This is a genomic window from Sphingomonas rhamnosi, from assembly GCF_036663615.1.
Classification (GTDB): domain Bacteria; phylum Pseudomonadota; class Alphaproteobacteria; order Sphingomonadales; family Sphingomonadaceae; genus Sphingomonas.
Window position 1 is genome coordinate 112,282 of the sequence record NZ_JAXOJJ010000007.1, and the last position, 55,404, is coordinate 167,685.

Genomic DNA, 55,404 nt, shown 5'->3' on the forward strand with positions numbered 1-55,404 from the left:
TCGAGGATCGTACCGACCGGCAACGCACGCGTCGCCACCAGCACCTCGGGCCCGTCGACGACGGGGGCCATGGCGACGGCGCCGGCCTGCGGTGCCGAACTGCCTGCGATCAGCGTTCGGGCAAAGAATGCCGTGATGGCGGCGACGAACAACGCGCCCACCAGCAAAACGATCTTGCGACTATCCATGACTCATCGTGCCTTTCGGGCGCCGGTTGATTGTGCCGACATCAAGTATCTAGGTAAACTGGTTAAGGAGTGGTTCGCGGATCGCCAGTATTCCGGCGATAGCAATTGCGACACCATAAGGTATTTCGATTTCGTTACTGTTCCGGGATATCCGGCGTTCTATCATCATCACGATCGTGACTATGCCGCCGGCGATCGACATCACCATCAACATCATGACGAATGCAGAAAATGGCAGCCACAACGATAGCGCGACGATCAGCTTTACGTCGCCGCCGCCCATCAGCCCGAAATGGAATATCGCTAGGAACACCGCAAACACCGCCAACGCGACCGCGATCTGCGCCGCCATGTCGGGCCATGGCTGCAGCCCGCTGGCGAACCACCAGGCGGGGGCGAGCAGCGCGATCGCCGCGCTCTTCCAGTTGGCGATCTCGCGCGTCCGTGCGTCCTCGATGCCCGCAGACACGAGCACCCCGCCAAGCGCGAAAATCAAAATTGGAAGAGCAATGTTCGATCCCATCGGCTAGTCCCTAACGGGCATGGCTTTCGAAAAAGTAACCGTCCCGCGCGTGAGCGCCGCGGACCGCGTCCGTCGGGCGATTCCGGACGATGCGCGCATCACGACCTGGACCACACCCGACGGCTGGCCGCTGCGGCGGTTCGACTGGCCCGCCCCGCATCCGCGCGGGCGGTTGCTGTTCCAGACCGGACGCGGCGACATCTTCGAGAAGTACCTGGAATCCCTGACGCACCTACACGCGCAGGGGTGGTCGGTGACCGCGTTCGACTGGCGCGGGCAGGGCGGATCAGGTCGGTTGTCGGAGGATGCGAACGTCGGACATGCCAGCGATTTCGGCGTGTTCGATGCCGATCTGGCCGCGTTCTGGGCGGCGTGGGTGGCGGAAGCGCCGGGCCCTACCGCGATACTCGGCCATTCGATGGGCGGGATGATGGTGATGCGCGCGCTCGCGAATCGTACGATCGCGCCTGATGCAGCGGTGCTGGTCGCGCCGATGATCGGGCTGCGCGCACCGCTGGGCGCACGCTTCGGCGGCACGGTGGCGCGGTTCATGGCGCGGCGGGGCAATCCCGCGCGTGCGGCGTGGCGCAGCAACGAACGCCCCGGCACCGTGGCCTCGCGCGAATCGCTGCTGACGCATGACGCCGCGCGCTATGCGGACGAACTCTGGTGGCATGCGCGCCATCCCGAACTGAAGCTCGGCCCGCCGAGCTGGGCGTGGCTGGCCGAAGCGTTCACCGCCGCGCGCGCGCTGGCCCGCGATCCGCGCGTCGAGACGATCGCGACGCCGGTGCTGTTGATCGTCGCCGAGGCGGACAAGCTGGTCGATCCGCATGCCACGCTGCGGCTCGCGGCACGCTTGCCCAACGCACAGGTGGTTCGATTCGGACGCGATTCGGCGCACGAGGTGCTGCGTGAGGCCGACCGCGTGCGAAAGCGCGCGTTCGCGGCGATCGACGCGTTCCTCGACGCCCATAGCACGCGATGATCCATGACATCGCGATCGTCGGCGCGGGCATGGCCGGCGCGAGCCTTGCGGCAGCGATCGGGACCCGCGCCAGCGTCGTTCTGCTCGAGAGCGAAACGGTGCCGGGCTATCATTCGACCGGCCGGTCGGCGGCGTTCTGGTCGGAGACCTATGGCGGTCCCGGGATCCAGCCGCTGACGAGCGCATCCGGCCCGTTGCTGCGCCAGTATCTGTCGCCGCTGGGGTCGCTGCATATCGGGCGCGCGGACGACGCCGCCAAGGCCGACGCCTTCCTGCGCGAATTCGCGGGGACCGGCGTGGCGTTGGCGCGCGTCGATCCCGCCGACCACGTGCCCGGCCTGCGCGATGCATGGACGATCGGCGTGATGGAGCCCAGTTGCGCGTATATCGACGTCGCCGAATTGCACGCGGCCGAGATCGCGCGCGCCCGGCATGCGGGCGCCCGGATCGTCACCGATGCCGCGCTGCGCGTCGCGTCGCGATCGGGCGACGTCTGGACGATCGAGACGAGCGCGGGGACGGTCCATACGCGCATCCTCGTCGATGCCGCGGGCGCCTGGGCGGACGTCGTCGCGGCGCGTGCCGGCGTCCGGCCGCTCGGCTTCACCGCCTATCGCCGGACGATGGCGCAGCTGCGCACCGACCCCGGCTCGCCGCCGACGATGCCGCATGTCGCCGATCTTTCCGGCAATTTCTATTTCAAGCCCGAGGCCGGCGGGCGGGTCTGGCTTAGCCCGCACGACGAAACCGCGACCGATCCGTGCGATGCGGCACCAGAGGAGCTCGACGTCGCGATCGCGATCGACCGGTTCGAAGGCGTCGTCGACTGGCGCGTGGCGGCGGTCGAGCGCCGTTGGGCGGGCCTGCGCACCTTCGCGCTCGACCGGCTGCCGGTGTACGGCTTCGACCCGGTCGTGCCCGGGTTCTTCTGGTGCGCGGGGCAGGGCGGTTTCGGTATCCAGACCGCGCCCGCAGGCGCCATGATCGCGGCTGCCCTGCTGCTCGGCGTGGCACCCGATCCGGCGATCGGGGGGGTCGACCTGGACCGCTATTCAGCGGCGCGCTTCTAGGTTAGCCTCCGCATCTCTCACCGGGGGATGCGACATGGCACACAAGTTCGTGATCGAGCAGAACAAGAGCGGCGAATATGTCGCCAAGTTCAAATACAACAACGAGTTGATGTTCTGGACCGAAGGCTATTCGAGCAAGGCGGGCGCCCGCAACGCAATCGAATCGCTTCTCAAGAACGGGCCGGGCGCGCCGATCGAGGACGCGTAACCTCTTCTTGCCTCACCCTTGGCGGGCGGCTATTTTCGCCCCGCCATCACCGCGGCATCGCTCGCCAGCCGGTCTGCCCGTTCGTTCTCCGGGTGGCCGGCATGGCCCTTGACCCATTGCCACTCGATCCGGTGCCGCGCGACCGCCGCCAGCAGCGCGTGCCAGAGTTCGGCGTTCTTCACCGGCTTCTTGTCCGCGGTCTTCCAGCCGTTGCGCTGCCAGCCCTTCACCCACTTGGTCAGGCCATCCATCACGTACTTGCTGTCGGTGAACAGCGTGACGATGCATGGCCGCGTCAGCGCGTTCAGTGCCTCGATCGCCGCAGTCATCTCCATGCGGTTGTTGGTCGTCTGCGCCTCGCCGCCCGACAATTCCTTCTCGTGCGCGCCCATCCGGATCACCGCGCCCCAGCCGCCGGGTCCCGGATTGCCCTTGCAGGCGCCGTCGGTATAGATTTCCACCTTGGTGGCGGGTTCATCGGTCACGCGAACAATCCTTGTCGATACGCTTCGAACCGCCGCCAATAGGCCAGCGGATCCTTCCGCGTCACCAGCGCATCCGCCGGGGTGTTGAGCCAGTCCCACGCCCGCGTCGCCAGGAAGCGCAGGCACGCCCCCTGCGCCAGGATCGGCAACGCCGCGCGCTCCGCGTCGGACAGCGGGAAGCGGTCGGCATAGCCGGCGATCAGCGCGCCGCCGACATCGGCGTCATAGCCTTCGCCACGCGAACCGAACGCCCACGCGCTGTGCATGATCGCGAGGTCGTAGGCGCGGATGTCGGTGCAGGCGAAGTAGAAGTCGATCAGCCCGGACACCCGGTCGCCAAGCATCAGCACATTGTCGGGAAACAGGTCGGCATGGATTATCGCGCGGGGCAGGGCGTTCGGCCAGCGCGCGACGACCGCGTCGGCCGCGTGCGTAACCTTCTCGAACAACCCCGGTTCGATCGCGTCGAGATCGCGCCCGCACCGCGTCAGCAGCGCACGCCAACCCTCCGGTCCCAACGCATTCGGCCGCTCCAGCGCCACCCCCGCCAAGCTCTCATGCATCGCGCCCATCGCCTGACCTGCCGCGCGGGCCTGTGCCGGCGTCGGATGCGACACCGACACGCCGGGCAGGAACTCGATCAGGCACGCCGGGCGTCCGCACAGCTCGTGGATCAGCACGCCGTCACGATCGGGCAGCGCACGCGGCACCGGGTTACCGTCGGCCGCCAGATGGTCGAGCACGCCCATGAAGAAGGGCAGGTCATCCGCCGACACGCGCTTTTCGTACAAGGTCAGGATGAACCGCCCCGTCGTGGTGTCGACCAGATAATTGCTGTTCTCGACCCCCTCGGCGATTCCCTTCAGCGATACCAGTTCGCCGTGATCGAACCCACGCAGGAACGCGCCCAGCGCCTCCGCCGATACCGTCGTATAGACCGCCACTCAGGCGGCCGCGTCGAGGCCGCGCGGCAGCTTGAAGGTGATCGTCTCGCGCGTCGTCTCGATCTCGCGTTCGGTGACCGTGAACCGCTCCGACAGGCGCGCGACCAGTTCGCGGACCAGCAATTCGGGGGCCGACGCCCCTGCGGTGATCCCCAGCGTCGCGACGCCGTCGAGAAAACCCCAGTCGAGCACGTCGGCGCGCTGGATCAGCATCGCGCGCACGCCCTCGCGCTCGGCGACCTCGACCAGCCGCACCGAGTTGGACGAATTCGGCGCGCCGATCACCAGCATCGCATCGCATTCCTGCGCGATCGCCTTGACCGCGGCCTGCCGGTTCGACGTCGCGTAGCAGATGTCCTCGCCGCGCGGCGGCTGCATCATCGGGAAGCGGCGCTGCAGCACCGCGACGACCGCGGCGGTGTCGTCCACCGACAGCGTGGTCTGCGTCAGGAATGCCATGTTGGTCGGGTCGGGCGGGGTAAAGGCCTCCGCGTCCGCGACCGTCTCGACCAGCGACATCGTGCCCGCCGGCACCTGCCCGAACGTGCCGATCACCTCGGGATGCCCGGCATGGCCGATGAACACGATATGCCGCCCCGCCGATACCAGCCGCTCGGCCTGACGGTGGACCTTCGACACCAGCGGGCAGGTCGCGTCGAGATAGTCGAGCCCGCGGCCTTCCGCCTCCGCCGGTACCGACTTGGGCACGCCGTGCGCCGAGAACACCACCGGCGCGCCGTCGGGCACGTCGCTCAGATCCTCGACGAACACCGCGCCCTGCGCCTTCAGCGTATCGACGACGAACTTGTTGTGGACGATCTCGTGGCGGACATAGACCGGCGCGCCGTGTTTCTCGATCGCCAGTTCGACGATGCGGATCGCGCGGTCGACCCCGGCGCAGAAGCCGCGCGGGGCGGCGATCAGCAGGTCGAGCGGCGGCTTGGGCGATGCGATCATGATGTCGCGTGCTCTACGCGATTGCTTGGTCCTACGAAAGCCGGTTATGGTGTCGCCCGATCGAGGGACGCGGCGTTGCGGCGGTCCTTCACGCTCGTTCGAGAAGGTACGCGTTCCCGTGAAAGCCCCCATCCTAGCCGCCTCCGCCTGTCTGCTCGTGCTCGGCGGATGCGCCGGCAAGGGCGAGATCGACGCCACCGGCGGGATCACCGCGATCCGCTCGGCCTGCCCGTCGGTCGCGGTCCCCGCCGCCACCGGCGACGTGACCCTGTTCGAAGGCACCGGCCGCACGCAGGGGGCGATCGATCTCGCCGCGCTGATGACCAATGTCCGCTCGACCTGCGCCGACGCGACCGACCAGATCGTCACCACCATCACCTTCGACGTCCGCGCCCGCCGCACGCGCACCGATGGCCCGCGCGACGTGCAACTGCCCTATTTCATCACCGTCGTCCGCGGCGGCAGCGCGGTCGTCGCCAAGCGGATCGGCCGCGTCGCGCTGCACTTCGACGCGGGCCAGGCGGTCGCCGAGGCGCACGGCCAGGCCTCTTCGACGGTCGCACGCTCGGCCGCCACGCTGTCGGACGAAGTCCGCGCCAAGCTGACCCGCAAGCGCAAGGCCGGCGACCAGGACGCCGCGGTCGACCCGCTCAGCCAGCCCGACGTCCGCCAGGCGGTGCTGCGCGCGAGCTTCGAGGCGCTGGTCGGGTTCCAGCTGACCGACGACCAGCTGAAGTACAACGCCACGCGGTAACCGTCCCTCCGCTGCAACCATCTACGTCATGCCGGGCTCGTCCTGGCATCCGGGGCCTCACGCGCGGCGCTCCGTAACCCCGGATCCCGGGACAAGCCCGGGATGACGACAGGTATTTCGGGTACGGACCAAAGGTCACGTTGACTTGATCACGGCGTGACGCCAGAGATTGGCGGTCGATGCCGGGCAACCGGCATGGCGCCGCGCGGGAGAGCGTGACCCGGTCCTTTCAGGGCCGGCGAGCCGCCGAAGGAGCAACCACCCCGGAATCTCTCAGGCACCGAGGACCGCGCGGGGCTCATCGATACTCTGGAAAGCGCCGCTCCCTCGGGGGCTGCCACCGAAGGTGTAAGCCGGACGCATCCGTAAAGGGGCCCGGTCAAAGCTCTCAGGTTCCGTGACAGAGGGGGTATGCATCGGTCGCCAAGGGTGGCCCGTGTCCCTTTTCGACGGAAGCCCCGAGCATGACCGATTTCGCCACCATCATCGATCACGCCGACGACTATGTCGCGCCCGAGCCGCAGGCGCTGCCGCTCGACGCCTGGCACCGCGCCCGCGGCGCTCGCATGGTCGAGTTCGCCGGCTATCTGATGCCGATCCAGTATGACGGCATCATGGCCGAGCACGCCTGGACGCGCGACAGCGCCGGCCTGTTCGACGTCAGCCATATGGGCCAGCTCGTCTTCACCGGCGGCGACGTCGCCGCCGCGCTCGAAACCGTGCTGCCGGGCGACATCGCCGGGCTTGCCGAGGGCAAGATGCGCTACTCGCTGCTGCTCGCCGAAGACGGCGGCATCCTCGACGATCTGATGGCGACGCGCCTGCCCGACGCCAATCCGTTCGCGGCCGAAGACGCCGAGCCCGCCGGCTACGATCCGCTGCGCGCGAGCGGAGAGGCCGCGACCGGCAGCTTCTACGTCGTCGTCAACGGCGCCACCAAGTACGACGACATCGCCTATCTGCTCGACCAGGTCTCGGACCACGTCACGATCAACCTGCTCGAAGACCAGGCGCTGATCGCACTTCAGGGCCCCAAGGCGGTCGACGCGCTCACCCGACTCGTTCCCGGCGTCGAGGCGCTGATCTTCATGACCGCCGGCGCGTTCGCCTGGGGCTCGGTGCCCCTGTGGATCAGCCGCTCGGGCTACACCGGCGAGGACGGCTTCGAAATCTCGGTCCCCGCGGATCAGGTCGCAGCCTTCGCCGACGCGCTCGCCGCCGAGCCCGAGGTCAAGCCGATCGGCCTCGGCGCGCGCGACTCGCTCCGCCTCGAGGCCGGCCTGCCGCTCTATGGCCACGATCTCGACCCCGAGATCACGCCGGTGATGGCCGATCTCGGCTTCGCGCTGTCCAAGCGCCGCCGCGAGGCCGCCGACTTCGCCGGGGCCGAGCGTATCCTCACCGAACGCGAGCACGGCCCCGCCACCAAGCGCGTCGGCCTGATCGTCGAGGGCCGCCAGCCCGCCCGCGAAGGCGCCGATGTGATCGATCATAGCGGCGCGGTGATCGGCCGCCTGACCAGCGGCGGCTTCGCGCCGACGCTCGGCAAGCCGATCGCGATGGCCTACGTCCCGCTGGCGCTGTCCGCGCCCGGCACCCGCATCGAGATCGCGCAGCGCGGCAAGGTCCACACCGCCACCGTTGCCGCGATGCCTTTCGTTCCTCACCGTTACGTCCGGAGCAAATGATATGAGCCGTTTCTTCACCAAAGATCACGAATGGGTCGATGTCACCGGTGACGTCGGCACGGTCGGCATCTCCGACTATGCGCAGGGCCAGCTCGGCGACGTCGTGTTCGTCGACGTGCCCGAGGCCGGCAAGCAGCTGACCAAGGGCGCCGACGCCGCGGTCGTCGAGTCGGTCAAGGCCGCCTCCGACGTCTATGCGCCGGTGTCGGGCACCGTCACCGAAGGCAACGCCGCGCTCGCCGACGATTCGAGCCTGGTCAACTCCGCGCCCGAGACCGAAGGCTGGTTCTTCAAGCTGACGCTCAGCGACCCCAGCGAGCTCGACAGCCTGATGGACGAAGCCGCCTACGCGACGTTCGTCGAAGGCCTCTGACCTGACTGCTCCCCTCCCTTTTAGGGAGGGGCTGGGGGTGGGTAGAGTGATCGCGAAACGACATCCGTCTCGCGCATGCTTTCCGTACCACCAGGACGCTACCCACCCCCGACCCCTCCCTGAAAGGGAGGGGAGAAGGATATCGAATGCGCTACCTGCCCCTGACCCAATCCGACCGCACTGCGATGCTCGCCGTCATCGGCGCCCCCTCGGTCGACGACCTGTTCGTCGACGTGCCCGAGGCCGCGCGTCTCGACGGCCCGATCCGTGACCTCCCGATGCACGCGTCGGAAATGGCGGTCGAGCGCCACATGACCGCGCTGTCCCGGAAGAACATCGCGGCCAGCGACGGCCCGTTCTTCCTCGGCTGCGGTGCGTACAAGCATCACGTCCCGGCTTCGGTCGACCATCTGATCCAGCGCGGCGAGTTCCTCACCGCCTACACGCCCTATCAGCCGGAAATCGCGCAGGGCACGCTGCAGATGCTGTTCGAGTTCCAGACGCAGGTCGCACGGCTGCTCGGCACCGACGTCGCCAACGCCTCGATGTACGACGGCTCGACCGCCTGCTGGGAAGCGATCGGCATGGCGCGCCGCGTCACCAAGCGGGGCAGGGCAATCCTGTCCGGCGGGCTCCACCCGCATTACGTCTCGGTCGCGAAGACGATGGCGAAGTTCACCGGCGACCTGCTGGAAACCTCCGAGCCCACGCTGACCGCGGAGACCGACATCGACGCGCTGATCGCGGCGATCGACGACACCACCTCGTGCGTCGTCGTCCAATATCCCGACATCCTCGGCCGTATCGCCGACCTCCGCCCGCTCGCCGATGCCTGCCACGCCAAGAAGGCGCTGCTGATCGCGGTCGTCACCGAGCCCGTCGCCTTGGGCGCGATCATGTCGCCCGGCGAGATGGACGCCGACATCGTCGTCGGCGAAGGCCAGTCGCTCGGCGTCGGCCTCCAGTTCGGCGGACCCTATGTCGGCCTGTTCGGCTGCAAGGAAAAATACGTCCGCCAGATGCCCGGCCGGCTTTGCGGCGAGACCGTCGATGCAGACGGCCGCCGCGGCTTCGTGCTGACGCTGTCGACGCGTGAGCAGCATATCCGCCGCGAAAAGGCGACGAGCAACATCTGCACCAACTCCGGGCTCTGCGCGCTCGCCTTCTCGATCCACATGACGCTGCTCGGCGAAGCGGGTCTTCGCCAGCTGGCTGAGATCAACCACAGCGGCGCCGTTGCCGCTGCGGAACGGCTCAGCCGCATCCCCGGCGTCGAGCTCGTCAACGACGGCTTCTTCAACGAATTCACGCTGAAGCTGCCGACCGAGGCACGTCCTGTCGTCCGCACGCTTGCCGATCGCGGCATCCTCGCCGGCGTCTCGCTCGGCCGGCTGTACCCGCAGATCGATGCGCTCGCGAACGGCCTCGTCGTCGCGGTGACCGAAACCACCAGCGCGGAGGACGTCGAGACACTTGCCGCCGCACTCGAGGAGATCCTGGCATGAGCATCAACCAGAGCGGCTGGCGCCCGACCACGCCCGAGGCGAACACCGGCGGCGTCCCCGCCAGCGTCACCGGCAACAAGGCCCTGATGCTGGAGGAAGCGCTGATCTTCGAGATCGGCGACACGCACACGACGGGCGTCGACTTCGACACCTTCGGTTCCCCGGCGAAGGCCGGGGCCCAGTTGGGAGACGCCGGTAACGAAGCGCACTCCTCTGTTACGACCACCTCTCCAACTGGACCCCGGCCTTCGCCGGGGAACAAGCTGGGGTCGCTGACCCGCAACGCCCCCATCGGCCTCCCCGGCCTGTCGGAGCCCGAAACCGTCCGCCACTACACTCGCCTGTCGCGCCAGAATTACGGCATCGACCTCGGCTTCTTCCCGCTCGGCTCGTGCACGATGAAGCACAATCCGCGCCTCAACGAGAAGATGGCGCGGCTCCCCGGCTTCTCCGACGTCCACCCGCTCCAGCCGGTCGACACCGTGCAGGGCGCGCTCGAGGTGATCCACCAGCTCGCCCACTGGCTGGTCACGCTCACCGGCATGACCAGCGTCGCGATGAGCCCCAAGGCCGGCGCGCACGGCGAACTCTGCGGCATCCTCGCGATCCGTGCCGCACTCGAAGCCAAGGGCGAGGGCGCGCGGAAAGTCATCCTCGTCCCCGAATCGGCGCACGGCACCAACCCCGCCACCGCGGCGTTCGCCGGCTACAGCGTCGAGGACATCCCCGCGACCGCCGAGGGCCGCGTCGACACCGCCGCGCTCAAGGCGCGCCTCGGCCCCGACGTCGCCGGGGTGATGATCACCAACCCCAACACCTGCGGGCTCTTCGAGCGCGACATGCGCGAGATTTCGGACGCGGTGCATGCGGCGGGCGGGTTCGTCTATTGCGACGGCGCCAACTTCAACGCGATCGTCGGACGCGTCCGCCCCGGCGATCTCGGCATCGACGCGATGCACATCAACCTGCACAAGACCTTCTCGACCCCGCATGGCGGCGGCGGTCCCGGCTCGGGCCCGGTGGTGTTCTCCGCCGCGCTCACGCCCTTCGCGCCGCTCCCCTTCGTCGAGAAGCAGGGCGACCATTTCGCGCTGATCGAGGAAGAAACCGCGGGCGAACACCATGCCGGCAGTTTCGGCCGCATGGTCGCGTTCCACGGCCAGATGGGCATGTTTACGCGAGCCTTGACCTACATCCTCAGCCACGGCGCCGACGGTCTGCGCCAGGTCGCCGAGGATGCGGTGCTCAACGCCAACTACATCCTGCGCTCGCTCGACTCGACGCTCGACGCCCCGTTCGGCCCGTCGGGTCCGTGCATGCACGAAGCGTTGTTTTCGGACGCGGGGCTGGCGGACGGTTTCTCGACGATCGACATCGCCAAGGGGCTGATCGACGAGGGCTATCACCCGATGACGATGTACTTCCCGCTCGTCGTCCAAGGCGCGATGCTGGTCGAACCGACGGAAACCGAATCGAAGGCGGCGCTCGATCAGTTCATCGCTGCCCTCCGCTCGGTCGCAGACCGCGCCAAGGCCGGCGACCCGGCCCTCAAGACCGCCCCCCACTTCGCGCCAAGGTCGCGCCTCGACGAGACGCTCGCGGCCCGGAAACCGGTACTGGTGTGGAAGGATCCCGCCCCGCTGGCGCAGGCGGCGGAGTAACCAACGCCGTCACCCGGGCTCGACCCGGGGTCCCGCTTCTTATGCGACGACCGAGAAGCGGGACCCCGGCTCAAGGCCGGGGTGACGAAAGGGTTACGGACGGATACAGGCCACCCATGATCAAGCGCGCACTCACCGTCACCCGCGAGGCGGATTTCTCCGCCTGGTACCAGGCCGTCATTTCGGAAGCCGACCTCGCCGAGGAATCCGGCGTCCGCGGCTGCATGGTCATCCGCCCCTGGGGCTATGGCATCTGGGAGCGCATCCAGCGGCTGCTCGACGACCGGATCAAGGCGACCGGCCACGAAAACTGCTATTTCCCGCTCTTCATCCCGCTCTCCTATTTCGAGAAAGAGGCGGAGCATGTCGACGGCTTCGCCAAGGAAATGGCGGTGGTCACCCACCACCGGCTGAAGGCCGACGGCTATGGCCGCCTCGTCCCCGACCCCGAGGCCAAGCTCGAAGAACCGCTCGTCGTGCGGCCCACCTCGGAAATGGTCATCGGCGCCGCCTTCGCCCGCTGGGTCCAGTCGTGGCGCGACCTTCCCGTGCTCATCAACCAATGGGCCAACGTCGTCCGCTGGGAGATGCGCACCCGCATGTTCCTGCGCACCAGCGAGTTCCTCTGGCAGGAAGGCCATACCGCGCACGCCACCGCCGACGAGGCGCGCGACGAGACAATCAAGATGCTCGAAGTCTACCGGGACTTCGCCGAAACCTGCCTTGGCCTGCACGTCGTCGCTGGCGAGAAGCCGGAGAACGAGCGTTTCCCCGGTGCCGTTTCGACCTATTCGATCGAGGCGATGATGCAGGACGGCAAGGCGCTCCAGGCCGGCACCTCGCACTTCCTCGGCACCAATTTCGCCTCGGCGCAGAACATCCGCTTCCAGAACGCGGCCGGCGAGTTCGAGCTCGCCAACACCACAAGCTGGGGCGTGTCGACGCGGATGATCGGCGGCGTCATCATGGTCCACGGCGACGATGACGGCCTTCGCGTGCCGCCGATGATCGCGCCGTGGCAGGTCGTCATCGTGCCGATGCTGCGCGACAATCCCGACGACGCCGCGATCATCGACTATTGCAAGGCGCTTCAGGCCGATCTCGCCAAGCAGGTCGCACTCGGCGAGCCCGTCCGCGCGCTGCTCGACCTTAAGCCCGCCAAGGCCGCGACCAAGCGCTGGGGTTGGGTCAAAAAGGGCGCACCGATCGTCATTGAGGTCGGCGGGCGCGATGTCGCCGGCGGCAACGTCTCGGTCATTCGCCGCGACCGCCTCTACCGCGAGGACGGCAAGCTCGACAGCGCGGTGATGCCGCGCGACGCGCTCGTCGACGCGGTGTCGGGCATGCTCGCCGAGATCCAGACCGGGCTGCACGTCGAGTCGATGGACCGGCTGAAGGCGAACATCGTGCCGGTCAGCGATTTTGCCGAGCTGGAGACGCATTTCGCCGACAGCGTGAAGAATCCCGGCTGGGTCGACGTCCGCTGGTCGAAGCCGACCGGCGCCGCGCTCGACAAGGTTGTCGAGCGGCTCAAGGCGCTGAAGCTGACGATCCGCAACGCGCCGCTGGGGCAGACCGGCGCCGATCACGGTCCGTGCATCTTCACCGGCGAACCGGCGGTGGAACGGGTACTGATCGGGCGGTCCTACTGAGCTCCTGTTCCCCGGCGCAGGCCGGGGCCCAGTTGGGAAGGCCGATGTAACAGGGCGCGTCTTCTCGTTACTGCCGTCCCCCAACTGGGCCCCGGCCTGCGCCGGGGAAGGATCAGTGACGCCCGCTCAATTCGCCCGGCGGTGCTTTCCGCCATATTTGTGCCCGACATAGTCGCCGATCTGCGCGATTTCGTTCGCTGCCGCCTTGGCGCTGCTGGCCGCGCAGGGCAGCTTGTCATGTGCATGATCGGCGGCGCGGGCCTGAACGGTCGCGCACAGGTCCTCGATGTCGGCGCGCGACAGGATGTTCTTTTCGCGCAGCAGGCAGATCAGGCTCTGCAGGATCACGAGGTTCTTGTCTTCGGGATCGGCTTCGAGCGTCGGGTACGGAGTCATGGCTCTCTCCTGGGGTCTCGTGCCGTCAGACTATGCCGAATCGCGGCGCATGCAAGCGCGCAGATCGAGCTCCGGGTCCGTCGCGCACATCGCTGCCGCCTGTACCGACAGCGATATTGCCCTGCGGCGATTTGGCGAAGCGCGCGCGACCCCCTATCTGCAAGCGATGCACAAACCCAAAGCCGGGCTTCCGACCCGCGAACAGATCCTCGACTTCATCGCCACCTCCGACGTTCCCGCGGGCAAGCGCGAGATCGCCAAGAGCTTCGGGCTCAGCGCGCAGGAGAAGATCGGCCTGAAGGCGCTGCTCAAGGACATGGCGGACGAGGGGCTGATCGATTCGGCACCGGGTCGCGCGTTCCACAAGATGGGCGGTGTGCCCAAGGTCACCGTGCTGCGGATCGTTGACGTCGACGACGGCGGCAATGTCTGGGCGGTACCCGAGCGCTGGGAAGCCGAAGGCGTGCCGCCGCCGCGGCTGCGGGTCCGCGAACGCAAGCGTGGCGCATTGGGCGTCGGCGAACGCATCCTCGCGCGCACCGAAGAGGCGGGGAACGGGTGGATCGCGCAGCCGATGAAGGTGCTGGCGCCAGCCTCCGAACAGGTGCTCGGCGTGCTCCGCGAAGAGGCCGGGCGTATGTGGCTGACCGGCGTCGACAAGCGCGAACGCCGCGAGTTCGCGGTCGCGGATGCAGGGCAGGCGGCGCCGGGTGACTTGGTGCTCGCCGAACTCGCTGGCAAACCGCCGCGGATATCCGCGCGCGTCGTCTCGCGGCTCGGCGACCCGTTCGCCGCGCGCAGCTTCTCGCTGATCGCGATTCACAAGCTCGGCATCCCCGACGTCTTTTCGCAAGAGGCGCTCGACGAGGCGACCCGAGTGGCCGAACAGCCGCTTGGCGATGGTCGCGAGGACCTGCGCCACTTGTCGATTGTCGCGATCGACCCCGAGGACGCGCGCGACCATGACGACGCGGTCTGGGCCGAAGCCGACGACGATCCGGCCAACCCCGGCGGTTGGAAGGCGATCGTCGCGATCGCCGACGTCAGCTTCTACGTCCGGCCCAAGTCCGAGATCGACCGCGAGGCGCGCAAGCGCGGCAATTCGGTCTATTTCCCCGACCGCGTCGTCCCGATGCTGCCGGAGATCCTGTCGGCGGACATCTGTTCGCTGAAGGAGAACGAGGACCGCGCCGCGCTCGCCTGCCACCTGCGGATCGGCAAGGACGGCACGCTGAAATCCTGGCGCTTCACCCGCGCGGTGGTCCGGCTGGTCGCGAACCTGTCGTACGAGGACGCGCAGGCCGCGATCGACAAAAGCTCGTCACCCCAGCGAAGGCTGGGGTCTCCCGTCACGGAGGGCGACCTTGCCGCACGAGATCCCAGCCTTCGCTGGGATGACGAAGGGGGCAGGGCGGGAACTGCCGCCGATGATCTGGCCGAGACGGTCCTCACCCCCCTCTGGTCCTGCTGGCACGCGCTGGCCAAGGCCCGGGATGCGCGCGCGCCGCTCGATCTCGACCTCCCCGAACGCCGGGTCGTGCTCGACGAGACCGGCCGCATCATGTCGGTCGCGCCGCGCGAGCGGCTCGACGCGCACCGACTGATCGAGGATTACATGATCGCCGCCAACGTCGCTGGCGCCAAGGCGCTGGAGGCGAAGAAGGCGCCGGTGATGTACCGCGTCCACGAACCCCCCAGCCGCGAGAAGCTCGCCGCGCTGAAGGAGTATCTGGAAACGTTCGAGGTGCCGTTCGCGCTCGGTCAGGTCGTGCGCCCGGCAACGTTCAACCACGTCATCGAACGGATCGGTGACGCAGATTTCCGTCCGCAGGTGATGGAGCAGATCCTCCGCACCCAGACCCAGGCCTATTACGCGCCCGCCAACCACGGCCATTTCGGGCTGAGCCTCGGCAGCTACGCGCATTTCACCTCGCCGATCCGTCGCTACGCCGATCTGCTCGTTCACCGCGCTCTGGTTGGCGCCTATGCGCTCGGGCCGGGCGCTTTGCCGGCCGACGATGCCGCGAACATGGAATCGGTCGGCGAAATCATCAGCCGCCTCGAACGCCGCGCGATGGAGGCGGAGCGCGACACCACCGATCGCTATGTCGCAGCGTTCCTCGCCGAGCGCGTCGGCCAGATCATGGACGTCCGCATCACCGGCGTCACCAATTTCGGCTTCTTCGCGACCGTCGAGGGGATTGGCGGCGACGGGCTGATGCCGGTGCGCGATCTCGGCAACGACTATTTCCGCTTCGACGAAGGCGCCCGCACGCTGACCGGCGAGAACAGCGGTGAGGTGTTCGCGCAAGGCCAGCGGCTGGAACTCAAGCTGGCCGAGGCGAACCCGGTCTCGGGCGCGCTACGCTTCGAAATGCCCGAGGGCAAGCGCGCCGCGCCAACCACGCGCGACGCGCGCAAGCCGACGCGCGTCATCAAGCACCGCGGCCGTCCGACCAATATCCGCCATCAGGGCAAGCGGCGTTAGGATTTCGGCAAACGCGTTCGACTAAGCCTCCGTCATCCCGATCATCGCTGGGATGACGGACATCCGGGGGGGAAGATGCAGGGAATGCTTATCGGCGCGCGACGGCGGCGGATCGTCAACGATTTCGTCGCAGCCGGCGCGACCAGCCCGGCGACCGCGATCTCCTATGTGCCCGCCGAGTCCGCGACCTTCCGCCGCTTGCGCGGCTATGGCGCGATCGTCGATGATGGACAGGGCCGCTACCATCTCGATGTCGAGCGCCTCGGTGCGTTTCGCGGCGCCGTGCGCCGACGCGCTGCCGCGGTGGCCGGGGCAACCGGTCTGCTCGCCAGTGCGGCGGCGGCGATGACGGTGTTCGCGCTCGCCGAATAGGTTTTACGCGGCCTCGTTGAACTGCAGGCTCGCCAACCGCGCGTACAGCCCGCTGTTGGTCATCAGGCTGCCATGGCTGCCCTGTTCGACGATCCGGCCCTCGTCCATCACGATGATCCGCTCCGCCGCGCGCACCGTCGCCAGCCGGTGCGCGATGACCAGCGTCGTGCGGTTCGCCATCAGCCGTTCGAGCGCTTCCTGCACCAGCCGCTCGCTCTCGGCGTCGAGCGCGCTGGTCGCTTCGTCGAGCAGCAGGATCGGGGCATCGCGCAGCAGCGCGCGTGCGATCGTCACGCGCTGGCGCTGGCCCCCCGACAGCCGCGCGCCACCCTCGCCAAGGAAGGTGTCGAGCCCCTCGGGCAGCTTGCGCAGGAATTCCGCGGCGTTGGCGGCTTCCGCTGCGGCCCACAATTGGTCGTCGCTCGCGGTCCAGTCGCCATAGCGGAGATTGTCCCGCGCCGACGCGCCGAAGATCACGGTTTCCTGCGGCACCATCGCGATCCGCCCGCGAACCTCGGCTGGATCGGCATCGCGCAGGTCGACGCCGTCGAGCGTCACGCGGCCCTGGTCGGGATCGTAGAACCGCTGGACGAGCTGGAACAGCGTGCTCTTGCCCGCCCCCGACGGGCCGACCACCGCGACGGTCTCACCGGGTCGGATGTCGAGCGAGAAGCCGTTGAGCGCCGCCACCTCACGCCTAGTCGGATAGTGGAAGCGGACATCCTCGAACGCCAGCGCGCCGATCGGCGGCTGCGGCAGCGCCACCGGCTGTGCGGGCGCGGCGATCTCCGGGGTCTCGCGCAGCAGCTCGTTAAGCCGGCCGGCCGCACCGGCACCGCGCAGCAGGTCGCCATACACTTCGGTCAGCGCGCCGAACGCGCCCGCAACGATCCCGCCGGTCAGCACGAAGGCCGCGATCGCACCGCCGCTGATCCGCCCGGCGGCGACGTCGATCGCGCCTTCCCACAGCACCATCGTGATCGACCCGAACACGAGGCCGATGACGATCGCGGTCATCACCGCGCGCAGCAGAATCCGCGCGCGCGCTGCGGCGAAGGTCGCCGACACGGCATCCGAAAAGCGGATCGCCTCGCGTTCTTCCTGCCCGAACGCCTGCACCACCTTCATCGCGCCCAGCGTCTCGGTGGCGATCGATCCGACGTCGGCAACGCGGTCCTGCGAGGTGCGCGAATAGGTGCGGACACGCTTGCCGAGTACCGCGATCGGCAGGATGATCAGCGGGATGCCGATCATCAGCATCCCGGCAAGTTTAGGCGAAATCGCGAACAGGTAGATCAGCCCGCCGATACCCGTGAAGGTGTTGCGCAGCGCGATCGACACCGTGCTGCCGACCACCTGTTCGATCAGCGCGGTATCCGACGTCAGCCGCGACGCGATCTCGGACGGGCGGTTTTCCTCGAAGAAGCGCGGCGTCAGGCGGAGCAGATGGCTCTGCACCGTGGTGCGGATATCGGCGACGACGCGCTCGCCGAGCCACGAGACGTAATAGAAGCGCACTGCGGTCGCGAGCGCCAGCACGGCGACGATCACTAACAGGTAATGGAACGACGTGCCGACCGATCCGCTCGCGCCCGGGCCGAACCCACGGTCGATCACGCGCTTGAAGCCGTAGGGGATGCCGATCGTCGCCGCCGACGTCGTGATCAGCGCAAGCCCCGCGAACCCGATCTGGCGGGGATAGGCGGCGGCATGCCGCCAGACCATCGAGAGGTCGCCGATCCGGCGGCTGGGTTTTGCGTCGGAATCCGGCTTTGCCATGGCCATGGCCTAGCAGCGCCGCCCGCGGGGCTCAACGGTCTGGATGTCGGTATCCCTATGTCCATCTGTTGCACTGCAGCGCGAATCCGTTACGCCGTGTGCGGCGATCTCGTGCTACAGGATACCGAATGCTCTACGATTCTTACGAACTGCAGCGATCCTTCCTGTCAAACGCTAGCGCGATGGCCAGTTTCGGCGCCGATCTTCTCAACAATCCAGCAAACCCGTTTGCCTATCTCGGCGGCGGCACGGTGGTGGCGTCCGCTTTGGAGGTGTTCGCGCATGCGAACGCATCGCGCGGCAAGCCTGCGTTCGGACTCGACCATGTCGTGATCGACGGACGCGAAGTCTCGGTGCGCGAGGAGATTGTGCTGCGCCGTCCGTTCGGGCAGCTGAAGCGGTTCGTGCGCGAGGGCGTGACCGGCGGGCCCAAGCTGCTGATCGTTGCGCCGATGTCGGGCCATTATGCGACTCTGCTACGCGGCACGGTGGAACGCATGCTGCCGAGCGCGGACGTCTACATCACCGACTGGCGCGACGCGCGCAGCGTGCCGCTCAGCGACGGCCGGTTCGATCTCGACGATTATATCGACTATCTGATCGCGTTCCTCGAGACGATCGGCGAGAATGTGGGCGAGGGTGGCACGCACATGCTCGCGGTCTGCCAGCCGTCGGTGCCCTGTTACGCCGCGGCGGCGCTGATGAGTGCCGACGCCAATCCCTGCCGGCCCAAGACGCTGACCCTGATGGGCGGCCCGGTCGACACGCGCGAGGCGCCGACCGCGGTCAACACGCTCGCGACCGAACGACCGCATTCCTGGTTCGAACAGAATGTCATCGCAACGGTGCCTGCGAATTACCCCGGTGCGGGCCGCAAGGTCTATCCCGGTTTCCTCCAGCTCGCCGGGTTCATGTCGATGAACCTCGGCAATCACATGATCTCGCACTGGGAAATGTACCGCCACCTGGTCGCGGGTGACGGCGAAAGCGCGGAGGCCAGCAAGGCGTTCTACGAGGAATATCGCTCGGTCTGCGACATGACCGCCGAATTCTACCTGCAGACGATCGACGTCGTCTTCCAGACCCATGCGCTGCCGAAAGGCGAGTTCTTCCATCGTGGCCGGCGCATCGATCCGGCCGCGATCACGGATATTGCGCTATTAGCGGTTGAGGGCGAACGCGACGATATTTCGGGTCTGGGTCAGACCCGCGCCGCGCTGACGCTGGCGACGAGCCTGCCCGACGACAAGAAGCGCTATCTGATGGCAGAGGGTGCCGGGCATTACGGCATCTTCAACGGCTCGAAGTGGCGCGACACGATCGCGCCGGTGGTCGAGGAGTGGATCGCCGCGCACGGCTAGTATCCCAGGCGTGACCCCCGAAATATCCACCCGTCACCTCAGCAAAGTATTTCACCCGCCGCTTAGCGATGTACGCCAACCGTCACCGCCGACGTACCCTATCCGTCACCCCAGCGAAGGCTGGGGTCTCTGTCGGTTCTGCGCAGTGGCTCGAACGAAGAGATGCCAGCCTACGCTGGCATGACGGATGGTACGCATGGATGACGGGTGAGAGGTGGGCTAGCCGACCGAGTTGACGGTCGCGTGGCTGCTCGATTCGCCGGACGTGATCGTCCCGCCGAGCAGCATCTTCACCCGGCCGGTCAGCGAAATGTCGGTTTCCCACAGCTCGGCGCTGTCGACGTCGAAGCGCAGCAGCGTCAGATTGGGATCCTCCTTGCCGCCCGGAAACCAGGCCTCGACCTGGTTGTTCCAGAGCTTGTCGATCTGCGCGCGGTCGTTGTCGGTCGACACGGTGCCCGCCATGCAGGCGAAGAAGTCATGCCCCTTGCCGACGAACTGCGCCATGGCGCCACCGCCGCCCGCGATGCGGTTGTCCTTGCCCGCGAAGAAGAACAGCGTGTTGGGCTGATCGTCGTCGAGCTGCGCGGTCATCGGCTCGCTATGCCCGCCGCTGTTCAGCCCGACCATCACGAATGGGCTGGCCTTGAGCTTGGCGAGGAAGGTGTCGGCAACCTGCTGGGGGGTATGCTGGTCGGCCATGATCGATCTCCTGTGCTTGCGTCGGCAGCAGAACGGGCGGGGCGGGCGTTGGTTGCGGGCGCCCGACCGATCAAAGCACCTCGAACAGCCCCGCCGCACCCATGCCGCCACCGACGCACATCGTCACCACGACATGCTTCGCGCCGCGGCGCTTGCCCTCGATCAGCGCGTGGCCGGTCGCGCGGGCGCCGGTCATGCCGTACGGATGGCCGATCGAGATCGCGCCACCGCTGACGTTGAGCAGCTCGTCCGGGATGCCGAGTTTGTCGCGGCAATACAGCACCTGCACCGCGAACGCCTCGTTCAGCTCCCACAGGCCGATATCGTCCATCTTCAGGCCGAAGCGCTTGAGCAGCTTGGGGATCGCGACGACCGGGCCGATGCCCATCTCGTCAGGTTCGGTGCCGCCCACCGCCATGCCGATATAGCGCCCGAGCGGCTGCAGGCCGCGCTGCGAGGCGATCTTCTCCTCCATCAGAACGCTCGCCGACGATCCGTCCGACAACTGGCTGGCATTGCCCGCGGTCACGGTCTTGTCGGGGCCCAGCACCGGCTTGAGCGACTGCAGTCCCTCCAGCGTCGTTTCCGGGCGATTGCCTTCGTCCTTGGCGATCGTGACGTCCTTGTACGAGACCTCTTTGGTCTCCTTGTCGACGATCGCCATCGTCGCGGTGACGGGCACGATCTCGGCGTCGTAATAGCCCGCGGCCTGCGCCGCGGCGGTGCGCTGCTGCGACTGAAGCGCATAGGCGTCCATCGCGTCGCGGCTGATGCCGTACCGCGCGGCGACGACCTCGGCGGTCTGCAGCATCGGCATATAGACGTCGTGGTGCATCTTGATCAGCTCGGGGTCGGGGGCGACGCGCATCTGCGGCGTCTGGACCAGGCTGATGCCCTCGACACCGCCGCCGATGGTGATGTCCATCTGGTCGATGACGATCTCCTTGGCGGCGGTCGCGATCGCCATCAGGCCCGAGGCGCACTGGCGGTCGAGCGACATGCCAGCAACGGTCACGGGCAGCCCGGCGCGCAGCAGCGATGTGCGCGCGATGTTGGTCGATTGATGCCCCTGCTGCAGCGCGCAGCCCATGACGACGTCGTCGACCTGGCCGCCTTCGATCCCGGCACGCTCGACCGCGGCGCGGATCGCATGCGCAGCGAGCGTGGGCGAGGGCGTATTGTTGAACGCACCGCGATAGGCGCGGCCGATCGCGGTGCGGGCAGTGGAGACGATGACGGCGGAGCGCATGAAAGAATCCTTTCGGAGGGGATGTTCAGGAGGGTGACGTGTCGGTGACGATGAGGCTGATCCACTCGGCAACCAGCGCGGGCTTGTCGGATCCTGCGATATCGACCGTGAACTCCACGGTTTGCAGCCACTGCCCAGGGTTCTTCTCGCGAAACTGCAACAGCTTGAACCGCCCGCGAACCTTGGATCCGGATCGCACAGGGGTCAGGAATCGCACCGAATTGCCGCCATAATTGACGCCCATGCGGACGCCCTCGATCATTGGCGCATCCGGCACCTTCGCCGCGAGCAACGGCATCAGCGACAGCGTGAGGAAGCCATGCGCGATCGTGCCGCCGAACGGCGTCTGGGCGGCGCGCTCGGGGTCGATATGGATGAACTGATGATCGCCAGTCGCCTCGGCGAAGGCATCGATCATCGCCTGCGTCACCTCGACCCAGTCGGACACGGTTTCGGTCCCGATGCGGGTGGCCATTTCGTCTGTGCTGATCGTCGCCACGGCAATCCTCTCGGCATGCCGGGAGCGGATCATGCGCCTGCACCTCTAGTCCTGCACGGGGTGTCACCGCAAGGGGCGCCTGACCCCGGCAACGAAAACGACCGTGCTGTAAGGCCATTTTGCGGGTTTTCAGCGAACTCGATCTTCAAACCCGCGATCTTCGCGGCGCGAAGCTAGCGCGGCAGCTCGATCACCGCATCCAACCCGCCGCCGACGCGGTTCACGAGCCGGATATTGCCCCCGGCCTCGCGAACGATCGCGCGCGCGAGCGCCAGGCCCAGGCCGATCCCGCCGGTTTCGCGGTTGCGCGAGCTCTCCAGCCGGGTGAAAGCGTCGAACACGTCGGTCATCCGGTCCTCGGGAATGCCGGGGCCCTGATCGGCCACCACGATCGCCACCGTCTTCGCGCTCGCTTCCACGCGAACCTCGGCGGAGACCCCGTATTTCACCGCATTCTCGATCAGGTTGCGCACCGCGCGGCGGATCAGCGATGGCCGCAGCCGCATCGGCAGGCGGTCGGCTTCGACGAACGCCACCGCGTGGCCGATGTCGCGGAAATCCTCGACCACCGCATCGACCAGCGCCGCCAGGTCGACGTCGGTCAACGGTTCGCTCGGTCTCCCGAGCCGCGCCAGCGACAGGATATCGTCGAGCGTGCGGTTCATCTCCGCGATCGTGTCGGCCATCTTCGCGCGGTCGCTCTCATCCTCGACCGATTCGATCCGCACGCGCAGCGCGGCCAGCGGGGTACGCAGGTCGTGACCGATCGCGCCAAGCATCCGGTCCTTTTCGTCGAGCATCCCCCCGACGCGCAGCCGCAGCGCGTTGAATGCGACGATCAGCCCGGCGACATCGTCGGGCCCGCGCGGCGACAGCGGGACATGCGGCTCGCCGGGGCCGAAACTCTCTGCCGCCGCGCGCAGATCGCGCAACGGTCGCGACAGCCGTCGCACGATCCACAGCACCGGCAGCAACACGATGATGTAAAGAATCGCGGTCTGCGCCAGCAGCGTCCACAATAGTCGCGATCCCGGGCGCGGCCACGGCGACGTGATCGTCAGCCAGCTGCCGTCCGACTGTTCCACCGCGATCAGCAGCACGTCCGTGTCACGGCCACCACGCCGCCGCGCCGCGGATCCCGATCGGTCGTTCTGTTCTGACCTGGTCGTCGATGCCGCGCGGAAGCCGGTGTCAATCCGCCCTGCGGTCAGGTCGAGTTCGGCCAATTGCCGGCGAATCTCGCTGGCGACCTCGGGGTGGCGCTCCAGCGCCGGCGGGATCGGATTGGCGGCGACGCGTCGCACCCGACCGCGATCGGGGGTCAGCGGGCGATGGTCCCGCACCTCGCGTTCCAGGGCGTCGGCGATCCGCGTCGCCGCGGGCCGCGTCGCCTGCGCCAGTCGGAATTCGGCGCGATCCCGCATTGCCAACCCCAGGTTGATCGCCTGCGCGACGAACAGCGCGATCGCGATCAGCAGCGCCATCTGCCCGGCCAGGCTGCGCGGCCAGGGGCGCGTCACGGTCGGCTCACAGGCGCGTCACCTCGGCCGCCAGCGTGTAGCCGCCGCCCCAGACGGTCTTGATCAGTTCGGGGTTCTTGGCATCCGCCTCGATCTTGCGCCGCAGACGGCTGACCTGGTTGTCGATCGCCCGGTCGAAAGCCGCCGCCTCGCGGCCCTGCGTCAGGTCGAGCAACTGGTCGCGCGTCAGCACTTGGCGCGGCCGCGTGACGAGCGCGAGCAGCAGGTTATACTCGCCCGTCGACAACGGCACCGACACGCCCTCGCGGTCGATCAATGCGCGCTCGCCCGATTTCAATACCCAACCCGCAAAGCCATAGCTGCTGCTCTCGGGTGCGTGCTGGCGCGCGCCGCCCGCGGTCGCGCGCCGCAACACGACCTTCACGCGCGTCGCCAGTTCACGCGGCGAAAACGGCTTCACGACATAGTCGTCGGCGCCCATCTCCAACCCGACGATCCGGTCGGTCTCTTCGGCGCGTGCGGTCAGCAGGATGACAGGGACGTCGCTGTTCGCCGCGATATGGCGGCACAGCGACAGCCCGTCCTCGCCCGGCATCATGATGTCGAGGATGACCAGATCGATCGCATAGGCGGTCAGCCGCGTCCGCGCGCTTTCCGCGTCACCGCACTGGGTGACGCGAAAGCCCTGCTTGGTCAGATACGCTGCGAGCGGCTCACGGATCGAACGCTCGTCGTCGACGAGCAGCAGATGTGGCATGTCCCCCATGGGCTCGGCCTCTAGCACGACCGTGCGCCGCGGGAAGCGCCGGACGGTAATTCGCCCGACAGCCCGGTCACTTGGTGGGAACGGCCGGGGCGAGGGGCTGGCCGGCGCGCAGTCCGCGGCGGCTCGCGATCGCCGTCAGCTCGGCCTGGTCGATCTTGCCGTCATGATTGGCATCGATCCGATCGAACCGTACACCGGCCTCTGCCAGCGCTTCGGCCCGCGTGACGATACCGTCGCCGTTGGCGTCCGCCCGCATCATCGCAGCACCCGGGCCACGCATCGGCATGTCCTGCGCGGCGGCTGCGGTGAACGCGCTGGCACCGAGCGCGAGCGACAGAATGGCCTTCCTCATGATCTGGTCCTCGACTCGGACGCGGGGCCGATCCCCGATCCGACGATGTCGATATCGGACCGGGTTGTCGTGATGGTGTGTCGGCATTGGCCAAGAGTGTCGCAAAATGTGGCATCACAAGTCGTGACGATCACATAGCGACAACGGACCGGCTCAGCGCGCCGTCTGCCCGAACAGGATCTTGCGCTGCGCCTCGTCGACCGGCGTGCGGGCGTCGTTGATCGGCTTGGCCTTGGCATAGGCCGCGATCGTCGCCGGGCGCTCGGCGACGGTTTCGAACCAGCGCTTCAAATTCGGGAAGTCGGCCAGTCTCTGCCCCTGCGCCTCGTGCGGCACGATCCACGGATAAGCCGCCATGTCCGCGATCGAATAGTCGCCGGCGATGAACGCGCGGTCGGCCAGGCGCCGATCGAGCACGCCGTACAGCCGGTTGGTTTCCTTCACGTACCGGTCGATCGCGTAGGGAATCTTCTCGGGCGCGTAGAGGTTGAAATGATGGTTCTGCCCGAGCATCGGCCCCAGGCCGCCCATCTGCCACATCAGCCACTGGTTGATCTCGGTGCGGCCGCGCAGGTCGTCGCCGCCGAATCGTCCGGTCTTTTCCGCAAGATACAGCAGGATCGCGCCCGATTCGAACACCGATATCGGCGCGTCGCCCACCGCCGGCGCGTGATCGACGATCGCCGGCATCCGGTTGTTGGGCGCAATCTTCAGGAAGTCTGGCGCGAACTGCTCGCCCTTGCCGATGTCGACCGCGTGGATTGCGTAGGCGAGCCCGGTTTCCTCCAGCATCATCGTGATCTTGTGCCCGTTGGGCGTGGGCCAATAATGCAGGTCGATCACGATGCGTCTCCTTGAACGGTTCCGCGCAAATGGGGTCGAGGCCGGACGCGTACAACAGGCTTTGCATTCGTGCGCGATCCGTGGCAATGCGCTGCCCGTACCCGATATTCAGTTTCGCTTCGGACGCGCCACCAGGCCCCGAAGCGCCCGCAGGTTGGAGAGGGGATAAGGCGGAAGGACGGCAACGTACCTTCCGCCGTCCTTCTGTTCCGAACCGTATCGCGAATTTTCCAAGTCGACGCTTCGCTCACATCCGTCACCCCAGCGTAGGCTGGGGTCTCTCGCGGCTGGTGCGGTACGTTCGCCTCGCGAGATCCCAGCCTTCGCCAGGATGACGGTAACGCGGCTGGTGTGACTGGTTGGTCGCAGCCGATGCAGGCGGCTAAGCCGCCATCCGGTCGTCGAATAGCCCATAGAACAACGTCGAGGCATACATCGCGGTCGCGCGGTCGCGGGGCATCGTGCCGGCCCATTTGCGCATGTCGAACGCCGCATTCTGCAACGCCATCAGCATCTGCGCGGCGATCAGCGAATCGACCGGCCGGATCGATCCTTCCGCGGTGCCGTCCATGATCGTCCCGGCATAACGCCGTGCGATCCGGTTCGACCGCTCGACCATCGCGTTGCGCTCGCCGACCGGCAGGCCACTCAGCGCCGTCGTCCGCAACAACGGGCTGCGTTCGGCGAACTGCACGTCGAGCAAGGTCGCGACCGCGCTCGACAACCGCTGCCAGTGCGTGCCGCCGCCGGCATCGCTCAGCGCCTGCGCGTCGGCGATCGTGTCGAAGCTGCGCCGGTAACAGGCAACGACCAGGTCATCCTTGGCGTCGAGGTGATGATAGAAGCTGCCCTTGGTCACGTTCAGTTCGGACGCGATCTTCTGCACGCTGGCACCGCGATAGCCGAGCGCGTTGATCAGCCGGGTCGCCGCAAGCAAGAAGGCAGCACGCCCGGGCTCGGCCTCGGCGTGGTCGAGGTTCAGCAACGTGGGGGACCAGTCTACCCCGGGCCCCGCGAGGCCGTGCGCGAACACATCCATCAACCGCGCCTCGACCCGCGCATATTGATCGGGTTCGTAGCGCGTCAGCCATATCGGCAGCCAGAAGGTGTTTTCGAGCAGCACGTGCGCGCGTGCGCTGTTGAGGTCGGTCTGCGCGCGCGTCGTCGTCGCACCCCACAGCATCCGCGTCCGCCGAAACACCTCGCGCCAGCCCGACATCAATCGCCCGCGCAGCGGCTCCTCGGTCGCGCGCAGGTCGGACAGGACCGCAAACGCCGTCTCTTCGCCGCGCTCGATCCGCGCCAGCCGTTCGATGTTGAGCCCGACATAGCGGCGCACGCGCGCGATCGGCGTCGCTTCGGCCATTGCGGTGTCGAGCATCGCCATCAGCGTGTCGAGCGTGTGTTCGAACGCCGCGGCGGCAAGGTCTTCCTTGCGCTTGAAATAATAGGTGACGCTGGTGGTGTTGAGCCCTACCCGGCGGGCGACGTCGGCAAAGGTCATGCCCTTGGCGCTCTGTTCGTTGATCGCCTCGGCCGCGGCCGCCAGGATCGCGTCGCGCTTCGCCCGGAACCGCTTGGTGCCGTGTTCGCCGTCTTCCTTTGCCGTGCCCGAACCTTGCATCACGCCACAGTACCAGCTTGGTTTTGAAGATACAGTGTTTTTCTGCATTCGCCGGGTCAGGACGAAGGAGCGGCGGTTCGTCGGGCTTTGCCGGCTTTACCGAAAACACGGTATGGTCTACCCGCCATTTTGACGATGGCCGGACGGAGGACCCGATGGATTTCACCCTGAGCGAGCGCGAAACCTATTTTCGGGATCGCGTGAAGGCGTTCATCGACGCCGAGATCCGTCCGCGCCAAGCCGAATACGATGCCCAGGCCCACCATGGCGAGCGCTGGAAGGTGCTGCCGGTGATCGAGGACGCGAAGGAAAAGGCCAAGGCAGCCGACCTCTGGAATTTCTTCATGCCGCCGCATTCGGGGCAGACCCATGTCGACGATTCGTTCGCGTTCGAGGGGACGCAGCTGACCAATCTCGAATATGCGTTATGCGCCGAGGAGATGGGCAAGGTCGGCTGGGCGAGCGAATGCTTCAACTGTTCGGCGCCCGACACCGGCAACATGGAGGTGTTCCACCGCTACGGAACGCGGGATCAAAAGGAGGCGTGGCTCGGCCCGCTCATGCGCGGGGAAATCCGCTCGGCGTTCCTGATGACCGAACCCGCGGTGGCGTCGTCGGACGCCACGAACATCGAAACGTCGATGGTCCGGGACGGCGACGACTATGTCATCAACGGCACCAAATGGTGGTCGAGCGGCGTCGGCGATCCGCGCTGCAAGATCGCGATCGTGATGGGCAAGACCAGCTTCGAGGGATCGCGCCACCAGCAGCAGAGCATGATCCTGGTGCCGATGGACACGCCCGGCGTGACGATCAAGCGCATGCTGAGCGTCTATGGCTACGACCATGCGCCGCACGGGCACGGCGAGGTCGTGCTCGACAATGTCCGTGTGCCGGTCGAGAACGTGCTGCTCGGCGAGGGGCGCGGGTTCGAAATCGCGCAAGGCCGCCTCGGGCCGGGCCGCATCCACCACTGCATGCGCACGATCGGGGTGGCGGAGACCGCGATCGAGGCGATGGCGAAGCGCCTGCTCAGCCGCGTCGCGTTCGGCCAGCGGATCGCCGACTTTTCGGTCTGGGAAGAACGCATCGCCACCGCGCGGATCGATATCGAGATGACGCGGCTGCTTTGCCTGAAAGCCGCCGACATGATGGACCGCGCGGGCAACAAGGCCGCGCAGCAGGAAATCTCGATGATCAAGGTCGCCGCGCCGAACATGGCGCTGCGCATCCTCGACGACGCGATCCAGGCGCATGGCGGCGGCGGCGTCTCCGACGATTTCACGCTTGCGCACGACTGGGCGGCGATGCGCACGCTGCGCTTCGCCGACGGCCCCGACGAGGTCCACAACCGCGCGATCGCGCGCGCGGAGTTCGGCAAATATGGTGACGCCGGCGCGCGGCGCTGATCTGCCTTTCCCGTTCTGACAGCCGGAGCCTGAACGCCGATGAAAGCCGCCGTCCTCTTCGAAGCCAAGACCCCGCTCAGCATCGAAGACGTCACCGTCTCCAACCCGGGGCCGCGCGAAGTGCTGATCCGCACCGTCGCGGTCGGCGTGTGCCGGTCCGATCTGCACTTCGTCGACGGTGCCTATCCGCACGCGCTGCCCACCATCCCCGGCCACGAAGCCTGTGGCGTGGTCGAGGCGATCGGTAGCGAGGTCGGCACGGTCAAGGTCGGCGACCATGTCGTCACCTGCCTGTCGGCGTTTTGCGGCCACTGCGAATATTGCGTCACCGGTCGCATGGCGCTGTGCGTCGATCCCAGCGTCAAACGTCCGCGCGGCGCGCCGCCGCGACTGATGCTCGGCGATCGTCCGATCGCGCAGATGCTCAACCTGTCCGCCTATGCGGAGATGATGTTGATCCATGAACATGCCTGCGTCGCGATCGACCGCGACATGCCGATGGATCGCGCGGCCTTGCTCGGTTGCGCGGTCACGACGGGGGCGGGCGCGGTGTTCAACGTCGCCGACGTGACGCCAGGCGAGACGGTGTGCGTGGTCGGCTGCGGCGGGATCGGGCTGGCCGCGGTCAACGCCGCGAAGATCGCCGGCGCCGGCAAGATCATCGCACTCGATCCAGTACCCGAAAAGCGCGCGATGGCCGAAAGCCTCGGTGCCACCCATAGCATCGACGCGCGCGACGACACCGCCGCCGAGCAGGTCGTCGCGATCACCAGGGGCGGCGTGCATCACGCGATCGAAGCGGTCGGGCGATCGGAATCCGCGGCCACCGCGGTCAAGGTTCTGCGCCGCGGCGGCACCGCGACGATCCTTGGGATGATGCCGCTCGGCGAAAAGGTCGGCCTGTCCGCGATGGACCTGCTGTCGGGCAAGCGGTTGCAAGGCGGGTTCATGGGTGCCAACCGCTTCCCCGTCGACATCCCGCGACTGGTCGATTTCTACCTGCGCGGGCTGCTCGATCTCGACACGATCATCGCCGACCGAATGCCGCTGGAGCGGATCAACGACGCGTTCGACGAATTGCGGCGCGGCGACACCACGCGCAGCGTGATCACCTTTTCATGAGCGGTACGATTCCCGCCGAGGGCAAGGACCGTCTCGACGAGGCCAACCTCACCCGCTGGATGTCGGAGAACATCCCCGGCTTCACCGGTCCGCTCACCTACGCCAAGTTCGCGGGCGGCCAGTCGAACCCGACCTACCGCATCGACAGCCCGTCGGGCGCCTATGTCCTACGGCGCAAGCCCTTCGGCCCGCTGCTGCCATCGGCCCACGCCGTCGACCGCGAATATCGGCTGATCGCGGGGCTTCACCCGACCGGCTTCCCGGTCGCCAGGCCGTACGGGCTGTGCACCGACGACGGCGTGATCGGATCGATGTTCTACGTCATGGGCCTCGCCGACGGCCGCAATTTGTGGGACGGCACACTGCCCGGCGTCGCGCCCGTCGAGCGCACCGGCTTGTACAACGCGATGTGCGACACGCTCGCCGCGCTGCACGGCGTCGATTACGACACCGCCGGGCTCGGCGATTATGGCAAGCCCGGCAATTATTTCGAACGCCAGGTCGCGCGCTGGACCAAGCAATATCGCGCCAGCGAGACCGAGACGATGCCCGCGGTCGAGCGGCTGATCGAATGGTTGCCGCGCACCATCCCGGCGCAGACGCGGACCTCGATCGTGCATGGCGACTACCGCATCGACAACATGATCTTCGCGTCCGCCGAGCCGAGGGTGATCGCGGTGCTCGACTGGGAATTGTCCACGCTCGGTGATCCGCTCGCGGACTTTTCCTATTTCCTGATGAGCTGGGTCACCCCGCCCGAAGGCCGTTCGGGACTGCTCGGCGTGGCGGGCGGCGACAGCGGCATTCCGACGATCGAGGCGATGACCGAGCGCTATTGCGCGGCGACCGGACGCGACGGGGTACCCGACCTCAACTGGTATTTCAGTTACAACCTCTTCCGCCTGACGGGCATCGTCCAGGGCATCAAGAAGCGCATCGTCGAAGGCACCGCGTCGAGCGCGCAGGCAGCCGCATCCGCGGCGCAGGTCTACCGCCTGGCCGACGCCAGCTGGCACTTCGCGGAGAAGGCGGGAGCGTGATGCCCGTTCGTCATCCCAGCGAAGGCTGGGATCTCCCGGTTCGAGCCGCGGCGCCCGCCCCACAGAGACCCCAGCCTTCGCTGGGGTGACGAATAAGGACGAGTAGAAAGGACCCGCCATGCGCTTCACCGACCGTTCGATCATCGTTACCGGCGCGGGCTCCGGCATCGGCCGCGCCGCCGCGATCCTGTTTGCGGCCGAGGGCGGCAGCGTCGTCGTCGCCGACCTGACCGACGGTGCCGACCAGACCGCGCGCATGATAACCGAATCCGGCGGCACCGCGGTTGCGATCCGGATGGACGCCGGGTCGGAGGACGATGTGATCCGCACCGTCGCGCTCGCCTGCGACCGGTTCGGCGGACTCGACATCCTGTTCGCCAACGCCGGGATCTCGGGCGGGATGGCGAACATCTTCGACACCGACGTCGCGCTGATCACCGAGGTGCTGCGCGTCAACCTGGTCGGGCCGTATCTGGCGATCAAGCACGCCGCGCCGCGGATCGCCGAGCGCGCGGCTGCAACCGGCCACGGCGGCGCGATCGTGCTCACTGCCAGCGTCGCAGGCCTCCGCTCCGGCGCCGGCAGCCCCGCCTACTCGGCCTCCAAGGCCGGCGTCATCAACCTGGCTACCGTCGCCGCGCAACAGCTGTCGGGATCGAACGTCCGCGTCAACGCGCTCTGCCCCGGGCTCACCGAAACCGGCATGACCAAGCCGACCTTCGATTATGCCCGCAGCGCCGACAAGATGGACCGGCTCGGCCGCCTCAATCCGCTGCACCGCGGCGCCCAACCCGAGGAGCTGGCGCGGGTCGCCCTGTTCCTGGCCTCCGACGACGCCAGCTACGTCAACGGACAGGCGCTGGCGGTCGATGGTGGCCTATCGTCCAGCCATCCGGTCACCCGGCAAGACTATGGCAAGACCGCGGTCTAGCTGGCCGCGTGCAGATCGGCGAAGCCGGTGAAATTGGCGCGCAGATTGGGGTCGTCGATCGTCGCGGTCAGCGACCGGACGATGTCGGGCAGCGCGGTGCCGCTGGGATCCGGCCCGGCGCGATAGCCCATCGCCCAGCCGTCGAACATGCGACGGTCGGTCGCCCGTTGCGACAGCATCACCACCGCGAAGTGGCGCGGGTCCGCGCAGATCCGCCGATAGGTCTGCTCGACCGCATCGGCCGGGCCCTCCAGCGCCTGCAGGAACCGCCGACCGCCGACGACCAGTAGCCCAGTGATGTCGCCCCGCGCGTTGTTGCGCCGCGAGATCCGCAGAATCTCTTCGATGTCCACGGGGGGCAACGGCTTGCGCGCGGTACTGATGTAGAGAAGGCGTTGCATGATCGCTCCGGCTGGTCGACCGTCACTGTCGCCGAAATCCACGAAAAAGCCGTTAATGAACGGCTTAACGCGAATCAGTCACGCATCCGGATCAGCCCCTCCTGTGCGACGCTCGCCACCAGCCGGCCGTCGCGCGCGAAGATTTTGCCGCGGTTGAAGCCGCGCGCATGCCCCGCCCAGGGGCTATCGCAGCTGTAGAGCAGCCAGTCGTCGGCGCGGAAATCCTCGTGCAGCCACAGCGCATGGTCGAGGCTGGCGGTCTGGAACCCCGGGGTGATCCAGTTGACCGCGTGCGGCAGCGTCGCAGTGCCGAGCAGCTGCATGTCGGACGCATAGGCCAGGATCGCGCGGTGCATCGCCGGATCGTCGCCGATCGGCGCGATGATGCGGAACCAGCTCTGCTGCCGCGGCGGCTGCGCCACCGGCGACAGCCAGTCGCGCTGCACGATCGGGCGGATCTCGATCGGCCGCTGGCGCGCGAACATCGCGCGGAACCGTTCGGGAATCTGCTCGGCCGACGCGGCGCGAAGTTCATGCTCGGATTTAAGCCCCTCAGGCGCCGGCACCTCGGGCATCGTGTCCTGATGGCTGAGCCCGCCCTCGGGCGCCTGCAGCGAACACGCCATGTTGAGGATCGGCTTGCCCTTCTGCATCGCGATCACGCGCCGCGTGGCAAAGCTGCGCCCGTCGAAATCGCGCACCACGCGGTACAGGATCGGCAGCGTCTCGTCGCCCGCGCGCATGAAATAGGCGTGGAGCGAGTGCGCGACCTTGGGCGCGTCGGTGGATCGCTGCGCCGCCTGCAACGCCTGCGCGATCACCTGCCCGCCGAACACGCGGCCGACACCGCCGGGCTGGCGCTTGCCGCGATAGAGATCGGTGTCGAGCTCTTCGATCTCGAGCAGGTCGACAAGGCTGGTCGCAAGCGCGGCGGGGGAGGCGTCGGTCATGATGTTCCTTCATTCCTCCCCGGTACGGGGAGGGGGACCGCCCGCGTCTTCACGCGGGTGGTGGAGGGGGCTTTCCTCCCGCGTAGCGCGTGCGGCGCTCCCCCTCCACCACTTCGTGGTCCCCCTCCCCGTGCCGGGGAGGATTTAGTACCCCGCGCTCCGCGCGAGCTTGTCCGCATGGAAATTGGCGTCGCCGAACATCTCCGCCAGCACCCGCGCGCGCTTCATGAAGAAGCCGACGTCGTATGCGTCGGTCATGCCGATGCCGCCGTGCATCTGCACGCTTTCCTGCACCGCCAACGTGGTCGCGAGCGACGTCATCGCCTTGGCGACCGACACCGCCTCGTCCGCCTGCGCGCTACCCGTATCGAGCAGCTGCTGCGCCTTCAACACCGCGGCACGCGCGACCTCCATCTCGGCATAGAGGTGCGCGGCGCGGTGCTGCAGCGCCTGGAAGCTGCCGATCGTCGTGCCGAACTGCTTGCGCTGCTTCAGATAGCCGATCGTCATGTCCATCGCCCCGCCGCCGACGCCGAGCAACTCGGCCGACGCCCCCGATCGCGCCGCGCGCAGCAGCCGGTCGAGCCCGACCCGCCCGCCATCGACCTCGCCAATCACCGCGTCGCCGTCGACCTGCACGCCGTCGAAGTCGATCCGCGCGGCAAGGCTCGCATCCGCCAGCCGTTCAGCGTCGACGGAAAGCCCGGCGGTATCCTTCGGCACCGCGAACAGCGTGACGCCGTCCGCCTCGTCGGCGGACCCCGCGGTACGGGCGGCGACGATGATCAGATCGGCGACATGGCCATGCGCGACGAACCGCTTCTGACCGCTCAACCGAAAGCCGTTGCCCGATCGTTCGGCGGTCATCGCGATCGCGGTGCCATGCTTGGCGCGCTCGTCGATCGCCAGCGCCGCAACGGTGTCACCCGCGAGGATGCCGGGGAACCAGCGCGCGGCATGCGGTGTGCCCTTGAGCGCCTCGACCGCCGCGACCGCGGTCGACAGGAAGGGGGAGGGGGCAAGGTTGCGGCCGATCTCTTCGAGCACGATCCCCGCCTCGACATGACCCATGCCCAGGCCGCCTTGATCCTCGCCGATCAGGATTCCGGTGAAACCCATCTCGGCGAACTGCTTCCACAGATCGCGCGAAAAGCCGGTGGGGTCGTCGGCGTCGCGTAGCGCGCGCATATGGCTGACCGGTGCGGCTGCGCCGATGAAGTCGCGGATCGTGTCCTGCAGCGCGGTCTGGTCGTCGTCGAGGAAGAGGGGCATTTCAACACTCCGTCACCCCAGCGAAGGCTGGGGTCTTGTGCGGCACGGGCACGCTTCGACTAGCGGGGACCCCAGCCTTCGCTGGGGTGACGATAGGGCGGTGGCGGCGTTCAGCTCGGCAAATCCAGGATCCGCTTGGCGACGATGTTGAGCTGGATCTCGCTGGTCCCACCCTCGATCGAATTCGCCTTGGTGCGCAGCCACGACCGCGCCGCAGCCCCACCGCGCGAACGGTCGCTGTCCCATGCGAGCGCGTTGGAGCCGCCCGCGCTCATCATCAGTTCGTGGCGGGTCTTGTTCAGCTCGGTGCCGTAATATTTCATCATGCTGGGCTGTGCGGGGTGCGCCTTGCCGGCCTTCAGTTCGTCGATGAAGCGTTCGGACATCGCCCCGAACGCGCGCGCGCGCACCTCGAACAGCGCGATGCTCGCGCGTAGCAGCGGATCGGCGAGACGCCCGTCATGACCGAGTCCGACGGTCGCGATCGCCCCCTCGATCAGCGGGTTGCCGCCGCCGCTCGACGCCAGCCCCATGCCCGAGATCATCTCGCGTTCGTGCCCGAGCAGATATTTGGCGACGTCCCAGCCCTTGTTCTCCTCGTGCACGAGGTTGGCCTTGGGCACCTTCACGTCGTCGAAGAAGGTTTCGCAGAACGGCGAATTGCCGCTGATCAGCAGGATCGGCTTGGTCGACACGCCGGGGCTCGCCATGTCGAACAGCACGAAGCTGATACCGCCCTGCTTGCTGCTCTTGTCGGTGCGGACGAGGCAGAAGATCCAGTCGGCCTGGTCGGCATAGGACGTCCACACCTTCTGACCGTTGACGAGATAATGGTCGCCCTTGTCCTCAGCCGAGGTCGCGAGGCTGGCGAGGTCGGAGCCGGCATTGGGCTCGCTATAGCCCTGACACCAGCGGATCTCGCCGCGCGCGATCTTAGTGAGATGCTCGACCTTCTGCGCTTCGGTGCCATATTTCAGCAGCGCCGGCCCGAGCATCGAGATGCCGAACGAATTGAGCGGATTCCGCGCCGTGATCGCCGCCATTTCCTCGCGAAGAACCTTGGTCTCTGCGGCGTTTAGCCCGCCGCCGCCATAGGCCTTGGGCCAGTCGGGGACGGTCCAGCCGCGCGCGGCCATGCGGTCGAGCCACAGCTTCTGCGCCGGGCACGACGGGACGTAGTTGCGGCCGCCCCAGCAGATGTCCTTCTCCGAGCGCAGCGGTTCGCGCATTTCGGGCGGGCAGTTTTCTGCGAGCCAGGCGCGGGTTTCGGTGCGGAAGGTGTCGAGGTCGGTCATGGTGCTCTCCGTCAAACGCGGCCCGCTATTTCGTCACCCCAGCGAAGGCTGGGGTCTCTCGGTTCTGGCCGTGGCATCTGCCCCACAGAGACCCCAGCCTGCGCTGGGGTGACGGGGGGCGTTTTCGCGCATTGCGCATCACGTGAACCGGCCGCCGTCCGCCGCCTTGTCCTTCAGGGACGCCGCGACCGTGAAGCCGTGCTTCTCAAGCCCGGCGACGACCTTGGCCAATCCTTCGGTATCGGCCCAGAACATCGGCCCGCCGCGATACACCGGCCAGCCATAGCCATAGATCCACACCACATCGACGTCCGACGCGCGCTGCGCCATGCCTTCTTCGAGGATCAGCGCGCCTTCATTGACCATCGTGTACAGCGTCTTCTCGATGATCTCCTGATCGCTGATCTCGCGCGTCACGGTGCCGGATTTCGCGCGGAAGTCGTCGATGATCTCGGCCACTCGGGGCGAGGGCGTCGGGTTCCGCTTCTCGTTGTAATCGTAGAAGCCCTTCTGTGTCTTCTGGCCCCAGCGCCCTTCGGCGGCGAGCGCGTCGCGGATGCTCTCAATGCGGGTCGGGTCGCGGTGCCAGCCGATGTCGACGCCGGCGAGGTCGCTCATCTGGAACGGGCCCATCGGCATGCCGAAAGCGACATGGACACGGTCGATCTGTTCGGGCGTCGCGCCTTCCATCAGCAATTTCATCGCCTCGACCTGCCGCGGCATCAGCATGCGGTTGCCGATGAACCCGTCGCAGACCCCGGCGACGACCGCGACCTTCCGGATTGTCTTCGCCAGCGCCATGACCGTCGCCAGCACGTCGTCGGCGGTCTTTTCGCCGCGTACGACTTCGAGCAGCTTCATCACGTTGGCGGGCGAGAAGAAGTGCATACCGAGCACGTCCTGCGGCCGCCCGGTCGCCGCGGCGATCGTGTCGATGTTCAGATAAGAGGTGTTGGAGGCCAGGATCGCGCCCGGCTTGCAGATCGCGTCGAGCTTGCCGAAGATCTCCTGCTTCACGCTCATCTGTTCGTACACGGCCTCGATCACCAGGTCGCAGTCGGCGAGCGCGGCGAAATCAAGCGTGGGGGTCAGCACGCCCATCGCCGCGGTGACCTGCTCGGGCTTGAGCCGGCCCTTGGCGGCGGAGGCTTCGTAATTCTTGCGGATCACGCCGGTGCCGCGATCGAGTGCGTCCTGCGCCATCTCGACGATCGTCACGGGAATACCCGCGGACAGGAAATTCATCGCGATTCCGCCGCCCATCGTCCCCGCGCCGATCACGCCGACGCGGGCGATCGGGCGCAGCGCGATGTCCTTGGCAATGCCGTCGATCTTCGACGCTTGACGCTCGGCGAAGAAGATGTGGCGCTGTGCGGCCGACTGTACGCCCATCATCAGCCGCATGAATTCGGTCCGCTCGAACGCGACGCCGTCGGCGAAGCTCGATCCGTCGGCGGCTTTCTCGACGCACGCGATATTGGCGGCGGGCGCGTCGAACCCGCGGAAGCGGCGGGCGTTGTCCTTCTTGAATGTGGCGACCGCATCGGGATCGGCAGCAGCGGTCTTCTCCGACGCCCGGGGCAGGGGGCGCTTGGCGGCGATCTCCCGGGCGAAGGCGATCGCATCGGCTTCCAGGCTGTCCTCCCCGACGATCCGGTCGATCAACCCCGCGTCGAGCGCGCGCTTCGCCGAGATCGGATCACCCTTCGCAGTCATCTCCAGCGCCAGCTGCACGCCGGCGATCCGCGGGATCCGCTGCGTGCCCCCCGCGCCCGGCAGCAGACCTAGCTTCACTTCCGGCGTACCGATCTTCGCGCTGGGCACCGCGACGCGGTAATGGCACCCGAGCGTCACCTCGCAGCCGCCGCCCAGCGCGGTGCCGTGGATCGCGGCGACGATCGGTTTGGGCGATGCCTCGATGCTGTCGACCAGCGTCGGCAGCGCGGGCTCCTGCATCGGCTTGCCGAATTCGGTGATGTCCGCGCCGGCGAAGAAGGTGCGGCCATCGCAGCGGATGACCATCGCTGTGACGCCGTCGTCGGCAATGCCGTCGCGCACCGCGGAGTCTAGACCCTGCCTTACCGCCGCGCCGAGCGCGTTGACGGGCGGATTGTCCGAGATGATCACGAGGACGTCGCCATGGCGTTCGGTTCGAATGGGGGCGGTCATGGCAGGCTCCTGGCTGATATCCGCGTCATCGCCGGAGTCCGGAAACGACGCTGGTCGGGCGATGCGTCCATACCCTGATTTCTAACAACCCTGCAATATCGCAGTTGTGTCTCGACCGCCCCCAAGCCCGCTCGCGGCAAGTATTGCATAGGCCAAACTCGATATTCAGATCGCCTCTATGCCCTGTGGAGTTCGCGCCGGCCATGAAAGATGCCGCCAGGCCCTGCCGCGCATCCTCATCGCTAACGGTTTCTTAAAGCCCCGTTTCGAGTGTAAGGCCTGTTCCGGGTCGGTGGCGGGGGCCACGACAATGCGGGCGGGGTAGTAACTGTAGATGAGTCACTGTGTCGGACGGAGCGCAGCCGTGCTGCCCGCTCCGGTTGAAATGCCCGCCGGGATGGCGATTCGGTACGATATGCCGTGTTCGTCGCTGGCGTCCGCGATCACGGGTTACACCGCCTACAGCAACGAAAGCCGGGACCCGCAGGTCGACTGGTTCCTGCCGGCGCCGGTGATGTTGTGCGTCGCGCTCGACGCGGGTCCGATCCATCCGCGCATCGGCAACCGGCCTTTCCCGCCGATGCCGCAGGCGAGCGTGATCGGCCCGACCAGTCGCGCGCTGAGCGTCACGACGCATGGCGGGACGATGGTAGGCATCGGCATCAGCGCGGCAGGCTGGGCGGCGCTGACGGGGCGTAGCGCGGTGGATTTCCACAACCGGATCGTCCCGGCCGACACGGTGCTCGATCCCGCGATCGTCGAGGCGCTGGTCGCCACGCTGAGCGCCGCGCCCAGCAGCGCGGAATTCCGCCCGTTGCTCGATGCGTTTCTGCCGCCGCTGTTCGTCCGCGAGGATCCCAACGACGCGCTTGTCCGTGCGCTGATGCGGCTCGTCGTGCGCCCGGGGATGATCGAGGTCGGCGAGTTGGCGGAGGAACTCGGGATCACCGCGTCGACGCTGCGTCGCCTGGCGCACCGCTATTTCGGGATGCCGTCTAAGCTGTTGCTGCGTCGCGCGCGGTTCCTGCGGTCGTTTCTGCAACTGTTCGTGTCGGGCAATCCGACCGATGTCAGCGCGATCGACCCGAGTTATCACGACATGCCCCATTTCCTCCGCGATTCGAACACCTTCCTCGGCACCACCCCGCGCCGGTTCATGCAGCTCGCCAACCCGTTCCTCGAAGCGAGCGTCCGCACGCGCGCTGCGGTCCTGGGCGCGCCGACCCAGGCGTTGCACATCGCGCCGCTCGATGTCGATCAGCTTCGCTGACGACTTGAATGCTGACGGCCTTTGCTGAAAGGATAAGGCCGAAGGATCAGCGATATGGTGGACGACGACAGCAGCCTGGCCGACCAGGAGCCGGGCGATACCGGTACGGACGAGGCCGCCGAAATGCCGATCGGCGTCCGCGCCGACGAGGCACGCCGGATCGCGCAGCGACGCGACCGGTTGCTGGCGGCGTTGACGCTGACTGCCGGCATCGGGCTGGTGATCGCGCTGCCGTTCGCGCTCAAGGCGGGCGCTGAGTTCTTCCTGCCACTGACCACCGCCCTCGTGATCGCGGTGGCGCTGGTGCCGGTGCTCGAATGGCTCGAGCGCCGGGGGCTGCCGTCGCCGGTCGCGGCGCTACTGTGCATCCTGGTGTTTCTGATCGCCGCGAACATCGCGATCGCGGCGATCGTCGTGCCCGCCACCGACTTCTTCCGCCTGCTGCCAACGCGGCTCGACCGGATCCAGGACAATCTGGCGCCGCTGCTCGACCTGTACTCCAGCCTCGAAAAATATGTGAACCGCACGCTGCGACAGGTCGCGTCGACGCCGATCCGCCAGCCGGCGACCGCAGGCGTCGCCGCGCCGGGATCGATCCTCGAGGTCGCCGCGACCTCGGCGCCCGCGGTGATCGTCCAGTTCCTGTTCGGGACGCTGATCGTGTTCTTCTTCCTGTCCGGGTGGACGCGGATGCGGCGGCAGACGATCACCGGCCGCACCAGCTTCGACGGCGCGATGGCGACGGCTCGGGTGATCCAGGACGTCGTCGACGACGTCTCGGCCTATCTGGGCACGATCACGGTCATCAACGTCATTCTGGGCATCATCACCGGTACTGCGCTGTGGGCGATAGGCATGCCCTATCCGGCGATGTGGGGCGGGATCGTCGCGCTGCTCAACTACATCCCCTATTTCGGGCCGGTGATCGGCGCGTTCCTGCTCGCGCTGGGTGGGCTGATGACGTTTTCGGATATCTGGATGGCGATGCTCCCCCCGGCGCTGATGTACGGCCTGCACCTGGTCGAAGCGAACGCGATCACGCCGTTCGTGGTCGGACACCGCCTGACGATCAGTCCGTTGCTGATCCTGATTTCCCTGAGCTTCTGGGGATGGGTATGGGGCACGCTGGGCGCGCTGCTGGCGGTGCCGCTGCTGATCATCCTCCAGACCGTGCTGGGCGCTGCGGGCAAGCCGGACATCGCCGGATTCCTGTTCGAGCACGGAACGCTCGTCCAGCAACGCGCAAGAAATCGCGGGAAAAGCGAACAACGCGAAACGGGGGGTTGACGGTTCGGGGCGCCCGACGTAGTTGCCCGCCACCACGCTTCATAAGCGGGTGTAGCTCAGTTGGTTAGAGCGCCGGCCTGTCACGCCGGAGGTCGCGGGTTCGAGTCCCGTCACTCGCGCCACCCTTCAAAAGGGTTGGCGTTTGTGGTCTCCAGATCGTTGAAAACAATAGGTAACGCCTCTATTCCGTTCGTCCTGAGCGTAGTCGAAGCACATGCCCCGAACGACGGCCCTTCGACTTCGCTCAGCGCGAACGGATGGGAAGGATGGTGGGCGCTACCGCCAGCTACCCACCTCCATCCAGCGCAGCACGGGCTTCAGCGGCGCGATCCAGATGATCCCGGTAAACAGATAGAACGCCAGCTGCACCGTCCAGTGCCAGCCGCCGACCACGCCCGACAGGCTGGTGATCGCGACACACCACAGCAAGATCAACAGAAGGATGCCAAGCATCCCGACGGGTTTGCGCCAGCTTGGCGTCATGGCACGATCCAGTCCTGTTCGGTGGCGATGGCGTGGAGCGGGACGTCCCACGCGTCGGGGGTAAGAGTCGAGACTTCCTGCACGGACAGCGCCACGCCGACGCGCCAAGCGCTCGGGTGCACCGCGAAGGCCCGGTCGTAATAGCCGGCGCCCTGGCCGATGCGGTTGCCCCTCCTGTCGAAGCCAACCAGCGGGGTCAGGATGATGTCCGGCTCGAGCTCCGCAGCGTCCTGTGCGGGCTGGCTGAGCCCGTAGGGGCCTGCCGCAAGCGCTGCTTCGGTATCCCAGCTGAGAAACCGCATCAGTTGCGTCCGGTCGACGACGTGCGGCAGCGCGATGACGCAGCCGGCATCGACCGCGGCGCGGGCGAGCGGAGAGGGGTCGGCTTCGCTGCCGATCGGAACGTAGGAGGCAACCGTCAGGCCGGCGGAGAGGCGGGCGAGGAACGCCGGCGGCACGACGATCGTCTGCATGCCGAATCCATCGCGCGCGGTGCGAAGCGCCGTACGCAGGGCGCGCTTGTCGGTCATGCGAGCGTCCGCCCGGTCAGGATGGTGGATGTGGCGGGCCCACCATGGCCGTGTGCCGGGTTATCCACTGACGCACGGTACGTCAGGTGGGGACCATATGCTTCGGACCAGGGTCCTAACAGGGACAGACCCCTATGGATGATGAATAGCCTCAGGGATAATAAAGGCTCGTACCGGGCAGAACCCGCCACCACCAATCTAGGCGCTTGGCGGGCTATGCTCAAGGGCTTCGGCCAGGCTTTCGAGACGATCGGCGATCCGGGCGAGCGCGGTTTCGCTGACGGCTGCCCCCTCAGGCGGGCGCTGTTCGATCTCGTCGAGGTCGTCGGCGAGCATCAGCGCCACGAACAGCATCGCGCGTTCGGCGCTGAGGCCGCCTGCGGCGCGCTGCGCTGTTGCCCAGCGCGCGTCGATCATCGTGCCGAGGTGCCGGACGCGCGGCTCGTCGCCATCGGCGCAGGCGATCGGGTGGTTGCGGCCACCGATATTGAGCATGATCTCGGCCATCAGCCGGCGTTCCCGCGGGCGATGACGTCGTCGAGCGCCGCGACGGCTTCGGCCATGCGCGCCTTCAGCGCCGCATGACGGCGGGCGAGCGCGTCGCCGCTTTTCGCACGCGCGTCGATCGCCGCCTCGATACGGGCGATCGCCCCATCGATGCGATCGACTGCGGAAGGAGTGTCTGCCATGCTCCCCGGATAGCACGCAACGATCCCGCGGCAAGGCGGTTTCGGCGCGGTTTTGGGGCGCGTCCCACGGCTCATGCGGTTGACAGGGCAGCCTGCCGCCCCGCAAAGGCTGCGCGCCTGCCCGGCGGAGTCTGCCCCAGACTCTTTGGGGCCGTGGCGCTGGAAATTTCAGGAGACACAGATGACGGTCAAGGTAGCGATCAACGGCTTCGGACGCATCGGCCGTCTCGTCGCGCGCGCATTGCTCGAAACCCCGGGTGAGCTCGAACTCGTCGCGATCAACGATCTCGCCGACGCCAAGTCGAACGCCTGGCTGTTCAGTCGTGACAGCGTCCATGGCCGCTATCCGGGTGAGGTGTCGGCCGAGGGCAACGACCTGGTCGTCGACGGCAAGCGCATCCGCGTCACCGCCGAGCGCGACCCGGCGAACCTGCCGCACAAGGAACTGGGCGTCGACATCGTGCTCGAATGCACCGGCTTCTTCACCGACAAGGCGTCGTGCCAGAAGCATATTGATGCGGGCGCCAAGAAGGTGCTGATCTCGGCGCCGGGCAAGAATGTCGACCTGACCGTCGTCTACGGCGTCAACCACGACCAGCTGACCGCCGACCACACCATCGTCTCGAACGCGTCGTGCACGACCAACTGCCTGGCGCCCGTCGCCAAGGTGCTGAACGACGCGATCGGTATCGAGCGCGGGCTGATGACCACGGTCCATGCCTATACCAACGACCAGAAGATCCTCGACCAAATCCACCCGGACCTGCGTCGCGCCCGCGCTGCGGCAATGAACATGATCCCGACCACGACCGGCGCCGCGCGCGCCGTCGCCGAGGTGCTGCCAGAGCTCAAGGGCAAGCTGGACGGCTCGGCAATCCGCGTGCCGGTGCCCGACGTGTCGTTGATCGACCTGACCTTCACCCCCAAGCGCGACACCACGCGCGACGAGGTGAACGCGGTGCTGAAGGCGGCGGCGGAGAGCGGTCCGCTCAAGGGCATCCTCGTCTACACCGACGAGCCGCTGGTCTCGATCGACCTGATGCATTCGCCGCAGTCGTCCACCGTCGACAGCCTCGAGACCGCGGTCATCGACGGCAAGCTGGTGCGCGTGCTCAGCTGGTACGACAATGAATGGGGCTTCTCGAACCGCATGGTCGATACCGCGACGGCGATGGCGAAGTTCATCTAAGACGCGTGGGACTGCCTTCACTCCACCGTCATTCCCGCGAAGGCGGGAATCCATACTGGCCAGCCTGGCGATTCAATTGCCAGCGTCAGAGTTTATGGATCCCCGCCTTCGCGGGGATGACGGATGGGGGAATGACGGACGGGGGCGTGACGGCATGACCGGCACCCTCACCGGCATCGCCCGGCACGGCCGCGCCAAGGGACCGATGGAGACGATCGACCACGTCGAGGTCACCATCGCCGGCGGCCTGCACGGCGACTATCGCGGCGCAGTTAAGCCGGGTGGCAAGGGTCGGCGGCAGGTAACGCTGATCGAACGGATCGACTGGGATACGGCGATGACCGAGGTTGGCCACAACCTGCCATGGTACGAACGCCGCGCCAATTTGCTGGTCGAGGGACTCGACCTGCCGCAAGTCGCCGGTGTGCGGCTTCGGATCGGGCGCGACGTCCTCCTCGAAGTGACCCGCGAGACGGATCCGTGCCATCGCATGGAGGCGCTCGCGTCCGGATTATGTGCAGCGCTCACCCCCGATTGGCGGGGCGGGGCCTGTTCGCGCGTTTTGGCCGGTGGCATCATCGCCATCGGTGATCAAATCAGGATCGAGACATCATGACCAAACCCTTCAAGACGCTCGACGACATGGGTGAGATCACCGGCAAGCGCGTGCTGGTCCGGGAGGATCTGAACGTGCCGATGGCCGATGGCGCGGTGACCGACGACACCCGGCTGCGCGCCACCGTCGCGACGGTCGGCGAGTTGGCCGACAAGGGTGCGATCGTCCTGATCCTCGCGCATTTCGGCCGCCCCAAGGGTGTCCCGAGCCCCGACTTCTCGCTGTCCCAGGTGGTGAAGCCCTATAGCGAAGTGCTCGGCCGTCCGGTGCGCTATGTCGATTGGGAGGGCGCGGCCGACGCGGTCGCGATGCTGCAGCCAGGCGACATCGCGGTGCTGGAGAATACGCGCTTCTTCGGCGGCGAAGAGACCAACGATCGGGCGGTCGTCGACCGCTTCGCGGCGCTCGGCGATCTCTACGTCAACGACGCCTTCTCCGCCGCGCATCGCGCGCACGCGTCGACCGAAGGGCTCGCCCATGTCCTCCCCGCCTTTGCCGGCCGCGCGATGGAAGCCGAGCTCGACGCGCTGCAAAAGGCGCTGGAGGCGCCCGAACATCCGGTCGCGGCGGTGGTCGGCGGCGCCAAGGTGTCGTCCAAGCTCGACGTGCTGCGGCATCTGGTCGGCAAGGTCGATCACCTGATCATCGGCGGCGGTATGGCCAACACCTTCCTCGCGGCGCGCGGCGTCGCGGTCGGCAAGAGCCTCTGCGAGCATGAACTGGCCAGCGTGTGCGAGCAGATCCTCGAAGCCGCCGACAAGGCGAACTGCACCGTCCACCTGCCCTACGACGTGGTCGTCGCCAAGGAATTCAAGCCGAACCCCGCAACGCGGACCGTCAACGTCCACGAGGTCGCCGCGGACGAGATGATCCTCGACGTCGGGCCCGCCGCCGTGGAATCGCTCGGCGACGTGCTTAAGAACTGCCGCACGCTCGTGTGGAACGGCCCGCTCGGCGCGTTCGAGACGCCGCCGTTCGATACCGCGACGGTTGCGCTGGCCAAGACCGCCGCGGCGCTGACGCAGGACGGCAGCCTGGTCTCGGTCGCCGGGGGCGGCGACACCGTCGCCGCGCTGAACCACGCCGGCGTGGCGGATGCGTTCACCTTCGTCTCGACAGCTGGTGGCGCGTTCTTGGAATGGATGGAAGGCAGGGATTTGCCTGGGGTCGCGGCCTTGCGTCACTGAGCCTTGCGATCGCCCGGTCGCTCGCTTATGTTTAACATGTTAAACGGAGCAGGCCATGCTGGGCGTTCGACTCGACGACGATCTGGAGCGGCGGCTGACCTCGGTCGCGCGTACGCAGGGGCGTAGCAAAAGCGACATCGCGCGCGACGCAGTTCGGCGCTATGTCGATCTGCATGATGCGGCGTTCCTAGCCGAAGCCAAGCGGCAGTCGTTGCGGGCGGCCGCCCGCGGCTGGACCGAAGAGGATCGGGCGTGGGAATCGTTGGCTGCAGTCGATGATGACCTTAGCGACCTTCCCCCGCGGACCGAATGAAGCGCGGCCAAATCATATCGACGGTGGGTCGTGGCGATTTTTCCCGAAAACCGCGGCCGAGCCTCGTCATCCAGGCCGAGCTGTTCAGCGCGTATCACCCCGCGATCACGGTCTGCCCGATCACGAGCTTTGAAACTGGCGACACCCTCTACCGCGTCCCCATTCCCCGCACCGACGATAACGGTCTGCTTGCCGACAGCGAGATCGAGATCGATCTGATCCAAGCTATCCGCCGCGAGCGGATCGGGTCTGTCATTGGCATGGCATCCGACGAAATCATGTTCACGGTCGACCAAGCGCTTCGGCGCTGGTTGGCACTCTAATCCGCGCCTTAGGAGACCATCATGACCCCGATCGTAAAATCCATCCTCGACAAATACGAAGCCACCAGCCCCGCGGTGAAGGCGAATCTGACGCGCATCCTGATGCAGGGGCATCTCGGCGGCACTGGCAAGCTCGTGATCCTGCCCGTCGACCAGGGCTTCGAGCACGGCCCCGCGCGCAGCTTCGCGATCAACCCGCCGGCCTATGACCCGCATTATCATTACCAGCTCGCGATCGACGCCGGCCTGTCGGCCTATGCGGCACCACTCGGCATGCTCGAAGCGGGCGCCGACACCTTCGCCGGGCAGATCCCGACGATCCTCAAGTGCAACAGCTCGAACAGCTGGGCGACGAGCGTCGATCAGGCCGTGACCGCGACCGTCAGCGACGCGCTCCGCCTCGGCTGCGCCGCGATCGGATTCACCATCTATCCGGGCGGCGACAACATTTTCGAGCAGCTGGAGGAGATTCGCGAACTGTCCGAGGAAGCCAAGTCGGTCGGCATCGCGACGGTGATCTGGAGCTATCCGCGCGGCGGCGACCTTTCGAAGGAAGGCGAACTCGCGCTCGACGTCGGTGCCTACGCCGCGCACATCGCAGCACTGATGGGCGCGCACATCATCAAGGTGAAGCTGCCGACCGCGCATATCGAGCAGAAGGATGCGCAAAAGGCCTATGAAGGCACCGACTGGTCGAAGCAGGCGGACCGCGTGAAGCACGTCGTGCAGTCGAGCTTCGCCGGACGCCGGATCGTGGTGTTCTCGGGCGGCGCGGCCAAGGGGTCGGACGCGGTCTATCAGGACGCGCGCGACATCCGCGACGGCGGCGGCAACGGCTCGATCATCGGCCGCAACACCTTCCAGCGCCCGCGCGCCGAAGCGCTCGAGATGCTCGCGAAGATCGTGTCGATCTACAAGAACGATGAATAACCCCTGGTGCCACGGGCATTTCACTATCATCGCGCGGTGGCGCCGATGATGTGGGTGCTCGTGGCGCTATGCTCGATCGAGCTGATCGTCGATCATCTGGTGCTGATGCATTGGTATCCGGGTGTGGCGGCGATCCTGTCGGTCGCCACTCTGAGCGGGCTCGTGTGGCTGGTCCGTGTGATCCTCTCGTTTCGGCGCCTGCCCGTTTTGCTGACGGAAGACCGGATCGTCATGCGGGTTGGGACATTGCGCGAGGTCGTCGTGCCATTGGCATCGGTGAAGGCGTTGCCGACAGACTGGACGGCGGAAAGCCTGAAGGCGCGCGGCGTCGTGAATCTGGCGCTGATCGCCTATCCCAATATCGTGATCGAACTGGACCCGCCGATTGTCGGCGAGCGCCGTACGATCACCACGGTTGCACACCGGCTCGACGATCCCGCGGCTTTCACCGCGGCGCTGAACGCTGTAGGCGCGGCTGCATGACCGATATCGATCCGCTGGGTCCGCTCGACCCCAATTTCGCCGCCAATTTCTCACGCGACCTGCGCCGGCCAAAGTGCCAGCTCTACATCGTCTCGCCACTCGACGTGACGGGTGGCTTTGCCGACCGGCTGGCGCGCGCGCTCGATGCCGGGCCGGTGGCGGCGTTCCAGTTCCGTGTGAAGGACGTTGACCAGCACGCCGCCGCCGCGCTCGCCGAGCCGTTGCAGCGCATCTGCGCCGACCGCGACGTCGCGTTCATCGTCAACGACAGCATCGCCCTGGCCAAGCGTCTCGGCGCGGACGGCGTGCATCTGGGGCAGGGCGATGGCGATCCGCGCGAGGCGCGCGCGGAACTCGGCCCCGAAGCCCAGATCGGCGTCACCGCGCATGCCAGTCGGCATCTGGCAATGGACGCGGGCGAGGCGGGCGCGGACTATGTCGCGTTCGGCGCGTTCCACCCGACCACCACCAAGACCGCCGAGCATGTCGCCGAGCCGATCCTGTTGTCCTGGTGGTCGACGCTGTTCGAGATCCCGTGCGTCGCGATCGGCGGGATCACGCCGGCCAACGCTGCGCCGCTGGTCGCCGCAGGCGCCGATTTCCTCGCGGTCTCGAACGGCGTGTGGGGCGGGGACGAGGTGGAAGCCGTGAAGGCCTTCGCCGCGTTGCTCGGCGATCGCGCATCGCTTAGCGCCGGCTGATCTTCGCTTCGTCGTCGGGAAACAACGGCTCGTCAAACCGTTGATGCGCAAGCGTAACGGTTAGGAATGACGATGAAGGCGATTGCGGCGACGGTTCTCGGTTTGGCGCTTCTTGGCGGCACGGCATCGGCAGCGCCGATCCCGCCGCTCGATCGCGGGGTGCTGAAGGTCCAGGTCATCCTCGACAAGCTCGGCTTCTCACCGGGTGTGCTCGACGGGCAGCGCGGGATGACGTTGACCGCGGCGATCAAGGGGTTCCAGGAAAGCCGCGGAATCCCGATCACCGGCGACCTCGACACGGCAACGCGCGCCGCGCTGAAGCCCTATGCCGGGGTCGAGGCGACCAAGACGTTGACGCTGAGCGCGCAGGCGCTGGCGGGTCCGTATTTCGTGATTCCAAAGGGTGAGGACGAACAGGCGAAGCTGCCTGCACTCGGCTATCGCTCGCCGATGGAAAAACTGGCGGAAATGTTCCATACCACCCCGCAGGTGCTGATGGCGCTGAATTCGCCGCAGACGCGGCTGACGCCGGGCACCAAGGTCGTGTTCCCCAACGCACTGCCGACATCGCGTGCCTATGATCGGAAGCTGACGCCCGAATGGCTGGCGACGCTGGCCATGCTCAACGTCGACGCCAACCAGCCGCAGGCGGCCAAGCTGGTGGTGGACAAGTCCGACAAGGTGCTCCGCGCCTATGACAAGGCCGGCAAGCTGGTCGCACTGTTCCAGGTGACGACGGGCAGCACGCACGATCCGCTGCCGATCGGCACGTGGAAGATCAACGGGGCCGACTACAACCCCAAATTCCATTACAACCCGGCGCTGTTCTGGGATGCGAAGAAGGACGATAAGAAGGCGATGCTGCCGGCGGGGCCGAACGGTCCGGTTGGCGTGGTGTGGCTCGACCTGTCGAAGCCGCATTACGGTATCCACGGCACGCCGGTGCCCGAGCTGATCGGCCGGACCGCGAGCCATGGCTGCGTGCGACTGGCGAACTGGAACGTCGCACGGCTGTCGATGATGGTGAAGCCGGGGACGCCGGTGGTTTTCCAGGAATAGCCCGGTGACACGCACGTTCTGGGTGATCCTGGCGCTGATCGTCATCGTCGTCGGCGGGTTCGCATCGGTGGTGTCTTTCGGTCCGGGAAATGGGCGGCGGCTGCCGTGGCGGGCTGAGCCCGCGGCCACCCCGGCGCCGGTGCCTCAGGGCCTGCTCACGGTCCCGGTCCAAGGCGTTCGCCGCGACCAGATCGCGGACAGCTGGAACGACGCGCGGGGCGGCGGCACGCGCGAACATCACGGCGCCGACATCATGGCGCCTGATGGCACCCCGGTCGTGGCGGCTGCGCCTGGCCGGATCGAGAAGCTGTTCCAGAGCAACTTGGGCGGTACGACGCTGTACGTCCGGTCAGCCGACGGTGCGTGGAACTATTATTACGCGCACCTTGCCGGCTACGCCCCCGGCGTGCACGAAGGGCAGATCGTCAAAGCCGGCGATCCGCTCGGCTTCGTCGGCGATACCGGCGACGCGGGCGCGGGCAATTACCACCTGCATTTCGGCGTCACGCGGATGGCGCCGGGCCAACGCTGGTGGGAGGGCGAGAACGTCAATCCATACCCGCTGCTTGCCGGTAACGGCGCTGGCAGCTAAAGGGCGCGCTTCGGTTCCCGGCGAAGTCGTGTTGCTGGGTGCCCTTTCGCTCTTTCCAGCAGGTATAGGTCATGAAGATCAACGCGGTCGAGATTCGTCCCGGCAACATCCTCGAATATGAAGGCGGCATCTGGCGCGCCGTTAAGATTCAGCACACGCAGCCCGGCAAGGGTGGCGCGTACATGCAGGTCGAGATGAAGAACCTGATCGACGGTCGCAAGAACAATGTCCGATTCCGCTCGGCCGAGAGCCTCGAGAAGGTCCGGCTCGACACCGTCGATTTCCAGTATCTGTTCCGCGACGGCGACGCGCTGACCTTCATGGACAAGGTCAATTACGAGCAGATCACGCTCGACGCCGACATCCTGGGCGACGCCGCGGCGTTCCTGCAGGATGGCATGGACGTGGTGATGGAGCTCTGGGAAGAGCGGCCGATCTCGGTCCAGCTGCCCGACACGATCGAGGCGATGATCGTCGAGGCCGATGCCGTCGTTAAGGGGCAGACTGCCTCGTCCAGCTACAAGCCCGCGATCCTCGAGAACGGCGTGCGCGTGATGGTGCCGCCGCATATCGGCGCGGGGACCAAGATCGTCGTCGACGTGTACGAGCAGACCTACGTCCGCCGCGCGGACTGATCTTCTGCTCCCCTCCCTGAAAGGGAGGGGCTGGGGGTGGGTGGCGTGCTCGTGATACAGCCGCTGCGCTTGCTTGACCGTCCGTACCCCCCGGACGCTACCCACCCCCGACCCCTCCCTGAAAGGGAGGGGGGAAAGTATGTGACATGGCATCCCATTCCGGCATCATGACCGTCATCGAACGCGCCGCGCGCAAGGCCGCGCCGCGCCTGCGTCGGGACTTCAACGAGGTCCAGCAGCTACAGGTCAGCCGCAAGGGGCCCGCCGACTTCGTCAGCCAGGCCGACCAGCGCGCCGAGCAGACGCTGTACGAAGAGCTCGTCCATGCCCGCCCCGACTGGGGCTTCCTGATGGAAGAGCGTGGCGAGATCCTCGGTGATCCGAACAAGCCGCGCTTCATCGTGGACCCGCTCGATGGCACGTCGAACTTCCTCCACGGCATCCCGCATTTCTGCATCTCGATCGCAGTCGAGGAGCCGATGCCGAACGGCAAGCGCGAGATCACGACGGCGCTGGTGTACCAGCCGCTGACCGACGAGAGCTTCTGGGCCGAGAAGGGCCGGGGCGCGTGGCTGACCGACCAGCGTCTGCGCGTGTCGTCGCGCCGCGATCTGTCGGAATCGTTGATCGCGACCGGGATTCCGTTCCTGGGCCACGGCGACTTCGCCCAGTGGAGCCGCATCTTCGGTGCGGTTGCGCCCGAAGTCGCCGGCATTCGCCGTCTCGGCGCCGCGGCGCTCGATCTGGCATGGCTGGCGGCCGGACGGTTCGACGGCTTCTGGGAATCGAACCTGAAGCCCTGGGACGTCGCGGCCGGCATGCTACTGGTCAAGGAGGCCGGCGGCTACGTCACCGATTTCCGCGGCGGCGACAAGCCGATGGAGCGCAACGAGTTCCTGGCCGCCAATGACGCGCTGCATTCGCGGCTGCACAAGCTGGTGGCCGGCGCGCTGCGCTGATCGGCGGGTCACAGCCTGACGCTTCCCAATCGTCATCCCAGCGAAGGCTGGGTTCTCCCGGTTCGAGCCAAGGCGCGCCCCCCAGGAAGACCCCAGCCTTCGCTGGGGTGACGGTTTGGATCGCCGGCGCCTCGCCTTTCACCGATACCTTCAATCGCTTTTGCGCCCCGCCAATTGCGAGTGATTCTCACGGCCTCACCGCCTTGCCCCTGTCGGTCCATCGGCCTACAGCGACCCCGTTCCGTTCGCATGTGCGAGATGACCCTTGGTTGACCTGTCGCAATACCTACCGATCCTGTTGTTCCTGGGGGTCGCAATCGCGCTTTCGAGCACCTTCGTGTTCCTGCCGATGGCGGTGTCGCGCCTGACCGGCGCGCACAAGCCGACGCCTGAAAAGCTGAGCGAATATGAGTGCGGCTTCCCCGCGTTCGAGGATCCGCGCAGCCAGTTCGACGTGCGCTTTTATCTGATCGCCATCCTGTTCATCATCTTCGATCTGGAAGCGGCGTTCCTATATCCGTGGGCAGTCAGCGTCTTCACGCTCGGCTGGACCGCATGGATCTCGATGATGGTCTTTATCGCCGAGCTGGCACTCGGCCTTGTCTATGCCTGGAAGAAGGGCGCGTTGGATTGGGAATGATCATGAACGCTGGGCACTCCGGCCCCGTCGAGCTCGACCGTAACCTCGGTGGCGGCGCGATCACCGCGCCCGACCAGGGTTTCTTCGACGGCTTGAACGGTGAACTGACCGACAAGGGGTTCCTCGTCACCTCGACCGAAGACCTGTTCCAGTGGGCGCGTACCGGCTCGCTGTGGTGGATGACGTTCGGGCTCGCCTGCTGCGCGGTCGAGATGATCCACGTCAACATGCCGCGCTACGACCTCGAGCGCTTCGGCGCTGCGCCGCGCGCGAGCCCGCGTCAGTCGGACGTGATGATCGTCGCCGGTACGCTGTGCAACAAGATGGCACCTGCGCTCCGGAAAGTTTACGACCAGATGTCGGAGCCGAAATACGTCATCTCGATGGGGTCGTGCGCCAATGGCGGCGGCTATTATCATTACAGCTACAGCGTCGTGCGTGGCTGCGACCGCGTGGTGCCGGTGGATATCTACGTCCCCGGGTGCCCGCCGACCGCCGAGGCGTTGCTGTACGGGATCATGCAGCTGCAGCGTAAAATCCGCCGTTCGGGGAGCATCGAACGGTGAGGGCGCCGGCTCCAGCCTATACGTCGAACGACGGCGTGATCGACGCGGCGCGCAGCGCGCTGGGCGGCAGCCTGATCGACGCGGTCGAGCGGGTCGGCGAGGTCGCGCTCTACGTCGAACGCGATGCTATCTACGATGCGATGATCACCCTGCGCGACACGCCGGGGTTGGTCTATCAGCAGCTGATGGAGATCGCCGGCGTCGACTATCCGGAGCGCACGCCGCGGTTCGAAGTCGTCTATTGTCTGCTCTCGCTGACGCGCAACCACCGCATCCGCGTGCATGTCGCCGCCGACGAGGACACGCCGGTTCCGTCGGTGACGAGCATCTGGCCGGTCGCCGGCTGGCTTGAGCGCGAAGTATACGACATGTACGGCGTCCTGTTCAGCGGCAACACCGACCTGCGTCGCATCCTGACCGATTACGGCTTCAGCGGGCACCCGCAGCGCAAGGACTTCCCGCTCAGCGGCTATGTCGAGATGCGCTATTCGGAAGAGGCTAAGCGCGTGGTGTACGAACCCGTGCAGCTGGCGCAGGATTTCCGCACCTTCGATTTCCAGAGCCCGTGGGAAGGCGCGCAATATGCGCTGCCGGGCGACGAGAAGGCGGCGATGCCGCAGGCCAAGGGTGCGCCGACGCCGCTGAGCGCGGATGCGATCCAGAAGGCCGATGCGGCGCAGAGCGGGACCAAGGCGCCGACCGCGCCGAGCGAGCCCTATGCCAAGAAGGATGCGACCAGCACCGCGCAGACCGGCGCGGGCGATCGCGATGCCGGCAACCAGAAGCAGGACAAGCCCGTCGAGTCGGATGTGATCCCGACCAAGGGTGGAGGACAGAACCAGTGAGCGACTATGTCGACGAACTGCTGCACCGCGAGGACGCCGCCGATCCCACCACCGGCGACGTCGCGATCCAGAACTATACGATCAACTTCGGTCCGCAGCATCCCGCCGCGCACGGCGTGCTTCGGCTGGTCATGGAGCTCGACGGCGAGATCGTCGAGCGCGTCGACCCGCATGTCGGCCTGCTCCACCGCGGCACCGAGAAGCTGATCGAGTACAAGACGTACCAGCAGGCGCTGCCCTATTTCGATCGGCTCGATTACTGCTCGCCGATGTGCATGGAGCACACCTATGTGCTCGCGGTCGAGAAGCTGCTCGATCTCGAAGTGCCGATCCGCGCGCAGTATCTCCGCGTGTTCTTCGCCGAGCTAACCCGTATCAAGAACCACATGCTGAACCTCGGTTCGCACGTGATGGATGTCGGTGCGATGACGCCGAACCTGTGGCTGTTCGAGATCCGCGAAGACTGCATGAACTTCTATGAGCGCGCCTCGGGCGCGCGCATGCATGCGAACTATTTCCGCGTCGGCGGCGTCCATCAGGACGTTCCGCTCAAGCTGCTGACCGACATCGCCGACTGGCTCGACACGCGCCTGCCGCGGCTGTTCGAGGACGCGATTTCGCTGGTCGCCGACAACCGCATCTTCAAGCAGCGTAACGTCGACATCGGCACGGTCAGTCGCGACGACGCGATCAAATGGGGCTTTTCGGGGCCGATGATCCGCGGGTCGGGCATCGCCTGGGACCTGCGCAAGTCGCAGCCCTACGACGTCTATGCGAAGATGGACTTCGACGTGCCCGTCGGCACGCGCGGCGACTGCTACGACCGGTTCATGGTGCGCGTCGAAGAGGTCCGCCAGTCGGCGCGGATCATGAAGCAGTGCCTCGCCGAAATGCCCGAGGGGCCGATCGCGAGCCTCGATCGCAAGGTCGTGCCGCCCAAGCGCGCCGAGATGAAGCATTCGATGGAAGCGCTGATCCATCACTTCAAGCTCTACACCGAGGGCTTCCACGTTCCCGCCGGCGACGTCTATGTCGCGACCGAGAGCCCCAAGGGCGAGTTCGGCGTGTATCTGGTCGCCGACGGCAGCAACAAGCCGTACCGCTGCAAGATCCGCCCGACTGCCTTTTCGCATCTGCAGGCGATGGACTTCATGATGAAGGGCCACATGCTCGCGGACACGACCGCCGTGCTCGGCGCGATGGATATCGTGTTCGGGGAGTGTGACCGGTGAGCGAAGCCGTCACCAATGAGCTCATATACTCGGTCCTGCAGAAGATGCAGGGCGACATGGCCGAGATGAAGTTCGACGTGCGCGACCTCAAGCTGCGCATGACCATGGTCGAGGAACATCTCGGCAGCTCGATCATCGCGATCTCCGGCGTCAACAGCCGGCTCGATCGTCTGTCCGACCGCGTCGAGCGGATCGAACGTCGCCTGGAACTCACGGATCACGCCAATGGCTGAAGCACCAAAAATCCCCGACGAGGCCGAGACCCGCGCACGCTGGGGTTCGTTCGCCTGGAGCGAAGAAAACCAGATCAAGGCGAACGAGATTCTCGGACGCTACCCTAAGGGCCGCGAGCAGTCGGCGTCGATCCCGTTCCTCGATCTCGCTCAGCGGCAGGTCGGCGCGGAGACGCAGACGCAAGGCTGGCTGCCCGTTCCGGTGATCGAATTCGTCGCGCGCCAGATCGGCGTGCCGTATATGCGCGTTTATGAGGTCGTGACCTTCTACACGATGTTCAACCTGGCGCCGGTGGGTCGGTATCACGTGCAGGTCTGCGGGACGACGCCGTGCATGTTGCGCGGGTCGGACGACGTGCTGGCCGCGTGCAAGAACCGTGGGCTCGTCAAGGGCGGCACGACCCCCGACGGCATGTTCACGCTGACCGAGGTCGAGTGCCTGGGCACCTGCGCCAATGCGCCGATGGTGCAGATCAACGACGATAATTTCGAAGACCTCGATTACGACAAGACCACCGAGATCCTCCAGGCGCTCGCCAATGGCGGTACGCCGACGCCGGGGCCGCAGTTCGGCCGGCGCGCGAGCTGCCCCGAGGGCGGCCCGACGAGCCTGACCGCGATGGTCGGCGAGAACCACGATTATCGGGGGGAGTGGGCCTGATGCTCGCTGACAAGGACCGCATCTTCACCAACGTGTACGGGTTCCAGCCCTGGAACCTCGACGCGGCGATCATGCGTGGCGACTGGGACAACACCAAGGCGCTGATGGCGCTTGGCCAGGACGAGATCATCGACATCATGAAGGCCAGCGGTCTGCGTGGTCGTGGCGGCGCGGGTTTCCCGACCGGCACGAAATGGTCGTTCATGCCCAAGGAGCCGAAGCCCGACCGGCCGAACTTCCTGGTCATCAACGCCGATGAATCCGAGCCCGGCAGCTGCAAGGATCGCGAGATCATCCGCCACGATCCGCACAAGCTGATCGAGGGCGCGCTGATCGCCGGCTACGCGATGCGCGCGCGCGCCGCGTACATCTACATCCGCGGCGAATATATCCGGGAGGCCGAGACGCTCTTCGCGGCGGTTGCCGAGGCCTATGATCGCGGCTTCATTGGCAAGAATGCGTGCGGGTCGGGCTACGACTTCGA

61 protein-coding genes, 1 tRNA gene and 1 riboswitch (2 of these 63 cut by a window edge) are annotated in these 55,404 nt (G+C 66.8%); of the genes, 38 read left to right on the top strand and 24 right to left on the bottom strand.

Annotated features, from left to right (window positions below; translation table 11 throughout):
• On the bottom strand, positions 1-188 hold the 5' end (the start) of the coding sequence (gene cpaB, locus U1701_RS15040) for a Flp pilus assembly protein CpaB (RefSeq protein ID WP_332783387.1). 853 nt of this gene lie to the left of the window's left edge; 188 of the gene's 1,041 nt are visible here — the first part of the coding sequence; its start codon is at positions 186-188; its stop codon lies beyond the left edge, outside the window.
• Between the two features lie 49 nt (positions 189-237).
• Complete coding sequence (locus U1701_RS15045) at positions 238-684, bottom strand: A24 family peptidase (RefSeq protein ID WP_443026069.1); 447 nt, start codon at positions 682-684, stop codon at positions 238-240.
• Positions 685-730: 46 nt separating this feature from the next.
• Here U1701_RS15045 and U1701_RS15050 point away from each other — a divergent pair, with 46 nt between their 5' ends.
• Genes U1701_RS15050 through U1701_RS15060 form a run of 3 tightly spaced genes read left to right on the top strand, consistent with a single transcriptional unit; the run spans position 731 to position 2,977 of the window.
• A complete protein-coding gene (locus U1701_RS15050) occupies positions 731-1,699 on the top strand; it encodes an alpha/beta fold hydrolase (RefSeq protein ID WP_332783389.1) in 969 nt (322 codons plus the stop codon).
• The gene (locus tag U1701_RS15055; RefSeq protein WP_332783390.1) at positions 1,696-2,769 is read left to right on the top strand and encodes an NAD(P)/FAD-dependent oxidoreductase; all 1,074 of its coding nucleotides are present in this window, start codon (positions 1,696-1,698) and stop codon (positions 2,767-2,769) included. The genes U1701_RS15050 and U1701_RS15055 overlap by 4 nt, the downstream gene beginning before the upstream one ends.
• 34 nt (positions 2,770-2,803) lie before the next feature.
• Positions 2,804-2,977 (top strand): YegP family protein, encoded by a 174-nt coding sequence (locus U1701_RS15060; RefSeq protein WP_332783391.1) that lies wholly within the window; start codon positions 2,804-2,806, stop codon positions 2,975-2,977.
• 29 nt (positions 2,978-3,006) lie between these two features.
• Here U1701_RS15060 and rnhA read toward each other — a convergent pair whose 3' ends face one another.
• The 3 genes from rnhA to ispH are packed head-to-tail and all read right to left on the bottom strand — an operon-like array spanning position 3,007 to position 5,363.
• Positions 3,007-3,462: a ribonuclease HI gene (gene rnhA, locus U1701_RS15065; RefSeq protein ID WP_332783392.1), complete on the bottom strand. Its 456-nt coding sequence runs from the start codon at positions 3,460-3,462 to the stop codon at positions 3,007-3,009.
• Positions 3,459-4,406, bottom strand: a complete 948-nt coding sequence (thrB, locus tag U1701_RS15070) for a homoserine kinase (RefSeq protein ID WP_332783393.1) — start codon at positions 4,404-4,406, stop codon at positions 3,459-3,461. The genes rnhA and thrB overlap by 4 nt, the downstream gene beginning before the upstream one ends.
• Positions 4,407-5,363, bottom strand: coding sequence for a 4-hydroxy-3-methylbut-2-enyl diphosphate reductase (gene ispH, locus U1701_RS15075; RefSeq protein WP_332783394.1), 957 nt, complete (start codon positions 5,361-5,363; stop codon positions 4,407-4,409).
• Positions 5,364-5,481: 118 nt separating this feature from the next.
• On the opposite strand from ispH, the gene U1701_RS15080 reads away from it, so the two are divergent.
• From U1701_RS15080 to U1701_RS15105, 6 genes are all read left to right on the top strand, one after another.
• The gene (locus U1701_RS15080; protein WP_332783395.1) at positions 5,482-6,117 is read left to right on the top strand and encodes a hypothetical protein; all 636 of its coding nucleotides are present in this window, start codon (positions 5,482-5,484) and stop codon (positions 6,115-6,117) included.
• A 196-nt stretch (positions 6,118-6,313) separates the two neighbouring features.
• Positions 6,314-6,417, top strand: a riboswitch (glycine riboswitch).
• Between the two features lie 164 nt (positions 6,418-6,581).
• Entirely contained in the window at positions 6,582-7,805 is a 1,224-nt protein-coding gene (gene gcvT, locus U1701_RS15085; RefSeq protein ID WP_332783396.1) for a glycine cleavage system aminomethyltransferase GcvT, read from the top strand.
• A gap of 1 nt (position 7,806) precedes the next feature.
• Positions 7,807-8,178 (top strand): glycine cleavage system protein GcvH, encoded by a 372-nt coding sequence (gene gcvH, locus U1701_RS15090; protein ID WP_332783397.1) that lies wholly within the window; start codon positions 7,807-7,809, stop codon positions 8,176-8,178.
• A 146-nt stretch (positions 8,179-8,324) separates the two neighbouring features.
• On the top strand, positions 8,325-9,683 hold the full coding sequence (gcvPA, locus tag U1701_RS15095) for an aminomethyl-transferring glycine dehydrogenase subunit GcvPA (protein ID WP_332783398.1): 1,359 nt from the start codon (positions 8,325-8,327) through the stop codon (positions 9,681-9,683).
• Entirely contained in the window at positions 9,680-11,344 is a 1,665-nt protein-coding gene (gcvPB, locus tag U1701_RS15100; RefSeq protein WP_332783399.1) for an aminomethyl-transferring glycine dehydrogenase subunit GcvPB, read from the top strand. The genes gcvPA and gcvPB overlap by 4 nt, the downstream gene beginning before the upstream one ends.
• Before the next feature lie 116 nt (positions 11,345-11,460).
• Positions 11,461-12,996: an aminoacyl--tRNA ligase-related protein gene (locus U1701_RS15105; protein WP_332783400.1), complete on the top strand. Its 1,536-nt coding sequence runs from the start codon at positions 11,461-11,463 to the stop codon at positions 12,994-12,996.
• A 126-nt stretch (positions 12,997-13,122) separates the two neighbouring features.
• Here U1701_RS15105 and U1701_RS15110 read toward each other — a convergent pair whose 3' ends face one another.
• A complete protein-coding gene (locus U1701_RS15110) occupies positions 13,123-13,392 on the bottom strand; it encodes a hypothetical protein (RefSeq protein WP_332783401.1) in 270 nt (89 codons plus the stop codon).
• A gap of 166 nt (positions 13,393-13,558) precedes the next feature.
• Between U1701_RS15110 and U1701_RS15115 the strand changes: the two genes are divergently transcribed.
• Positions 13,559-15,880, top strand: coding sequence for a ribonuclease R family protein (locus U1701_RS15115; RefSeq protein ID WP_332783402.1), 2,322 nt, complete (start codon positions 13,559-13,561; stop codon positions 15,878-15,880).
• Between the two features lie 75 nt (positions 15,881-15,955).
• Positions 15,956-16,252 (top strand): hypothetical protein, encoded by a 297-nt coding sequence (locus tag U1701_RS15120; protein WP_332783403.1) that lies wholly within the window; start codon positions 15,956-15,958, stop codon positions 16,250-16,252.
• A 3-nt stretch (positions 16,253-16,255) separates the two neighbouring features.
• Here U1701_RS15120 and U1701_RS15125 read toward each other — a convergent pair whose 3' ends face one another.
• Positions 16,256-18,031: an ABC transporter transmembrane domain-containing protein gene (locus U1701_RS15125; protein ID WP_332783404.1), complete on the bottom strand. Its 1,776-nt coding sequence runs from the start codon at positions 18,029-18,031 to the stop codon at positions 16,256-16,258.
• 128 nt (positions 18,032-18,159) lie between these two features.
• Between U1701_RS15125 and U1701_RS15130 the strand changes: the two genes are divergently transcribed.
• Positions 18,160-19,392, top strand: coding sequence for a polyhydroxyalkanoate depolymerase (locus U1701_RS15130; protein ID WP_332783405.1), 1,233 nt, complete (start codon positions 18,160-18,162; stop codon positions 19,390-19,392).
• Positions 19,393-19,611: 219 nt separating this feature from the next.
• On the opposite strand, the gene U1701_RS15135 is transcribed toward U1701_RS15130, so the two are convergent.
• The 8 genes from U1701_RS15135 to U1701_RS15170 form a co-directional block, all read right to left on the bottom strand.
• Positions 19,612-20,094 carry a pyridoxamine 5'-phosphate oxidase family protein gene (locus tag U1701_RS15135; RefSeq protein WP_332783406.1) on the bottom strand — a complete coding sequence of 161 codons (483 nt, stop codon included), beginning with the start codon at positions 20,092-20,094 and terminating at the stop codon, positions 19,612-19,614.
• 70 nt (positions 20,095-20,164) lie between these two features.
• Entirely contained in the window at positions 20,165-21,343 is a 1,179-nt protein-coding gene (locus U1701_RS15140) for an acetyl-CoA C-acyltransferase (protein ID WP_332783407.1), read from the bottom strand.
• A 25-nt stretch (positions 21,344-21,368) separates the two neighbouring features.
• Positions 21,369-21,818: a MaoC family dehydratase gene (locus U1701_RS15145; protein WP_332783479.1), complete on the bottom strand. Its 450-nt coding sequence runs from the start codon at positions 21,816-21,818 to the stop codon at positions 21,369-21,371.
• A 197-nt stretch (positions 21,819-22,015) separates the two neighbouring features.
• Positions 22,016-23,326, bottom strand: a complete 1,311-nt coding sequence (locus tag U1701_RS15150; protein ID WP_332783480.1) for a sensor histidine kinase — start codon at positions 23,324-23,326, stop codon at positions 22,016-22,018.
• A 43-nt stretch (positions 23,327-23,369) separates the two neighbouring features.
• Positions 23,370-24,089: a response regulator gene (locus U1701_RS15155; RefSeq protein WP_332783408.1), complete on the bottom strand. Its 720-nt coding sequence runs from the start codon at positions 24,087-24,089 to the stop codon at positions 23,370-23,372.
• A gap of 67 nt (positions 24,090-24,156) precedes the next feature.
• The gene (locus tag U1701_RS15160; protein ID WP_332783409.1) at positions 24,157-24,441 is read right to left on the bottom strand and encodes a hypothetical protein; all 285 of its coding nucleotides are present in this window, start codon (positions 24,439-24,441) and stop codon (positions 24,157-24,159) included.
• A 153-nt stretch (positions 24,442-24,594) separates the two neighbouring features.
• A complete protein-coding gene (locus U1701_RS15165) occupies positions 24,595-25,284 on the bottom strand; it encodes a glutathione binding-like protein (RefSeq protein ID WP_332783410.1) in 690 nt (229 codons plus the stop codon).
• Between the two features lie 382 nt (positions 25,285-25,666).
• Complete coding sequence (locus tag U1701_RS15170) at positions 25,667-26,908, bottom strand: TetR/AcrR family transcriptional regulator (RefSeq protein ID WP_332783481.1); 1,242 nt, start codon at positions 26,906-26,908, stop codon at positions 25,667-25,669.
• Between the two features lie 155 nt (positions 26,909-27,063).
• Here U1701_RS15170 and U1701_RS15175 point away from each other — a divergent pair, with 155 nt between their 5' ends.
• The 4 genes from U1701_RS15175 to U1701_RS15190 all read left to right on the top strand — a co-directional run bounded on the left by U1701_RS15175 (position 27,064) and on the right by U1701_RS15190 (position 31,410).
• Complete coding sequence (locus tag U1701_RS15175) at positions 27,064-28,317, top strand: acyl-CoA dehydrogenase family protein (protein WP_332783411.1); 1,254 nt, start codon at positions 27,064-27,066, stop codon at positions 28,315-28,317.
• Between the two features lie 39 nt (positions 28,318-28,356).
• On the top strand, positions 28,357-29,439 hold the full coding sequence (locus U1701_RS15180) for a Zn-dependent alcohol dehydrogenase (RefSeq protein WP_332783412.1): 1,083 nt from the start codon (positions 28,357-28,359) through the stop codon (positions 29,437-29,439).
• On the top strand, positions 29,436-30,479 hold the full coding sequence (locus tag U1701_RS15185) for a phosphotransferase family protein (RefSeq protein WP_332783413.1): 1,044 nt from the start codon (positions 29,436-29,438) through the stop codon (positions 30,477-30,479). Before U1701_RS15180 ends, U1701_RS15185 begins: the two co-directional genes overlap by 4 nt.
• Positions 30,480-30,597: 118 nt before the next feature.
• Positions 30,598-31,410 carry an SDR family NAD(P)-dependent oxidoreductase gene (locus tag U1701_RS15190; RefSeq protein WP_332783414.1) on the top strand — a complete coding sequence of 271 codons (813 nt, stop codon included), beginning with the start codon at positions 30,598-30,600 and terminating at the stop codon, positions 31,408-31,410.
• Here the strand turns inward: U1701_RS15190 and U1701_RS15195 are convergent.
• From U1701_RS15195 to U1701_RS15215, 5 genes are all read right to left on the bottom strand, one after another.
• A complete protein-coding gene (locus tag U1701_RS15195) occupies positions 31,407-31,811 on the bottom strand; it encodes a BLUF domain-containing protein (protein ID WP_332783415.1) in 405 nt (134 codons plus the stop codon). The genes U1701_RS15190 and U1701_RS15195 overlap by 4 nt on opposite strands.
• Positions 31,812-31,885: 74 nt before the next feature.
• A complete protein-coding gene (locus U1701_RS15200) occupies positions 31,886-32,761 on the bottom strand; it encodes an acyl-CoA thioesterase (RefSeq protein WP_332783416.1) in 876 nt (291 codons plus the stop codon).
• A gap of 144 nt (positions 32,762-32,905) precedes the next feature.
• On the bottom strand, positions 32,906-34,033 hold the full coding sequence (locus U1701_RS15205) for an acyl-CoA dehydrogenase family protein (RefSeq protein ID WP_332783417.1): 1,128 nt from the start codon (positions 34,031-34,033) through the stop codon (positions 32,906-32,908).
• Between the two features lie 110 nt (positions 34,034-34,143).
• On the bottom strand, positions 34,144-35,328 hold the full coding sequence (locus U1701_RS15210) for an acyl-CoA dehydrogenase family protein (protein ID WP_332783418.1): 1,185 nt from the start codon (positions 35,326-35,328) through the stop codon (positions 34,144-34,146).
• Positions 35,329-35,466: 138 nt separating this feature from the next.
• The gene (locus tag U1701_RS15215) at positions 35,467-37,497 is read right to left on the bottom strand and encodes a 3-hydroxyacyl-CoA dehydrogenase NAD-binding domain-containing protein (protein ID WP_332783419.1); all 2,031 of its coding nucleotides are present in this window, start codon (positions 37,495-37,497) and stop codon (positions 35,467-35,469) included.
• 364 nt (positions 37,498-37,861) lie between these two features.
• On the opposite strand from U1701_RS15215, the gene U1701_RS15220 reads away from it, so the two are divergent.
• The 3 genes from U1701_RS15220 to U1701_RS15230 all read left to right on the top strand — a co-directional run bounded on the left by U1701_RS15220 (position 37,862) and on the right by U1701_RS15230 (position 40,176).
• Positions 37,862-38,767: a helix-turn-helix domain-containing protein gene (locus U1701_RS15220; protein WP_332783420.1), complete on the top strand. Its 906-nt coding sequence runs from the start codon at positions 37,862-37,864 to the stop codon at positions 38,765-38,767.
• 123 nt (positions 38,768-38,890) lie between these two features.
• Entirely contained in the window at positions 38,891-40,054 is a 1,164-nt protein-coding gene (locus tag U1701_RS15225) for an AI-2E family transporter (protein WP_332783482.1), read from the top strand.
• Positions 40,055-40,099: 45 nt separating this feature from the next.
• Positions 40,100-40,176, top strand: a tRNA-Asp gene (locus tag U1701_RS15230).
• Between the two features lie 154 nt (positions 40,177-40,330).
• Here U1701_RS15230 and U1701_RS15235 read toward each other — a convergent pair.
• The 4 genes from U1701_RS15235 to U1701_RS15250 form a co-directional block, all read right to left on the bottom strand.
• Entirely contained in the window at positions 40,331-40,537 is a 207-nt protein-coding gene (locus U1701_RS15235; RefSeq protein ID WP_332783421.1) for a DUF2842 domain-containing protein, read from the bottom strand.
• Entirely contained in the window at positions 40,534-41,067 is a 534-nt protein-coding gene (locus U1701_RS15240) for a 5-formyltetrahydrofolate cyclo-ligase (RefSeq protein ID WP_332783422.1), read from the bottom strand. Before U1701_RS15240 ends, U1701_RS15235 begins: the two co-directional genes overlap by 4 nt.
• 198 nt (positions 41,068-41,265) lie before the next feature.
• The gene (locus U1701_RS15245; RefSeq protein ID WP_332783423.1) at positions 41,266-41,574 is read right to left on the bottom strand and encodes a cell division protein ZapA; all 309 of its coding nucleotides are present in this window, start codon (positions 41,572-41,574) and stop codon (positions 41,266-41,268) included.
• A complete protein-coding gene (locus tag U1701_RS15250; RefSeq protein ID WP_332783424.1) occupies positions 41,574-41,756 on the bottom strand; it encodes a hypothetical protein in 183 nt (60 codons plus the stop codon). Before U1701_RS15250 ends, U1701_RS15245 begins: the two co-directional genes overlap by 1 nt.
• Positions 41,757-41,937: 181 nt before the next feature.
• On the opposite strand from U1701_RS15250, the gene gap reads away from it, so the two are divergent.
• The 19 genes from gap to nuoF all read left to right on the top strand — a co-directional run.
• Entirely contained in the window at positions 41,938-42,945 is a 1,008-nt protein-coding gene (gene gap, locus U1701_RS15255; RefSeq protein ID WP_332783425.1) for a type I glyceraldehyde-3-phosphate dehydrogenase, read from the top strand.
• 154 nt (positions 42,946-43,099) lie between these two features.
• Positions 43,100-43,561: an MOSC domain-containing protein gene (locus tag U1701_RS15260; RefSeq protein WP_332783426.1), complete on the top strand. Its 462-nt coding sequence runs from the start codon at positions 43,100-43,102 to the stop codon at positions 43,559-43,561.
• The gene (locus tag U1701_RS15265) at positions 43,558-44,748 is read left to right on the top strand and encodes a phosphoglycerate kinase (RefSeq protein ID WP_332783427.1); all 1,191 of its coding nucleotides are present in this window, start codon (positions 43,558-43,560) and stop codon (positions 44,746-44,748) included. Before U1701_RS15260 ends, U1701_RS15265 begins: the two co-directional genes overlap by 4 nt.
• A 55-nt stretch (positions 44,749-44,803) precedes the next feature.
• The gene (locus U1701_RS15270; RefSeq protein WP_332783428.1) at positions 44,804-45,061 is read left to right on the top strand and encodes a ribbon-helix-helix protein, CopG family; all 258 of its coding nucleotides are present in this window, start codon (positions 44,804-44,806) and stop codon (positions 45,059-45,061) included.
• Positions 45,058-45,384: a type II toxin-antitoxin system PemK/MazF family toxin gene (locus U1701_RS15275; protein ID WP_332783429.1), complete on the top strand. Its 327-nt coding sequence runs from the start codon at positions 45,058-45,060 to the stop codon at positions 45,382-45,384. Before U1701_RS15270 ends, U1701_RS15275 begins: the two co-directional genes overlap by 4 nt.
• 21 nt (positions 45,385-45,405) lie before the next feature.
• The gene (locus tag U1701_RS15280) at positions 45,406-46,314 is read left to right on the top strand and encodes a class I fructose-bisphosphate aldolase (protein ID WP_332783430.1); all 909 of its coding nucleotides are present in this window, start codon (positions 45,406-45,408) and stop codon (positions 46,312-46,314) included.
• A gap of 6 nt (positions 46,315-46,320) precedes the next feature.
• Positions 46,321-46,797: a hypothetical protein gene (locus tag U1701_RS15285; RefSeq protein WP_332783431.1), complete on the top strand. Its 477-nt coding sequence runs from the start codon at positions 46,321-46,323 to the stop codon at positions 46,795-46,797.
• Entirely contained in the window at positions 46,794-47,498 is a 705-nt protein-coding gene (gene thiE, locus U1701_RS15290; RefSeq protein ID WP_332783432.1) for a thiamine phosphate synthase, read from the top strand. Before U1701_RS15285 ends, thiE begins: the two co-directional genes overlap by 4 nt.
• A gap of 72 nt (positions 47,499-47,570) precedes the next feature.
• Positions 47,571-48,557, top strand: a complete 987-nt coding sequence (locus tag U1701_RS15295) for a L,D-transpeptidase family protein (protein WP_332783433.1) — start codon at positions 47,571-47,573, stop codon at positions 48,555-48,557.
• 4 nt (positions 48,558-48,561) lie between these two features.
• Positions 48,562-49,149: a M23 family metallopeptidase gene (locus U1701_RS15300; RefSeq protein ID WP_332783434.1), complete on the top strand. Its 588-nt coding sequence runs from the start codon at positions 48,562-48,564 to the stop codon at positions 49,147-49,149.
• 71 nt (positions 49,150-49,220) lie between these two features.
• Entirely contained in the window at positions 49,221-49,784 is a 564-nt protein-coding gene (efp, locus tag U1701_RS15305) for an elongation factor P (RefSeq protein WP_332783435.1), read from the top strand.
• A gap of 146 nt (positions 49,785-49,930) precedes the next feature.
• Positions 49,931-50,743, top strand: coding sequence for an inositol monophosphatase family protein (locus U1701_RS15310; RefSeq protein WP_332783436.1), 813 nt, complete (start codon positions 49,931-49,933; stop codon positions 50,741-50,743).
• Positions 50,744-51,008: 265 nt separating this feature from the next.
• The gene (locus U1701_RS15315) at positions 51,009-51,383 is read left to right on the top strand and encodes an NADH-quinone oxidoreductase subunit A (protein WP_332783437.1); all 375 of its coding nucleotides are present in this window, start codon (positions 51,009-51,011) and stop codon (positions 51,381-51,383) included.
• A 2-nt stretch (positions 51,384-51,385) separates the two neighbouring features.
• On the top strand, positions 51,386-51,949 hold the full coding sequence (locus U1701_RS15320; protein WP_443026070.1) for a NuoB/complex I 20 kDa subunit family protein: 564 nt from the start codon (positions 51,386-51,388) through the stop codon (positions 51,947-51,949).
• Positions 51,946-52,794, top strand: coding sequence for an NADH-quinone oxidoreductase subunit C (locus U1701_RS15325; protein ID WP_332783439.1), 849 nt, complete (start codon positions 51,946-51,948; stop codon positions 52,792-52,794). Before U1701_RS15320 ends, U1701_RS15325 begins: the two co-directional genes overlap by 4 nt.
• A 17-nt stretch (positions 52,795-52,811) precedes the next feature.
• A complete protein-coding gene (locus U1701_RS15330; protein ID WP_443026075.1) occupies positions 52,812-54,026 on the top strand; it encodes an NADH-quinone oxidoreductase subunit D in 1,215 nt (404 codons plus the stop codon).
• Positions 54,023-54,259, top strand: coding sequence for a hypothetical protein (locus U1701_RS15335; RefSeq protein WP_332783441.1), 237 nt, complete (start codon positions 54,023-54,025; stop codon positions 54,257-54,259). Before U1701_RS15330 ends, U1701_RS15335 begins: the two co-directional genes overlap by 4 nt.
• Complete coding sequence (locus U1701_RS15340; protein WP_332783442.1) at positions 54,252-54,920, top strand: complex I 24 kDa subunit family protein; 669 nt, start codon at positions 54,252-54,254, stop codon at positions 54,918-54,920. Before U1701_RS15335 ends, U1701_RS15340 begins: the two co-directional genes overlap by 8 nt.
• Positions 54,920-55,404, top strand: the beginning of a protein-coding gene (gene nuoF, locus U1701_RS15345; RefSeq protein WP_332783443.1) for an NADH-quinone oxidoreductase subunit NuoF. It continues 823 nt past the right edge of the window; only the first 485 of its 1,308 coding nucleotides appear in the window; it begins with the start codon at positions 54,920-54,922; its stop codon lies off the right edge, out of view. Before U1701_RS15340 ends, nuoF begins: the two co-directional genes overlap by 1 nt.

Excerpts from the sequence above, each read along its gene's own strand:
- U1701_RS15060 (WP_332783391.1), top strand. The coding sequence starts at position 2,804 with ATGGCACACAAGTTCGTGATCGAGCAGAACAAGAGCGGCGAATATGTC.
- U1701_RS15130 (WP_332783405.1), top strand. The coding sequence starts at position 18,160 with ATGCTCTACGATTCTTACGAACTGCAGCGATCCTTCCTGTCAAACGCT.
- gcvPB (WP_332783399.1), top strand. The coding sequence starts at position 9,680 with ATGAGCATCAACCAGAGCGGCTGGCGCCCGACCACGCCCGAGGCGAAC.
- U1701_RS15260 (WP_332783426.1), top strand. The coding sequence starts at position 43,100 with ATGACCGGCACCCTCACCGGCATCGCCCGGCACGGCCGCGCCAAGGGA.
- U1701_RS15195 (WP_332783415.1), bottom strand. The coding sequence starts at position 31,811 with ATGCAACGCCTTCTCTACATCAGTACCGCGCGCAAGCCGTTGCCCCCC.
- U1701_RS15055 (WP_332783390.1), top strand. The coding sequence starts at position 1,696 with ATGATCCATGACATCGCGATCGTCGGCGCGGGCATGGCCGGCGCGAGC.
- U1701_RS15150 (WP_332783480.1), bottom strand. The coding sequence starts at position 23,326 with ATGGCGCTGCTGATCGCGATCGCGCTGTTCGTCGCGCAGGCGATCAAC.
- U1701_RS15180 (WP_332783412.1), top strand. The coding sequence starts at position 28,357 with ATGAAAGCCGCCGTCCTCTTCGAAGCCAAGACCCCGCTCAGCATCGAA.
- U1701_RS15135 (WP_332783406.1), bottom strand. The coding sequence starts at position 20,094 with ATGGCCGACCAGCATACCCCCCAGCAGGTTGCCGACACCTTCCTCGCC.
- U1701_RS15275 (WP_332783429.1), top strand. The coding sequence starts at position 45,058 with ATGAAGCGCGGCCAAATCATATCGACGGTGGGTCGTGGCGATTTTTCC.
- U1701_RS15050 (WP_332783389.1), top strand. The coding sequence starts at position 731 with ATGGCTTTCGAAAAAGTAACCGTCCCGCGCGTGAGCGCCGCGGACCGC.
- thiE (WP_332783432.1), top strand. The coding sequence starts at position 46,794 with ATGACCGATATCGATCCGCTGGGTCCGCTCGACCCCAATTTCGCCGCC.
- U1701_RS15310 (WP_332783436.1), top strand. The coding sequence starts at position 49,931 with ATGGCATCCCATTCCGGCATCATGACCGTCATCGAACGCGCCGCGCGC.
- U1701_RS15225 (WP_332783482.1), top strand. The coding sequence starts at position 38,891 with ATGCCGATCGGCGTCCGCGCCGACGAGGCACGCCGGATCGCGCAGCGA.
- gcvT (WP_332783396.1), top strand. The coding sequence starts at position 6,582 with ATGACCGATTTCGCCACCATCATCGATCACGCCGACGACTATGTCGCG.
- U1701_RS15105 (WP_332783400.1), top strand. The coding sequence starts at position 11,461 with ATGATCAAGCGCGCACTCACCGTCACCCGCGAGGCGGATTTCTCCGCC.
- U1701_RS15295 (WP_332783433.1), top strand. The coding sequence starts at position 47,571 with ATGAAGGCGATTGCGGCGACGGTTCTCGGTTTGGCGCTTCTTGGCGGC.
- U1701_RS15190 (WP_332783414.1), top strand. The coding sequence starts at position 30,598 with ATGCGCTTCACCGACCGTTCGATCATCGTTACCGGCGCGGGCTCCGGC.
- U1701_RS15160 (WP_332783409.1), bottom strand. The coding sequence starts at position 24,441 with ATGAGGAAGGCCATTCTGTCGCTCGCGCTCGGTGCCAGCGCGTTCACC.
- U1701_RS15145 (WP_332783479.1), bottom strand. The coding sequence starts at position 21,818 with ATGGCCACCCGCATCGGGACCGAAACCGTGTCCGACTGGGTCGAGGTG.
- U1701_RS15200 (WP_332783416.1), bottom strand. The coding sequence starts at position 32,761 with ATGACCGACGCCTCCCCCGCCGCGCTTGCGACCAGCCTTGTCGACCTG.
- ispH (WP_332783394.1), bottom strand. The coding sequence starts at position 5,363 with ATGATCGCATCGCCCAAGCCGCCGCTCGACCTGCTGATCGCCGCCCCG.
- efp (WP_332783435.1), top strand. The coding sequence starts at position 49,221 with ATGAAGATCAACGCGGTCGAGATTCGTCCCGGCAACATCCTCGAATAT.
- U1701_RS15140 (WP_332783407.1), bottom strand. The coding sequence starts at position 21,343 with ATGCGCTCCGCCGTCATCGTCTCCACTGCCCGCACCGCGATCGGCCGC.
- U1701_RS15265 (WP_332783427.1), top strand. The coding sequence starts at position 43,558 with ATGACCAAACCCTTCAAGACGCTCGACGACATGGGTGAGATCACCGGC.
- U1701_RS15270 (WP_332783428.1), top strand. The coding sequence starts at position 44,804 with ATGCTGGGCGTTCGACTCGACGACGATCTGGAGCGGCGGCTGACCTCG.
- U1701_RS15155 (WP_332783408.1), bottom strand. The coding sequence starts at position 24,089 with ATGGGGGACATGCCACATCTGCTGCTCGTCGACGACGAGCGTTCGATC.
- U1701_RS15210 (WP_332783418.1), bottom strand. The coding sequence starts at position 35,328 with ATGACCGACCTCGACACCTTCCGCACCGAAACCCGCGCCTGGCTCGCA.
- U1701_RS15280 (WP_332783430.1), top strand. The coding sequence starts at position 45,406 with ATGACCCCGATCGTAAAATCCATCCTCGACAAATACGAAGCCACCAGC.
- gap (WP_332783425.1), top strand. The coding sequence starts at position 41,938 with ATGACGGTCAAGGTAGCGATCAACGGCTTCGGACGCATCGGCCGTCTC.
- U1701_RS15215 (WP_332783419.1), bottom strand. The coding sequence starts at position 37,497 with ATGACCGCCCCCATTCGAACCGAACGCCATGGCGACGTCCTCGTGATC.
- U1701_RS15110 (WP_332783401.1), bottom strand. The coding sequence starts at position 13,392 with ATGACTCCGTACCCGACGCTCGAAGCCGATCCCGAAGACAAGAACCTC.
- U1701_RS15175 (WP_332783411.1), top strand. The coding sequence starts at position 27,064 with ATGGATTTCACCCTGAGCGAGCGCGAAACCTATTTTCGGGATCGCGTG.
- gcvPA (WP_332783398.1), top strand. The coding sequence starts at position 8,325 with ATGCGCTACCTGCCCCTGACCCAATCCGACCGCACTGCGATGCTCGCC.
- U1701_RS15320 (WP_443026070.1), top strand. The coding sequence starts at position 51,386 with ATGAACGCTGGGCACTCCGGCCCCGTCGAGCTCGACCGTAACCTCGGT.
- U1701_RS15205 (WP_332783417.1), bottom strand. The coding sequence starts at position 34,033 with ATGCCCCTCTTCCTCGACGACGACCAGACCGCGCTGCAGGACACGATC.
- U1701_RS15120 (WP_332783403.1), top strand. The coding sequence starts at position 15,956 with ATGCAGGGAATGCTTATCGGCGCGCGACGGCGGCGGATCGTCAACGAT.
- U1701_RS15340 (WP_332783442.1), top strand. The coding sequence starts at position 54,252 with ATGGCTGAAGCACCAAAAATCCCCGACGAGGCCGAGACCCGCGCACGC.
- U1701_RS15170 (WP_332783481.1), bottom strand. The coding sequence starts at position 26,908 with ATGCAAGGTTCGGGCACGGCAAAGGAAGACGGCGAACACGGCACCAAG.
- U1701_RS15185 (WP_332783413.1), top strand. The coding sequence starts at position 29,436 with ATGAGCGGTACGATTCCCGCCGAGGGCAAGGACCGTCTCGACGAGGCC.
- U1701_RS15115 (WP_332783402.1), top strand. The coding sequence starts at position 13,559 with ATGCACAAACCCAAAGCCGGGCTTCCGACCCGCGAACAGATCCTCGAC.
- U1701_RS15240 (WP_332783422.1), bottom strand. The coding sequence starts at position 41,067 with ATGACCGACAAGCGCGCCCTGCGTACGGCGCTTCGCACCGCGCGCGAT.
- U1701_RS15125 (WP_332783404.1), bottom strand. The coding sequence starts at position 18,031 with ATGGCAAAGCCGGATTCCGACGCAAAACCCAGCCGCCGGATCGGCGAC.
- gcvH (WP_332783397.1), top strand. The coding sequence starts at position 7,807 with ATGAGCCGTTTCTTCACCAAAGATCACGAATGGGTCGATGTCACCGGT.
- U1701_RS15245 (WP_332783423.1), bottom strand. The coding sequence starts at position 41,574 with ATGGCCGAGATCATGCTCAATATCGGTGGCCGCAACCACCCGATCGCC.
- U1701_RS15235 (WP_332783421.1), bottom strand. The coding sequence starts at position 40,537 with ATGACGCCAAGCTGGCGCAAACCCGTCGGGATGCTTGGCATCCTTCTG.
- U1701_RS15250 (WP_332783424.1), bottom strand. The coding sequence starts at position 41,756 with ATGGCAGACACTCCTTCCGCAGTCGATCGCATCGATGGGGCGATCGCC.